This window comes from Streptomyces sp. NPDC104381, assembly GCF_055583745.1.
Genome location: NZ_JBVJNK010000002.1, coordinates 449,882 through 506,813 on the forward strand (window position 1 = coordinate 449,882; position 56,932 = coordinate 506,813).

At 69.5% G+C, this 56,932-nt stretch carries 52 protein-coding genes and 1 pseudogene (1 of these 53 only partly in view); 29 read left to right on the plus strand and 24 right to left on the minus strand.

Annotation, left to right across the window (positions count from 1 at the left end):
• The 4 genes from uraD to ACZ607_RS07015 all read right to left on the minus strand — a co-directional run.
• Positions 1–372, minus strand: partial view of a 2-oxo-4-hydroxy-4-carboxy-5-ureidoimidazoline decarboxylase gene (gene uraD, locus ACZ607_RS07000; RefSeq protein ID WP_469732549.1) — the 5' portion only. 135 nt of this gene lie to the left of the window's left edge; only the first 372 of its 507 coding nucleotides appear in the window; it begins with the start codon at positions 370–372; the stop codon falls past the left edge of the window.
• A 153-nt stretch (positions 373–525) separates the two neighbouring features.
• Positions 526–903, minus strand: a complete 378-nt coding sequence (locus ACZ607_RS07005) for a helix-turn-helix domain-containing protein (RefSeq protein ID WP_469732551.1) — start codon at positions 901–903, stop codon at positions 526–528.
• Entirely contained in the window at positions 900–1,151 is a 252-nt protein-coding gene (locus tag ACZ607_RS07010; RefSeq protein WP_469732553.1) for a YkoF family thiamine-binding protein, read from the minus strand. The genes ACZ607_RS07005 and ACZ607_RS07010 overlap by 4 nt, the downstream gene beginning before the upstream one ends.
• Before the next feature lie 115 nt (positions 1,152–1,266).
• Positions 1,267–2,109 carry a GntR family transcriptional regulator gene (locus ACZ607_RS07015; protein WP_469732555.1) on the minus strand — a complete coding sequence of 281 codons (843 nt, stop codon included), beginning with the start codon at positions 2,107–2,109 and terminating at the stop codon, positions 1,267–1,269.
• Between the two features lie 249 nt (positions 2,110–2,358).
• Between ACZ607_RS07015 and ACZ607_RS07020 the strand changes: the two genes are divergently transcribed.
• The 9 genes from ACZ607_RS07020 to ACZ607_RS07060 all read left to right on the plus strand — a co-directional run bounded on the left by ACZ607_RS07020 (position 2,359) and on the right by ACZ607_RS07060 (position 12,801).
• The gene (locus tag ACZ607_RS07020) at positions 2,359–3,624 is read left to right on the plus strand and encodes an extracellular solute-binding protein (RefSeq protein WP_469732557.1); all 1,266 of its coding nucleotides are present in this window, start codon (positions 2,359–2,361) and stop codon (positions 3,622–3,624) included.
• A gap of 38 nt (positions 3,625–3,662) precedes the next feature.
• The gene (locus ACZ607_RS07025) at positions 3,663–4,631 is read left to right on the plus strand and encodes a carbohydrate ABC transporter permease (protein ID WP_469732559.1); all 969 of its coding nucleotides are present in this window, start codon (positions 3,663–3,665) and stop codon (positions 4,629–4,631) included.
• Positions 4,628–5,467 carry a carbohydrate ABC transporter permease gene (locus ACZ607_RS07030; RefSeq protein ID WP_469732561.1) on the plus strand — a complete coding sequence of 280 codons (840 nt, stop codon included), beginning with the start codon at positions 4,628–4,630 and terminating at the stop codon, positions 5,465–5,467. Before ACZ607_RS07025 ends, ACZ607_RS07030 begins: the two co-directional genes overlap by 4 nt.
• A 53-nt stretch (positions 5,468–5,520) precedes the next feature.
• Positions 5,521–7,083 carry a beta-N-acetylhexosaminidase gene (locus ACZ607_RS07035; RefSeq protein ID WP_469732563.1) on the plus strand — a complete coding sequence of 521 codons (1,563 nt, stop codon included), beginning with the start codon at positions 5,521–5,523 and terminating at the stop codon, positions 7,081–7,083.
• A gap of 49 nt (positions 7,084–7,132) precedes the next feature.
• Complete coding sequence (locus ACZ607_RS07040; protein WP_469732565.1) at positions 7,133–8,563, plus strand: cellulose binding domain-containing protein; 1,431 nt, start codon at positions 7,133–7,135, stop codon at positions 8,561–8,563.
• A gap of 157 nt (positions 8,564–8,720) precedes the next feature.
• Complete coding sequence (locus ACZ607_RS07045; protein ID WP_469732567.1) at positions 8,721–9,560, plus strand: TIM barrel protein; 840 nt, start codon at positions 8,721–8,723, stop codon at positions 9,558–9,560.
• 44 nt (positions 9,561–9,604) lie between these two features.
• Positions 9,605–10,498 carry a 2-hydroxy-3-oxopropionate reductase gene (locus ACZ607_RS07050; protein WP_469732569.1) on the plus strand — a complete coding sequence of 298 codons (894 nt, stop codon included), beginning with the start codon at positions 9,605–9,607 and terminating at the stop codon, positions 10,496–10,498.
• Positions 10,499–10,690: 192 nt separating this feature from the next.
• The gene (locus ACZ607_RS07055; RefSeq protein WP_469732571.1) at positions 10,691–12,148 is read left to right on the plus strand and encodes a catalase; all 1,458 of its coding nucleotides are present in this window, start codon (positions 10,691–10,693) and stop codon (positions 12,146–12,148) included.
• 392 nt (positions 12,149–12,540) lie between these two features.
• Positions 12,541–12,801, plus strand: a complete 261-nt coding sequence (locus ACZ607_RS07060; protein ID WP_469732573.1) for a cold-shock protein — start codon at positions 12,541–12,543, stop codon at positions 12,799–12,801.
• Between the two features lie 29 nt (positions 12,802–12,830).
• On the opposite strand, the gene ACZ607_RS07065 is transcribed toward ACZ607_RS07060, so the two are convergent.
• Together ACZ607_RS07065 and ACZ607_RS07070 are read right to left on the minus strand one after the other, a co-directional pair.
• Entirely contained in the window at positions 12,831–13,577 is a 747-nt protein-coding gene (locus tag ACZ607_RS07065) for a hypothetical protein (RefSeq protein ID WP_469732575.1), read from the minus strand.
• 143 nt (positions 13,578–13,720) lie between these two features.
• Positions 13,721–14,299 carry an ATP-binding protein gene (locus ACZ607_RS07070; protein WP_469732577.1) on the minus strand — a complete coding sequence of 193 codons (579 nt, stop codon included), beginning with the start codon at positions 14,297–14,299 and terminating at the stop codon, positions 13,721–13,723.
• 190 nt (positions 14,300–14,489) lie between these two features.
• Here ACZ607_RS07070 and ACZ607_RS07075 point away from each other — a divergent pair, with 190 nt between their 5' ends.
• Entirely contained in the window at positions 14,490–15,773 is a 1,284-nt protein-coding gene (locus ACZ607_RS07075; protein WP_469732579.1) for an XRE family transcriptional regulator, read from the plus strand.
• A gap of 66 nt (positions 15,774–15,839) precedes the next feature.
• Positions 15,840–16,277 carry an N-acetyltransferase gene (locus ACZ607_RS07080; RefSeq protein ID WP_469732581.1) on the plus strand — a complete coding sequence of 146 codons (438 nt, stop codon included), beginning with the start codon at positions 15,840–15,842 and terminating at the stop codon, positions 16,275–16,277.
• 292 nt (positions 16,278–16,569) lie between these two features.
• Here the strand turns inward: ACZ607_RS07080 and ACZ607_RS07085 are convergent, their stop codons facing one another.
• Positions 16,570–17,430 (minus strand): DUF4231 domain-containing protein, encoded by an 861-nt coding sequence (locus ACZ607_RS07085; protein ID WP_469732583.1) that lies wholly within the window; start codon positions 17,428–17,430, stop codon positions 16,570–16,572.
• A 321-nt stretch (positions 17,431–17,751) separates the two neighbouring features.
• On the opposite strand from ACZ607_RS07085, the gene ACZ607_RS07090 reads away from it, so the two are divergent.
• The 4 genes from ACZ607_RS07090 to ACZ607_RS07105 all read left to right on the plus strand — a co-directional run bounded on the left by ACZ607_RS07090 (position 17,752) and on the right by ACZ607_RS07105 (position 22,609).
• Positions 17,752–18,588: a vWA domain-containing protein gene (locus ACZ607_RS07090; protein WP_469732585.1), complete on the plus strand. Its 837-nt coding sequence runs from the start codon at positions 17,752–17,754 to the stop codon at positions 18,586–18,588.
• Positions 18,585–19,415 (plus strand): hypothetical protein, encoded by an 831-nt coding sequence (locus ACZ607_RS07095; RefSeq protein WP_469732587.1) that lies wholly within the window; start codon positions 18,585–18,587, stop codon positions 19,413–19,415. Before ACZ607_RS07090 ends, ACZ607_RS07095 begins: the two co-directional genes overlap by 4 nt.
• Positions 19,416–19,527: 112 nt before the next feature.
• Entirely contained in the window at positions 19,528–21,600 is a 2,073-nt protein-coding gene (locus ACZ607_RS07100; protein ID WP_469732589.1) for a hypothetical protein, read from the plus strand.
• Between the two features lie 199 nt (positions 21,601–21,799).
• Positions 21,800–22,609, plus strand: coding sequence for an IS5 family transposase (locus ACZ607_RS07105; RefSeq protein WP_469732591.1), 810 nt, complete (start codon positions 21,800–21,802; stop codon positions 22,607–22,609).
• A 67-nt stretch (positions 22,610–22,676) separates the two neighbouring features.
• Here ACZ607_RS07105 and ACZ607_RS07110 read toward each other — a convergent pair whose 3' ends face one another.
• Positions 22,677–23,144, minus strand: coding sequence for a hypothetical protein (locus tag ACZ607_RS07110; protein WP_469732593.1), 468 nt, complete (start codon positions 23,142–23,144; stop codon positions 22,677–22,679).
• 172 nt (positions 23,145–23,316) lie between these two features.
• Here ACZ607_RS07110 and ACZ607_RS07115 point away from each other — a divergent pair, with 172 nt between their 5' ends.
• Both ACZ607_RS07115 and ACZ607_RS07120 read left to right on the plus strand, forming a co-directional pair.
• The gene (locus ACZ607_RS07115) at positions 23,317–23,730 is read left to right on the plus strand and encodes a hypothetical protein (RefSeq protein ID WP_469732595.1); all 414 of its coding nucleotides are present in this window, start codon (positions 23,317–23,319) and stop codon (positions 23,728–23,730) included.
• Positions 23,731–23,799: 69 nt separating this feature from the next.
• Positions 23,800–24,531: pseudogene (locus ACZ607_RS07120) on the plus strand (transposase).
• Between the two features lie 466 nt (positions 24,532–24,997).
• Here the strand turns inward: ACZ607_RS07120 and gcl are convergent.
• Entirely contained in the window at positions 24,998–26,782 is a 1,785-nt protein-coding gene (gcl, locus tag ACZ607_RS07125; RefSeq protein ID WP_469732597.1) for a glyoxylate carboligase, read from the minus strand.
• A 256-nt stretch (positions 26,783–27,038) separates the two neighbouring features.
• Here gcl and ACZ607_RS07130 point away from each other — a divergent pair, with 256 nt between their 5' ends.
• Positions 27,039–27,776, plus strand: coding sequence for a hypothetical protein (locus tag ACZ607_RS07130; protein WP_469732599.1), 738 nt, complete (start codon positions 27,039–27,041; stop codon positions 27,774–27,776).
• A gap of 71 nt (positions 27,777–27,847) precedes the next feature.
• Positions 27,848–28,069, plus strand: a complete 222-nt coding sequence (locus tag ACZ607_RS07135) for a hypothetical protein (protein WP_382992982.1) — start codon at positions 27,848–27,850, stop codon at positions 28,067–28,069.
• A gap of 21 nt (positions 28,070–28,090) precedes the next feature.
• On the opposite strand, the gene ACZ607_RS07140 is transcribed toward ACZ607_RS07135, so the two are convergent.
• The gene (locus ACZ607_RS07140) at positions 28,091–29,698 is read right to left on the minus strand and encodes an AMP-binding protein (protein WP_469732600.1); all 1,608 of its coding nucleotides are present in this window, start codon (positions 29,696–29,698) and stop codon (positions 28,091–28,093) included.
• A complete protein-coding gene (locus tag ACZ607_RS07145) occupies positions 29,695–31,371 on the minus strand; it encodes an AMP-binding protein (protein ID WP_469732602.1) in 1,677 nt (558 codons plus the stop codon). The genes ACZ607_RS07140 and ACZ607_RS07145 overlap by 4 nt, the downstream gene beginning before the upstream one ends.
• Positions 31,372–31,475: 104 nt before the next feature.
• Between ACZ607_RS07145 and ACZ607_RS07150 the strand changes: the two genes are divergently transcribed.
• Positions 31,476–32,321, plus strand: coding sequence for a response regulator transcription factor (locus ACZ607_RS07150; protein WP_469732604.1), 846 nt, complete (start codon positions 31,476–31,478; stop codon positions 32,319–32,321).
• 33 nt (positions 32,322–32,354) lie between these two features.
• On the opposite strand, the gene ACZ607_RS07155 is transcribed toward ACZ607_RS07150, so the two are convergent.
• Complete coding sequence (locus ACZ607_RS07155) at positions 32,355–33,476, minus strand: winged helix DNA-binding domain-containing protein (protein ID WP_469732606.1); 1,122 nt, start codon at positions 33,474–33,476, stop codon at positions 32,355–32,357.
• A gap of 114 nt (positions 33,477–33,590) precedes the next feature.
• Here ACZ607_RS07155 and ACZ607_RS07160 point away from each other — a divergent pair, with 114 nt between their 5' ends.
• A complete protein-coding gene (locus tag ACZ607_RS07160) occupies positions 33,591–34,460 on the plus strand; it encodes a DMT family transporter (RefSeq protein WP_469732608.1) in 870 nt (289 codons plus the stop codon).
• 5 nt (positions 34,461–34,465) lie between these two features.
• On the opposite strand, the gene ACZ607_RS07165 is transcribed toward ACZ607_RS07160, so the two are convergent.
• Complete coding sequence (locus ACZ607_RS07165) at positions 34,466–35,509, minus strand: glutathione S-transferase family protein (protein ID WP_469732610.1); 1,044 nt, start codon at positions 35,507–35,509, stop codon at positions 34,466–34,468.
• On the minus strand, positions 35,506–37,002 hold the full coding sequence (locus tag ACZ607_RS07170; RefSeq protein WP_469732612.1) for an MFS transporter: 1,497 nt from the start codon (positions 37,000–37,002) through the stop codon (positions 35,506–35,508). Before ACZ607_RS07170 ends, ACZ607_RS07165 begins: the two co-directional genes overlap by 4 nt.
• 186 nt (positions 37,003–37,188) lie before the next feature.
• On the opposite strand from ACZ607_RS07170, the gene ACZ607_RS07175 reads away from it, so the two are divergent.
• The 3 genes from ACZ607_RS07175 to ACZ607_RS07185 are packed head-to-tail and all read left to right on the plus strand — an operon-like array spanning position 37,189 to position 40,078.
• Positions 37,189–37,647: a VOC family protein gene (locus ACZ607_RS07175; RefSeq protein ID WP_469732614.1), complete on the plus strand. Its 459-nt coding sequence runs from the start codon at positions 37,189–37,191 to the stop codon at positions 37,645–37,647.
• Between the two features lie 59 nt (positions 37,648–37,706).
• Positions 37,707–38,900 (plus strand): DUF1266 domain-containing protein, encoded by a 1,194-nt coding sequence (locus ACZ607_RS07180; RefSeq protein WP_469732616.1) that lies wholly within the window; start codon positions 37,707–37,709, stop codon positions 38,898–38,900.
• Positions 38,897–40,078, plus strand: a complete 1,182-nt coding sequence (locus ACZ607_RS07185; RefSeq protein WP_469732618.1) for a DUF1266 domain-containing protein — start codon at positions 38,897–38,899, stop codon at positions 40,076–40,078. Before ACZ607_RS07180 ends, ACZ607_RS07185 begins: the two co-directional genes overlap by 4 nt.
• A gap of 67 nt (positions 40,079–40,145) precedes the next feature.
• Here the strand turns inward: ACZ607_RS07185 and ACZ607_RS07190 are convergent, their stop codons facing one another.
• The 7 genes from ACZ607_RS07190 to ACZ607_RS07220 form a co-directional block, all read right to left on the minus strand.
• A complete protein-coding gene (locus ACZ607_RS07190; protein ID WP_469732620.1) occupies positions 40,146–41,525 on the minus strand; it encodes an LLM class flavin-dependent oxidoreductase in 1,380 nt (459 codons plus the stop codon).
• 21 nt (positions 41,526–41,546) lie between these two features.
• Complete coding sequence (locus ACZ607_RS07195) at positions 41,547–42,293, minus strand: ABC transporter ATP-binding protein (protein WP_469732622.1); 747 nt, start codon at positions 42,291–42,293, stop codon at positions 41,547–41,549.
• Positions 42,269–43,153, minus strand: coding sequence for an ABC transporter permease (locus ACZ607_RS07200; protein ID WP_469732624.1), 885 nt, complete (start codon positions 43,151–43,153; stop codon positions 42,269–42,271). Before ACZ607_RS07200 ends, ACZ607_RS07195 begins: the two co-directional genes overlap by 25 nt.
• Positions 43,150–44,214, minus strand: a complete 1,065-nt coding sequence (locus tag ACZ607_RS07205; RefSeq protein WP_469732626.1) for an ABC transporter substrate-binding protein — start codon at positions 44,212–44,214, stop codon at positions 43,150–43,152. The genes ACZ607_RS07200 and ACZ607_RS07205 overlap by 4 nt, the downstream gene beginning before the upstream one ends.
• Positions 44,215–44,227: 13 nt before the next feature.
• On the minus strand, positions 44,228–44,785 hold the full coding sequence (locus ACZ607_RS07210; RefSeq protein ID WP_469732628.1) for a flavin reductase family protein: 558 nt from the start codon (positions 44,783–44,785) through the stop codon (positions 44,228–44,230).
• Positions 44,786–45,146: 361 nt separating this feature from the next.
• Complete coding sequence (locus ACZ607_RS07215) at positions 45,147–46,409, minus strand: ROK family protein (protein ID WP_469732630.1); 1,263 nt, start codon at positions 46,407–46,409, stop codon at positions 45,147–45,149.
• Between the two features lie 359 nt (positions 46,410–46,768).
• Entirely contained in the window at positions 46,769–47,434 is a 666-nt protein-coding gene (locus ACZ607_RS07220; RefSeq protein ID WP_469732632.1) for a TetR/AcrR family transcriptional regulator, read from the minus strand.
• A gap of 134 nt (positions 47,435–47,568) precedes the next feature.
• Here ACZ607_RS07220 and ACZ607_RS07225 point away from each other — a divergent pair, with 134 nt between their 5' ends.
• Together ACZ607_RS07225 and ACZ607_RS07230 are read left to right on the plus strand one after the other, a co-directional pair.
• Entirely contained in the window at positions 47,569–48,408 is an 840-nt protein-coding gene (locus ACZ607_RS07225) for an NAD(P)H-binding protein (protein WP_469732634.1), read from the plus strand.
• A 171-nt stretch (positions 48,409–48,579) separates the two neighbouring features.
• Positions 48,580–50,994 carry an endonuclease/exonuclease/phosphatase family protein gene (locus ACZ607_RS07230; protein ID WP_469732636.1) on the plus strand — a complete coding sequence of 805 codons (2,415 nt, stop codon included), beginning with the start codon at positions 48,580–48,582 and terminating at the stop codon, positions 50,992–50,994.
• A 69-nt stretch (positions 50,995–51,063) separates the two neighbouring features.
• Here the strand turns inward: ACZ607_RS07230 and ACZ607_RS07235 are convergent, their stop codons facing one another.
• From ACZ607_RS07235 to ACZ607_RS07245, 3 genes are read right to left on the minus strand one after another with little or no spacing between them, the layout of a single operon-like run.
• Positions 51,064–51,969 carry an alpha/beta fold hydrolase gene (locus ACZ607_RS07235; RefSeq protein ID WP_469732638.1) on the minus strand — a complete coding sequence of 302 codons (906 nt, stop codon included), beginning with the start codon at positions 51,967–51,969 and terminating at the stop codon, positions 51,064–51,066.
• Positions 51,970–51,987: 18 nt separating this feature from the next.
• Positions 51,988–53,262, minus strand: a complete 1,275-nt coding sequence (locus tag ACZ607_RS07240; RefSeq protein WP_469732640.1) for a beta-ketoacyl-[acyl-carrier-protein] synthase family protein — start codon at positions 53,260–53,262, stop codon at positions 51,988–51,990.
• On the minus strand, positions 53,259–53,492 hold the full coding sequence (locus ACZ607_RS07245) for an acyl carrier protein (RefSeq protein ID WP_469732642.1): 234 nt from the start codon (positions 53,490–53,492) through the stop codon (positions 53,259–53,261). Before ACZ607_RS07245 ends, ACZ607_RS07240 begins: the two co-directional genes overlap by 4 nt.
• Before the next feature lie 286 nt (positions 53,493–53,778).
• Here ACZ607_RS07245 and ACZ607_RS07250 point away from each other — a divergent pair, with 286 nt between their 5' ends.
• The 3 genes from ACZ607_RS07250 (at position 53,779) to ACZ607_RS07260 (ending at position 56,881) form a co-directional block, all read left to right on the plus strand.
• Entirely contained in the window at positions 53,779–54,510 is a 732-nt protein-coding gene (locus tag ACZ607_RS07250; protein WP_469732644.1) for a nitroreductase family protein, read from the plus strand.
• Positions 54,511–54,734: 224 nt separating this feature from the next.
• Entirely contained in the window at positions 54,735–56,282 is a 1,548-nt protein-coding gene (locus ACZ607_RS07255) for a peptidoglycan-binding protein (RefSeq protein ID WP_469732646.1), read from the plus strand.
• Between the two features lie 173 nt (positions 56,283–56,455).
• On the plus strand, positions 56,456–56,881 hold the full coding sequence (locus tag ACZ607_RS07260; protein WP_469732648.1) for a DUF3291 domain-containing protein: 426 nt from the start codon (positions 56,456–56,458) through the stop codon (positions 56,879–56,881).
• The last annotated feature ends 51 nt before the right edge of the window (positions 56,882–56,932 follow it).

Genomic DNA, 56,932 nt, shown 5'->3' on the forward strand with positions numbered 1-56,932 from the left:
TCCGGTGGCGCAGATCAGGAAGACATGTCCGAACCGTTCCTGGTAGGCCAGGTTGAGTTCGAGCATCTCCGCCTTGAGCTCCTCGGACGCACCGGCCATCCCCCGCTGCTCACGGGCGGAGGCCGGGTCCCCCGGCTTGGGGCGGCCGATCGGCGGGTGACCGGCCATGGCCTCGGCCAGGTCCTCCGGGGAGAGCTCGGCCATGGCGGCGTCGCTCGCGGAGAACAGGGCTTCCGGACCGTCGTACGGCCGGTGGGTGAGGATGAAGCTTCCCCATGCCGCACTGGCGCACACCTCGTGCAGCGCGGCTGTGGCCTCTCCGGCCGCCAGGGTGTTGAACCGGGCGAGGCCCGGTGTGGAGCTCGTAGTCACGGGAGCCTCCGTGGCTTTTTCGCTGTGCGTTGTCGGGCTGCGGATAGCTAACGCCCTCCGCAACACCACGTCAACAGTTTGTTGAAATTCCACGAACAGATGATGCCGCCGCCCGGACTCCCGGACGACGGCATTGCACCGCATTACGTCGCGCTACTCGGCCTTGGCGGCATTGTCCCGGTTCAGGTAGTTGTAGACCGTGAAGCGGCTGACGCCGAGCGCGCCCGCCACGGTCTCCACACCGTGGCGCACGGAGAAGGCACCGCGTGCCTCCAGGGTGCGTACGACGCCCTGCTTGGTCTTGCGGTCCAGCTCGGCCAGCGGCATCCCGTGCCGCCGTTCCATCGCGGCCAGGATGTGGTCGAGCGATTCGGAGAGCTGCGGCAGCCGTACGGCTATGACGTCGGCGCCCTCCCAGGCGAGCACCACGTCCTCGGTGGTGGCCTGCTCGGGGGCGAGCAGTTCGGCCCCCATCGCGTCGACGAGCGGCTTCACCGCGGTGACCAGCGGGTGGTCGGCCGGTCCGGTCACGGGGTGTCCTCCCCGATCACGTTGAGCTGGAGGGAGACCCGGGTGGCGCCGGATTCCAGGGCCTTGCGCAGCAGTGAGTCCACGGCGGTGAGGACCTCGTCCGCGCCCCCTTCGGCGGTGTTCCCGAACGGGCCCACGTCCACCGCGTCCAGGTCGGCGGTCTGGATGACCTCGCGGGCCACCACCGCGTGGGCGGGTGCCTCGTCGAGATCGAAGGGCTCGGTGGTGAATTCCACCCTCAAGCGCACGGTGCCTCCCTGATGTCCCGCCGCGTCCCTCGGCTCGCACGGCTCGTCCCGACCCTAAGGCACACCGGCACCGCGCCGGAGAGCCCGAACGAGCCCTCCCGGACGCCCCGCGCCCTCACGGCCCGGCCTGGATGTCCCCCCGGGTGGACGACGCGATCGGGTCGCCGTGCGCGAAGTCCCCGGGCGGGATCCCCGGGTGGTGCCCGTCCCTGACCAGCGGGGCGGTGGCGGCGGCCGGGCCCAGCGCCAGCCGGGAGACGATCCGGTAGCGGTCGCCCCGGTAGAGCGAGTGGACGTACTCCACGGGCTGCCCGGCGGTGTCCGAGGTCAGGCGCTCGAAGAGCAGGGCGGGAGAGAGCTCGGGGACCTCCAGGAGCTGGGCCTCCGCCCGGGTGACGACGGTGGGCTCGATGGCCTGGACCGCCTCGCGGACATGCACCCCGTGGGTGTGGCGCAGGTGCTCGTAGAGGTCGCCGTCCTCCAGCTCCTGCGCCGACAGGCCGGGGACGAGCGCCGCCCTGATGTGCAGGTGCTCGATGGCCATCGGGGCGCCGTCGACCAGGCGCAGCCGTGCGACGTACACGATCTCGTCGGCGGGCGACATCCGCAGTTTGCGGCCGACCCGGGCGCCGGCCTGGAGGGTCGTGAACTCCAGCAGCCGGCTCGACCAGGCCCCGGCCGCCTGCGGAACACTCAGGGCGAGGTCGGCCGAGACCAGCTCCTGGGTGATCTTCCGCGGTGCCACGAACATCCCGCGGCCGTGCTCGCGGACGAGCAGCCCGGCGGCCACCAGCTCGTCGACGGCGGCCCGCAGGGTCGGGCGGGACACGCCCAGCAGGGCGCACAGGGACCGCTCGGACGGGATGGCGTCGCCGGGGCTGCGGCTCTCGATCAGCTCCAGGACCGCGTCGCGCGCCCGTTCCCGCTTGAGCACCGTCCCCGGTACGTCGGCTTTCATGCGTTCCCCTTCGCGCGTCCCGTTCCCTTTACCAGTTGAGCCAACGATGACCACTGGTCAGGAGGAGTCTATCCACTTCCGTCGGCAAGAACAGGGGACGGTGGACACCAGATGGTCCAAAACGCCTTTGTACGCAAGGGGTTGACGACCTCATTGGTCTATGCCACCTTCATCCACCACCAAGAGGTGAGCTGTCCAGTGGGCTTCACTGGTCAGGTGGTCAGGTCTCTGCTCCCGTTGAGGTGAACCGTGAAGTACCGCTTGCTTGCCGGTGTGTCCGCGCTCGTGACGGCCGCCGCTCTCAGTGCCTGCAGTTCGGGCGGCGACAGCGCCGACGAGGCCGGGGGCGTGACGACGGTCGATGTGTGGCTGATGCGCGACAGCGTCTCGGCCGCGTTCCAGAAGGAGTTCACCGAGGGGTTCGAGGCCGCCCACCCCGACATCGACGTCAGGATCCAGATCCAGGAGTGGGACGGCATCGGCCAGAAGATCACCGCCGCCCTGGCGAGCAACGACGCCCCGGACGTCATCGAGGCGGGCAACACGCAGGTGGCCCAGTTCGCAGAGAGCGGCGGGCTGCTGGACCTCAGCGACAGGAAGGACGAGCTGAACGGCGACGACTGGCTGAAAGGGCTGGCCGAGCCCGGTGCGTACGAGGGGAAGCAGTACGGCATCCCGTACTACGCGGCCAACCGGGTCGTGATCTACCGCAAGGACCTGTTCGAGAAGGCCGGCGTCGACGCCGCGCGGATCACCACCCGTGACGCGTGGATCGACGCCACCACGAAGCTGAACAAGGGCGGCACCCAGGGCATCTACCTTCCGGGCCAGCTCTGGTACGCCCTGGGCGGGTTCATCTGGGACGAGGGCGGCGACTTCGCCACCGAGTCGGGCGGCACCTGGAAGGGCGCGCTCGACACCCCCGAGGCGCAGCGGGGCATGGCCTTCTACGCGCAGCTCCAGGCGCTCGGCAAGGGCCCCAAGGACTCCGACGAGGACGATCCGCCGCAGGCCGAGGTGATGGCGCAGGGGCAGGTGGCGCAGGTCATCTCCACCCCCGGCGGGGCCAATGTGGTCGTCGAGAACAATCCGGAGCTCAAGGGGAAGCTGGGCTTCTTCCCGATCCCGGGCAAGACCGCCGGCACCCCCGGCGCGGTGTTCACGGGCGGCTCCGACCTGGTCGTCCCCGCCGCGTCCGGTCATCCCGAGGCGGCGGTGACCTTCATCAAGGAGCTCACGGGCGACGCCTGGCAGAAGAAGCTCGCGGTGGCCATGAGCTATGTGCCCAACCGGACCTCCCTCGCCCCGGCCGTGGCGGGCGACCCGGGTGCCTCGGCGATGGCAGTGGGCGCGGCGAACGGGCACGCGACGCCGAACACACCCGGCTGGGCGGCGGTCGAGGCCGAGAACCCGGTCAAGGACTACATGACCGCCGTCCTCACCGGCGGTGACGCGGCCGAGGAGGCGGCCAAGGCCTCCGCGGACATCACCCGGGCCATGAACTCCGGCTCCTGACCTGCCCGTCCGTTCCCGACACCGAGAGGAGGCCCGCCGTGCCGGCTGTACGTGAGCGGCCCGCTCCACGCGTCACCCGTCCCCCGCAGGCACCACCGGGGCGGCGGCCCGGACGGTCCCCGCAGGGGCTCTGGCCGTACGCCCTGATCGCCCCCGCGATCGGCGGCATGCTCTATCTGCTGGTGTACCCGCTGGTGCGGGCCGTGGTGATCTCCCTCCAGGACTTCCGGCTCCGCCAGCTGATCAGCGGGGACGCCGAGTTCGTGGGGCTGCGCAACTACCGGACGCTGCTGTCCGACCCGCGCTTCTGGGAGGTGACCGGCCGGACCTTCGTCTTCATGGCCGTCAACGTCGTCCTGATCATGGTGATCTCGACGCTGGTCGCCCTGATGACGGAGCGCCTGGGACGCGTCGGCCGTACGGTCGTGCTCTGTTCGCTGGTGCTCGCCTGGGCCATGCCGGTGGTCGCGGCCACGACGGTCTTCCAGTGGCTGTTCCACTCGGAGTTCGGCATCGTCAACCAGCTGCTGACCGCGCTCGGTTTCGGTTCCTTCGACCGCTATCCGTGGTTCGCGAACGGTACGGCGTCCTTCACGATCCTGGTCCTGCTGATCGTCTGGCAGTCCGTGCCGTTCGCGGCGGTCACCCTCTACTCGGCGCTGACGACCGTCCCCGTCGAGCTGTACGAGTCGGCCCGCCTGGACGGCGCCTCCGGCGCCCGCATCTTCCGCTCGCTCACCTTCCCGATCCTGCGGCCGATCTTCATGCTGGTCCTCTCCCTGGAGGTGATCTGGACCTTCAAGGCGTTCGTCCAGATCTGGGTGATGACGCGCGGCGGCCCCGGCGACGCCACCACCATCCTGCCCGTGTACGCGGTCCAGACGGCGCTCTCCAGCCAGCGCTACGACCTGGGCTCCGCCGCGTCGATGATCACCGTGGTCCTGATGTCCGGGGTGCTGGTCCTCTACTTCCGCCAGATGTTCCGTCAGGAGGACGAGCTCCGATGACCCTGCTGCGCCCCCGTGTCCGGCGGATCCCGCTGAACGCCGCCGCCGTCGTGACCGTCGTGGTCTGTCTGTTCCCCGTGTACTGGATGATCTCCACCGCCTTCAAGCCGTCCCGGGACATCCAGTCCGCCGAGCCCCGGCTGATCCCCTACACCTGGACGCTGGACCACTTCCGGCGGGCCGTCGAGGCGGACGGCTTCGAACTGTTCTGGCGCAACAGCGTCCTGGTCACGCTGGGGGCGGTACTGCTCTCCCTCGCCGTGGCGCTCGGGGCGTCGTTCGCCGTGGCGCGCCTGCGGTGGAAGGGCCGGCGGCAGTTCATGCTGCTGGTCTTCGTCGCCCAGATGGCGCCCTGGGAGTCGCTGATCATCCCGATCTACATCATCTCCCGCGACACGGACATGCTCGACCGGCTGCCGACGCTGACCCTCGTCTACTTCATGATCACGCTGCCGTTCACGATCGTGGTGCTGCGGGGGTTCCTCGCGACCATCCCGCCGGAGCTGGAGGAGGCCGCCCAGGTCGACGGCTGCACCCGGACCGGCGCCTTCGTGAGGGTCGCGCTGCCGCTGCTCGCCCCCGGCTTGATGGCGACCTCGCTCTTCGGATTCATCACCGCCTGGAACGAGTTCGCCTACGCCAACTTCCTGATCATCAAGCAGCAGGACAACCGCACCCTGCCCGTCTGGCTCTCCTCCTTCCAGAACACCTTCGGCACCGACTGGGGCGCGACCATGGCCGCCTCGACACTCTTCGCCCTGCCCGCGCTCGTGATCTTCCTGCTGCTCCAGCGCCATGTGACCTCCGGTTTCGCTGCCGGCGCCGTCAAGGGCTGAGCCCGCCGGCGTACCCGCGAACCGTCCGAAACCCCCTGCCCCGGAGGCCCTCCGTGCCCGCATCACGCCCCGAGCTCTCCCTCGTCCCCCGGCCCCGCAAGGTCTCGCCCCGCCCCGGCCGCTTCGTCCTGGGTCAGGACACCTCCGTACGCGCCCTGCCGGGTGCGGAGGGAGCGGCGCACCTGCTGCGTACCCTCCTGGGGCCGACGACCGGCCTGCCGCTGCCGCCCTCGGCCGACGGCCGTGTCGTCCTGGCGCTCGACCCGCACCTCGGCGGGCTGGGCGACGAGGGGTACGGCCTCACGGTCGGCCCGGAGGCGCTCCTGCTGCGGGCCGCCCGGCCGGACGGGCTGCTCCGGGGCGTCCAGACGATCCGTCAGCTCCTGCCGCCCGAGGCGCTGTCGGGCGGTGCGCGCGGAGTGTCCTGGGAGCTGCCGTGCGTCGAGATCAGCGACGTACCCCGGTACCCGTGGCGCGGCGCGATGCTCGATGTCGCCCGGCACTTCCAGCCCGTCTCCTATCTGCGCCGGTACGTGGACCTGATGGCGCTGCACAAGCTCAACGTCCTGCATCTGCACCTCACGGACGACCAGGGCTGGCGGATGCCGGTCGACGCGTTCCCCCGGCTGACGTCGGTGGGCGGGCACCGGGCCCAGTCCCTGTCCGACGGGGTGCCGCACGCGGGGTCGTACACCAGGGCGGAGCTGAGTGACCTGGTCCGGTACGCCCAGGATCGGGGGGTGACGGTCATGCCGGAGATCGAGATGCCCGGCCATGTGCGCGCCGCCCTCGCGGCCTACCCCCACCTGGGCAACCACCCGGAGCGGAACCTCGACGTGTGGACCCGGTGGGGCGTCTGCGACACCGTGTTCGGCGTGCACGAGGAGGTCTTCGACTTCTGCCGGACCGTGCTGGAGGAGGTCATGGACGTCTTCCCCTCCCCGTACGTCCACATCGGCGGCGAGGAGTGCCCGACCAGCGAGTGGGAGGAGAGCCCGACGGCCCGTGCCCGCGCGGCGGCCGAGGGGCTCCGGGCCCCCGCGGATCTGCACGGCTGGTTCATGGGCCGGATCGGCTCGTTCCTCGTGGAGCACGGCCGCCGGCCGACCGGCTGGGCGGAGACCGGGAGCGAACTGCCCCCCGAATTCACCGTGATGACCTGGCGCGACCCCGCGCACGCCCTCACCGCCGCGCGGCGCGGGCACCAGGTGGTCACGGCGCACCACCGCGCCACCTATCTGGACTACGCCCAGTCCACGGATCCGGCCGAGCCGCCCGCCCAGCGGGGCGACCCCGTCCCGCTGTACGCCGTCCACGCGAACGAGCCGGTGCCACGGGGCTGGGAGCCCCACGAGGCGGCCCGCGTCCTGGGCACCCAGGCGCAGCTGTGGACCGAGTACGTGACGACACCGGACCGGATCGAGTACCTCACCTATCCCCGGCTGTGCGCCCTGGCGGACCGTGCCTGGTCCGGCGGGCGCGGCGACTGGGCCGGTTTCGTCGAGCGGCTGCGCGACCACACCGCCCGGCTGGACGCCCTCGGCGTCCGCTACCGCCCTCTGACCACGCGGTCCCTGGCGACCGCCTCCGCAGGTACAGCGCGACCCCCTCGGTAGCACTTCCCCCACCGTTCCGGAGAGGAACACCGCCATGAGGAGCACCCCCATGAGGACATTCCGCAGGAGCCGTATCCGCGCGGCGTCGGCCGCCGCCGTCACCCTGGCCCTGGGCTGCACGGCCCTCGCCGCCCTGCCGTCGACCGCCGGTGCGGCGGCGGCCGGCGGGCTCGTCGTCCAGTACCGTACGAGCGCGTCGGGCGCGACGGCCGACCAGAGCGAGCCCTGGCTGAAGGTGCGCAACACGGGGAGCGCGAGTGTGCCGCTCTCCGACGTCAAGGTGCGCTACTACTTCAAGGGCGAGTCCGCGTCGGCGGCGTACAGCTTCGCCTGCTCCTGGGCGGTGAAGGGCTGCGGCAACATCACCGGGACCTTCAAGCCGCTGGCGAACCCGACCGCCACCGCCGACCGCTATCTGGAGATCGGCTTCACCTCCGGCGCGGGTTCGCTGGCGCCGGGCGCGGACACCGGGGACATGCAGCTGCGCTTCCACCGCGCGGACTGGCAGACGCTCGGGCAGAGCGACGACTACTCCTTCGGGCCCGAGCGGACCACGTACGGCGACTGGCCGAAGGTCACCGCGCAGCTGGGCTCCGTCACGGCCTGGGGCGAGGCTCCCGGGGGCGGGGGTCCGACCGACCCGACCGATCCCCCGACCGACCCGCCGGCCGACGGGCCCACCCTGTTCGACGACTTCGACTACAGCGGCCACACGGATCCGAAGATCGCGGCGCACGGCTGGAGCGTCCGCTCCAACTCAGGAGGCCCCGGGGTGCCGGGTGCCGTCTGGGCCCCGGAGAACGTCACCTTCAGCAGCCAGGGCGGCAATTCGGTGATGAACCTGGAGACGTCGACGGCGGGTACGGGCGCCTCCACGGTGCAGACCGAGATCCTCACGCAGTCCACGAAGTTCCGCAACGGCACCTATGCGGCCCGGGTGAAGTTCAGCGACGCCCCGAGGTCGGGGCCCGACGGGGACCACCTCGTGCAGACCTTCTTCACCATCAACGACCTGAAGGCGCCGATGGCGGACGACTACGCCGAGTACGACTTCGAGTACCTGCCCAACGGCGGCTGGGGCGAGCCCTCGAACATCCTCTACACCACCTCCTGGGAGACCTACCGGCCCGACCCGTGGGAGGCCGTCAACCAGCACAGCGAGGCACGGCAGAGCTATGCCGGGTGGCACGACCTGGTGGTGACGATCGACGACTCCGCCATCACGTACTACATCGACGGCCAGCTCTTCGGCACGCACGGGGCGCAGTACCTCCCCGAGCGGCCGATGTCGATCAACTTCAACCAGTGGCTGATCGATCTGGCGGGCCAGAGCAGCACCACGCCCCGCTCGTACGACCAGCAGGTGGACTACGTCCTGCATGTGAAGGACCAGGTCCTCTCACCCGCGCAGGTGTCGGCGCTGGTGGGCGAGTACCGGGCCTCGGGCACGACGTTCGAGGACACGGTACCGGGGGCCTGACCAGGCAGTTGTGAGCAGGAGCGGGGCGGAGGGCGCACGGGCCTCCGCCCCGCTCCCGTCTGTCCGGAATTCGGGTGCCCTCTTGACAGCCTCACCGGACTCCAGGCAATCTTCCATTAAGCAGAAACAAACTTCCGCGATACGGAAGGAGCGCACGATGGGTTTCTCGGACCAGCGCTTCGATGTGAACCTCTCGATCCTCTTCACCGAACTCCCGCTCCTGGAGCGCCCCGCGGCGGCGGCCGCCGCGGGCTTCACGGCGGTCGAGCTCTGGTGGCCGTGGATCGAGACCCCCACCCCGGCGCAGGCCGAGCTCGACGCCCTGAAGAAGGCGCTCGACGACGCGGGCACCCAGCTGGTGGGGCTGAACTTCTACGCGGGCCGGCTCCCGGGCCCGGACCGCGGGGCGCTCTCGCTGCCCGGCGAGGAGTCCGACCGCTTCCGCGCCAACATCGACGTGGCGGCGGACTTCGCGGCCTCGGCGGGCTGCACGGCGCTCAACGCGCTGTACGGCAACCGGGTCGAGGGCGTGGACCCCGCCGTCCAGGACGAACTCGCCCTGGAGAACCTGGTCCTGGCCGCCCGCGCGGCCCACCGGATCGGGGCGACCCTCCTGATCGAGACCCTCAACGCCGTGGAATCGCCGCTCTACCCCCTGGTCAGCGCACCGGCGGGCATCGAGGTCGTCGACCGGGTCAACGAGGCGACGGGCCTGGGCAACGCCACGTTCCTGCTGGACCTCTACCACCTGTCGATGAACGGCGAGGACCTCAGCCAGGTGATCAAGACGTACGCCGCGAAGACCGGCCACGTCCAGATCGCCGACAACCCGGGGCGCGGTGCGCCCGGCACCGGCTCGCTCCCGCTGGAGCGCCTCCTCGACGAGCTGACCGAGGCCGGTTACGCCGGCCGCGTCGGCCTGGAGTACAAGCCCGGCGACCGGCCGAGCGCCGAGGCCTTCGGCTGGCTCCCCGCCGAGGCCCGCGCCTCCCGCTGAGGCCGGCCCCTCCCCCGTACACACGCTCACCGGAAGGCACCCTCATGAGCAGCAACCTCCCCAAGGTCGCCTGGATCGGACTCGGCATCATGGGCTCCCCCATGTCCGAGAACCTGATCAAGGCCGGATACCAGGTGACCGGCTACACCCTGGAGCAGGACAAGATCGACCGGCTGGTGGCGGCGGGTGGCACGGGTGCCGCCTCGATCGCGGAGGCCGTGCGCGACGCCGATGTCGTCATCACCATGGTGCCCGCGTCCCCGCAGGTCGAGGCCATCGCGTACGGGCCGGACGGCATCCTGGAGAACGCCCGGCGGGGCGCCCTGCTGATCGACATGTCCTCCATCACCCCGCAGACCTCCGTGGACCTCGCATCGAGCGCCGGGGACAAGGGCATCCGCGTCCTGGACGCCCCCGTCTCCGGCGGTGAGGCCGGTGCGATCGAGGCCGTCCTGTCCATCATGGTCGGCGGCGAGCAGAGCGACTTCGACGCCGCGAAGCCGCTGCTGGACGCGCTCGGCAAGACCATCGTGCTGTGCGGGCCGCACGGCTCCGGCCAGACGGTGAAGGCGGCCAACCAGCTGATCGTCGCGGTCAACATCCAGGCCTGCGCCGAGGCCGTCGTCTTCCTGGAGAAGTCCGGGGTGGACCTCGCCGCCGCGCTCGACGTGCTGAACGGCGGGCTCGCCGGCTCGACGGTCCTGACCCGTAAGAAGGACAACTTCCTCAAGCGGGACTTCGCCCCCGGCTTCCGGATCGACCTGCACCACAAGGACATGGGCATCGTCACGGACGCCGCTCGCAACGTCGGCGCGGCACTGCCCGTCGGCGGGGTCGTGGCCCAGCTGGTGGCCTCCCTGCGCGCGCAGGGCGACGGCGGCCTGGACCACTCCGCGCTGCTGCGCTCGGTCGAGCGGCTCTCCGGCTCCCAGGTCTGACACCCCGGCCCGGCCTCCCACGGCCAGGGCCCCCCGAACTCCGGGCCGCGGTGGCGCTGACACCTGTCCTGTCGCGCCCAGGCGCCGCCGCGGCCCGGAACCTCATCCTCCAATTTCAACAAACTGTTGACGCACCGATCGCGGCGAATCTACGCTCCTGAAGCCGTCAGCAGCCCCGTACGGAAGGCCTCCATGTCCCAGCGTGTGCTCACGACCGAGTCAGGCGCCCCGGTCGCCGACAACCAGAACTCCGCCACGGCCGGCGCCGGCGGGCCGATCCTCCTCCAGGACCAGCACCTGCTGGAGAAGCTGGCCCGCTTCAACCGTGAGCGCATCCCGGAGCGCGTCGTCCACGCCCGTGGCTCCGGCGCGTACGGCTACTTCGAGGTGACCGACGACGTCACCGGCTTCACCCGCGCCGACTTCCTCTCCGAGGTGGGCCGCCGCACCGAGACGTTCATCCGCTTCTCGACCGTCGCCGACTCGCTGGGCGGCGCGGACGCCGTCCGCGACCCCCGTGGCTTCGCGCTCAAGTTCTACACGAACGAGGGCAACTACGACCTGGTCGGCAACAACACCCCGGTGTTCTTCATCAAGGACCCGGTGAAGTTCCCCGACTTCATCCACTCCCAGAAGCGGGACCCCTTCACGGGCCGCCAGGAGCCGGACAACGTCTGGGACTTCTGGGCCAACTCCCCCGAGGCGACGCACCAGGTCACCTGGCTGATGGGCGACCGCGGGATCCCCGCCTCGTACCGTCACATGAACGGCTTCGGCTCGCACACGTACCAGTGGACGAACGCGGAGGGCGAGGCCTTCTTCGTCAAGTACCACTTCAAGACCAACCAGGGTGTGCGCTCGCTCTCCGCCGAGCAGGCCGCCGAGCAGGTCGGCAAGGACGCCAACTCGCACCAGACGGACCTGCTCCAGGCCATCGAGCGGGGCGTCAACCCGTCCTGGACGCTGTATGTGCAGGTCATGCCGGCGGCGGAGGCGGCGGACTACCGCTTCAACCCGTTCGACGTGACGAAGGTCTGGCCGCACGCCGACTACCCGCTCCAGCGCGTCGGCCGCCTGGTGCTGGACCGCAACCCGGACAACGTCTTCGCCGAGGTGGAGCAGGCGGCGTTCTCGCCGAACAACTTCGTGCCCGGCATCGGCCCGTCCCCGGACAAGATGCTCCAGGGCCGGCTGTTCGCGTACGCCGACGCGCAGCGCTACCGGCTGGGCATCAACCACACCCAGCTCCCGGTCAACGCGCCGAAGGCGGCGACGGTCGACAACTACGGCCGCGACGGGCTGCACGCCACCCGCTACGGCTCACGCCAGGACAAGAACTACGAGCCCAACTCGTACGCGGGCCCCGCGCAGACCGGCGCCGCCCACGCCTCGCCGCTCGCGGTGCACGGCTGGACGGGTACGCACGAGGCGCCCCTGCACACGAAGGACGACGACTTCTTCCAGGCGGGCGAGCTCTACCGGCTGATGTCGGCGGACGAGAAGGACCGCCTGGTCGCCAACATCGCGGGCGGACTCTCGCAGGTCACCCGCGACGACGTGATCGAGAAGAACCTCGCCCACTTCCACGCCGCCGACGCCGACTACGGCAAGCGCGTGGAGGAGGCGGTCCGCGCCCTGCGCGAGGACTGAGCCTCCACCGAGCCCGTGCCGACGCGTCCACCCGGATGAGGGGTTGTTCCACGGCACGGGCAGGACGAGGCCGCGGCGGCGGTGCGATGCCAGTGCGGTGGTACGCGGGCGGGCGGCCCGGTCACCAGACCTGAAGGCCCGTGCAGCCCCCCTTCGCACTACCGCCGCGGCCTCCTGTTTTCCCCGAACCAGGGCGTGGAGTACGGATACGGTCCCGTACTCCACGCCCTTCTCGCGCGCTGCGGATGCGCGGACCGGAGTCACGGTGCTGGGAGGCGGGCACCCCAGGACTCCTCCTCCAGGAGAAGCCCGTCCGGGACCCATGACGGCGGAGGAGCTGGAATGATCACCGTGTGACCGCCTCCTGCGGCCATGAGGGAAGGGAGCGGCACATGGGGCGTCGCGGAAAGCTCCACAAGGAGACGGCAGTCGTGACCGCGACTGTGCGCGAGTGGAACGATGAGGAGGGGTGGGGCGTCCTCGACTCACCCGAGACTCCCGGAGGCTGCTTCGGCCACTACGCCGACATCCAGGTGCCCGGCTTCCGCACGCTGTCACCGGGGCAGAAGGTCGATCTCACCTGGGAAGCGCCCGGCTTCAAGCAGGACGGCTACGACTACCGCGCGGTGAGCATCACTCCCCGGCCTGCCTGACATCGACGGCCGCACACGCGCCACCGCCGCTACGGTCGCGTCCGCGCCGGCAGGGGTCGTGGGACCTGGGCCGAGCCTGCCGATGCGACGGCCCGGAGCAAGGTGTCCGCGAGGAGCAGAGCGTCATCGGCATCCAGGTAGTCGAAGCGGATGCGGTTGCCGCCGCGCCGACCCCGGCAGTGCCCGCAGGTGGGCACCGACTCGATCAGCGTCACCTGGCCGGTCGCGGAGATCACCCGCTCCAGTTCCCGGGCGAACCGCTCGTGGTCGTGCCAGTCCCCGAGGTCGAAGCCACACAGAACCGCATCGTCACCGCCGAGACTGCGGTACAGCTGCGTGGCCGCGTCCGTATCGAACACGCCGATGTCGATGAGGGCCCGCTCCCCCATGGTCTGGATGTCCAGGCGCCGCTCGACGCCGATGCGCGCCAGCGCGCGATGCAGCTGCAATGCCGCGTTCTGCACCTCGGTGAGACGGGCCTCGAACAGCCGCCCAAGAGACCGGACTTCCTGTTCCGAAGGCAGGAGGAGAAGCAGCTCGCGGCCGGGGCAGGACAGAGGCTGTTCAGAACGTGCCACCTCTGCGGCGATGCCTTCGGCGAGTAGGTGGGCCCGCACGTTTCCGCGCGTCCAGGGGTGGGCGGCCGAGGGAGTCAACCGCAGACGGCAGCCACCCGGAGCGCCGCCTTCCTCCAGCTCGAAGCCGAGACCGGCGTACTCCAGGACTAGCTTCAGCGCGCGAGTCGTGGCCGCCGCAGTCGTCAGCGAATTCGTCATCGGAATGTCCTCGTGGGGGTAGGTCCAACACCTGTCAGTGGTCAACTCGCTCCGGTCGCATCCCGCAAGGCCCTGACTCGGCGACTTCTGTACGGAGCCACGGGCAGCAATCTGAGCGGGCGGAGGGGATTCGGTCGGCGCGCTCAGAGTTCTTTGATGCCGACGAGTACGCGACCGATCAAGTTCGGGTCGGCCCGCGTATCCCCGGACGCACGGAGGTCAGCCGTTGCACGCCGGCCCGCGGACGACACCGAAGAGTCGCGGCTCTTATCCGGGCTCGCGAATGCGAGGGCGATCTCAGCCCACACCACTTTGCCCGGCAGGCCACGGGCCAGGTGGTAACCCCAGTTACTGCTCATCACCGCCACGATGAAGATTCCGCGCCCACCCGTCGCGTCGACGCCGACCTCCTTCAGAACGGGCGCCCTCACATCGCGGTCCCACACCGAAAGCCTGACGGCATCGGGCGAGACCTCCAACAACAGCTCGAAGGTCTGCACGGTGCTCTGCGACGAGAACGGAAGCGTGGGTGCCTCACCTTCCTCCGCGTGCCGCACGGCGTTGGTCGCCAGCTCGGACACCAGGAGCTTCGCCGTCTCGACGACATCGGAGGAGACGCCCCAGCCCGAGAGAACATCAGCAGTGTGGAGCCGCGCCAGAGCGACGGCATTGGGCGTATCCGCCAACGCGAGCCGGCTCCTCCGGGTCTGTTCGTGGGGCACGGCAAGCCTCCTTCTCCAGAGAGGGAACAAATAGTCACCAGCCACTCCCGAAGAGTGACTGGCATCTAGGTAACTCCGCTCCCCCGAAGGCCGGTTAGGGCTTTCAAGCGCTCGCCCAACAGGCTCGCCTAGGGCGTTTTGACCTGCCTTTTACGTGGTGGGCCAAGAGCGCGGCAGCTACCGTGCCCGCATGGCCGCGATCCGCAACACCGCCCTTGAAGCGTGGATGACCGAGCATGGGTACAGCTCCAACAGCCTGGCCGATGCCGTCAACAGTGCTGTTGAAGAGCTGACGGGACGTATAGGCGGGCTCGACGGTTCATCGGTCCGTGCGTGGAAGGCAGGCCGAGTCACTTGGCCGAAGTCAGCAACGCGTACCGCGCTTGAGAACGTCACCGGCTTACCCGCCGTCGCCTTAGGGTTCGTTCCGCGAAGTCGGCCTTCACCCACCCCAGCGTCATCGCACCAGGAGGAACCCGGAATGAAGCGCCGCACCCTCTTCGGCGGCATCGCTGCGGCAGCTGCCGCAGCAGCAGCCCCAGGGACAGCGTCACCGCGCCGGATCGGCATGGGCGACGTCAACCGGCTGAACAAGCGCTTCGCCGAGATCATCGCCAGCGACCACCGACACGGCGGGCAGCCTCGCATCGAGATGCAGGCCGCAGCACTCGCCGACGAGGCGCTCAACCTCCAGAACGCGGGCAGTGCCACGCAACGAGTGCGCAGCAGTCTCTATGCCTCAGGAGCCGCGTTCCGCTCGTCTGCGATGTGGGCGGCCATCGACGGCCGACGCTACGACGTCGCCAAGGCGCACATGCGTGAGGCCCAGGCACTCGCCGAGATGTCGGGCGACCAGGCCATCAAGTTCCGCATCTGGAGTCACGCGGGCACCATGTACCGCCACATGGGCCGCCCCGCCGATGCGATCGCCGCCAACGATGTCGCACGCAACCTGCATCTGACCCGCCGGGACCCACTGTTCGCATGTCTGGGGCACGCCCGCCACGCCGCCACCCTTGGCGTCACGGGTGACGCAACTGCCGTGAAGCACGCTCTCGGCTGCGCTCAGGACGCATACGAGCGCGCCGATCCCGATCTCGATCGTCCAGCGTGGATGGCCGGCGTTCGCAACGGCGCAGAACTCGAGACCCTTGCGCTGTCGGCGTACCTCCGCCTTGGATGCTACGAGCAGGCTGAGTCACACGCCCACCGGAGCCTGACCCTCCTTCCGCCTCAGGTGCAGCGTGACCGCGCCATCAATACCGCCCGGCTCGCACAGGCCCAACTCGCTCAGGGTGCACCCGACGCCGCTACGGCCACCGCGATGAGGGTGCCCGCCGAGGTAGCTACTCAACACGCCCGGGTCACAGGCATGCTGCGGGAGTTCGGGGTTGCTGTGCGCACCTTCGCACCGGTCAGCTCTGCCATGGATACCTGGGACGAGCACACCGCCTCTTGGAAGGTGACCGCATGAGCATGCAGCCTGCTGCCAGCCGCGCTACCCCACCGCTTTCGGCACCGCCCGCGACGATCGTCTGACGTGTACGCCGAGGTGCGCCTCCTGCTGCTGCACCTGTCCAACTACGCCGTCACCGCGTTCGCCGAACGCGGTGACCGACAATGGACCGAACCGAGGGTTCAACGCCGTCCTCACGTACACGCACATCCAAGAGTCGGCTACACATGCAGGAACAGCATCGAACACGGTGACCGCTACTGGCAGCGCACCAACCCCGCTCCGGCGGAGCAGCACACGAAGCACCCGGCCATCGCCTTCCAGGAGATCGGCGTCAGCCCGGCTTGGCGCAAGACCGGCACCGCCCGCCGCATCCACGACGCCCTCCTCGCCACCCGCGACGAGCCGTACGTGACGCTCATGGTCAATGAGGCCGCAGGCGACGGAAGGGTCCACGCGCTCTACATGTCATGGGGCTACGAGGACATCGGGCAGAGCCAGCCGTCACCGGCCTCACCGTGATGATCCGTGACACTGGTGAGCCAAAAGGCGGGCAGCGCAGAAAATGACCCGTTGGTGTCAGTCTCGGAATTCTCGCCCCTGGGCACGCCGCGTTGTCCAAGCGGACGCGGCCCATAGCGTCCAGGTCGTTCGTACAGTGGCGCTCCACCTGGACGCCATGAGCCACACCCGCTCCACGCACGGTGTGTTGGGTCGACGGCGGACAGGGCCTGCGCTAGTGAGCAGGCAGGGAGAACGGCCTAGCCTCGGCCATGCCGTAGCACAAGCGAGAGCCTCAGATGCTCGGGTCGAATCAAGCTAGCCCTGTCGAGGAGCGACTCCATTCAGCAGATCCGGCAGTCTGTTCTTCCACTGGCTGATCCAATTGCTGTTGCCGACGCCGCTGTTCGTTCCGAAACACCTCCACCCGCTCAACGAGGCGTGCGAGAGATTCTTGACGGTTCATCCCCGAGTAGTCTGCAATACCCAACGTCATCGCGTTGACCTCTTGTTCAATCAGGTCTGCGGTCTGCTGAAGGTAGAAACTTCGCTCACGGAATTTGAAGTACCCCATAAAACCTGCAGCAAGCCCGACAGCAAAACTCAAACCAACTGTAATCCATTGCTCGAGCGTCATCTCACCCGATTGCAGCGCAGCTACGGTAGTTGTGCATAGCGATCCAACAATGATTACGGACTGAAGCCTGTTGTGAATCTTGCGATACTTATCGCTCTCTTCTTGATACTGTGCAATGTGTGCAGCCACATCTGCCTTGTAAAGGCTCTGACTAACCTGACTCGCGACGCTATTGCTTGCCTCTGTCCAGCGCAGATCATCTCGAATTCTCTCAAGCGTGGCTTCCACCTCCTCTAGGGAGGGTAGATTTTTCCCACGAACCCACGCCTTGATAAATACCGATACTCCACCGAAAGCAGCTACGAGGACACAGCAAACAAGAATCACCTTTTCGGCGATTGCGTTACCCCAGGCGACCGCCGAAGCTATCCCACCGACGAGGACAGCGGTTGCCACCACGGCCAAGCAAACTCGAAACCAGCGGTTCGTTCGGCGGCGCGCAAGCAGCACCGCCTCCGCCTCCGCCACTTGCCGCTTGAGGGACCTAGCCAGACGCCGGCTGGCGCCACTCTCAGCACTGCTCTCTTCCGCGGACATGCTCCTCCTCGCTCCGGCCTGGATAGCTTAGAGTGCCTCACTGTTCCGGAATTCTGAATTCCACTTATGAAGTACGTGCTGCCGATCGGCCCAGTTGCGAACACACTGGTGCCACATCCCTGGTCACGGCTGCTGGCGCAACGCGGAGTTGCCGACCCTTGACCTGCGCCCACGACACTCAGCCCTCGGCCTCTTGCCCCCAAGTTCAGCTCAACAGCCTGCCATAGACACACTGTGAGACTAGGCTAGGAAGTCCTGACGGGGGCCAGTCGGCAGGTGCAACCTGGGCTCAACCCGAATCACAATGCCTAGGAGGCCGAGATGCCATACTCAGCAGAGATCAGCCGCAGTAACCCTGCGTGCATCGTATTCCTAGTAGACCGATCCGGATCTATGGCGAGTGCGATTGGCGGCGACATCCCGCAGCCTAAGGCAGAAGTGGTCGCTGACGCAATTAATCGCCTTCTTTATGAGCTGACCATCAAATGTGCCAAGGAATCAGGCGTCCGCGATTACTTTCATGTTGCGGTCATTGGATACGGTGAATCTGTAGGCCCTGCTTTCGACGGTAAACTCGCTGAACGTGACCTAATTCCTCTGTCACTCATTGCGGACAATCCGGCAAGAGTGGATCAGCGCATCCGGAAGGTTCCTGACGGGGCAGGCGGTCTCGTCGAAACCGCTGCAAGCTTTCCGGTTTGGATGGAGCCGGTCTCACACGGGGGAACACCTATGAATCGCGCTTTGCAGTACGCCGATAATTTGGTAGCAAAGTGGGTAGAAGAACACCCAGGAGGATTTCCTCCGATTGTACTGAACCTAACCGATGGCCAGTCCACAGATGGCGATCCCACCGAGGCTGGCAACGCAATCTGCATCCACACCACTGCAGACGGCTCACCCCTCCTTTTTAACCTTCACGTGTCAGCTGCCGGCGGTCAGCCTCTTACATTCCCCCAATCCGAAAAGGCACTACCAGACTCATACTCACGTCTCCTTTTTGCCATGTCTAGCCCGCTTCCTGGCCACATGCGCTCTTATGCGGCATCCCTAGGGCATCGAGTCAGCGATGAAACTCGCGGGTTTGTGTACAATGCAGATATTACCGCCGTTGTTCAATTTCTCGACATCGGTACGCGCGCAACGGATTTGCGGTGAATCCTCGCCCTATTGCAGTACAGGCGTTGTCAATCCCCAAGAAGGGGAGCAGTGAGGACGAGTGCGAGGACTCCTTTTGCATAGATCGTGACCTCTCTTTCGGCAGTCAGCGTCTTGGCCCCGTCGCGGTGGCCATTTCCGATGGCGCAACTGAAAGCATGTTTGCGAAGAAATGGGCAGGAATGATCACCCGGCATGCCGCCGACAGTTCTCGTTGCATTCCGGACGGCTTCACGGGCTCAGGGGATAGTTTCCGCCATTTCATTATGCAGACTATGGACCACTGGGAGAGTTGGGTTTCCAGATACGTAACACAACGTGTTGCCTCTGGTCGCCCATTGCGCTGGTATGAAGAGGCGAAATTGACATCGGGGGCATTCGCCACGCTGTTGGCTGTGCATTTCGAAGAAGCACCAGAGGGCCGCTGGCATGCGGCAGCCTTAGGAGACTCTTGCCTATTTCAAATCAGGGGTCAGAGAGTTATCAGCCAATTTCCCGTTCAGTCCTCTGCAGATTTCGGGGTTAGCCCGGATCTCTTGGGGAGCAAGGCCGACTTGGACGCTGTATGCGAGCGCACCTATTTTGATCGTGGATCATTTACGTGTGGCGACGAGTTCTTCCTCATGACAGATGCCCTTGCTGCCTGGTTCGTGTCTGTCGTCGAAAACGCTGCTCCTAGCCAAATAACAGAAGTGCTAGATAAGGTAAGAATATTCAGCCACCCAGAGAATAGGTCGGAATTCGAGTCCTGGCTATCGTCAATGATAATCAGCGGAAGACTCCGCAACGACGACATCACCCTCATGCGTATTTACATTTCGGAGTGATCGGATGACCGGTACCCATGCCGATCCGGCAAATGAGCGCGAATCTCGAAGGATGCCTACCGGGTCTCAATATTCCACAGCTCTACAGAATACGCGACTCTGCTTCGAGCTCTTGGAGCTCAAGAACACCAAGCCTGTAATGAATGCAATTGGTGTACCGAAACCTATCTCCGGGAGTTCGGCAACCGTGTTCTCGCTTATTGGCGCCGACGGGCTTCAACACACAGCCGTTAAATGCTTCACCAGGGAAGTGCAGGGTCAGGAACGTAGGTATGAAAAGATCAGCGAGCACCTCGCGCGAGTCGACATTGATTCCCTTTCACAACCCTGGAAAATGGATTTTGAGTACATCTCTGAGGGGATACTCGTGGAGGGTTCTCGATACCCTATCCTTAGAATGAGATGGGTCGATGGCATGCAACTTTCACATTGGATAAATAGTCACTACCAGGACCAGGAAGCCGTCGCCGAAGTAGCTCGCAACTTTGCCGGGATCGTAGGTGATCTACATCGGAATAATATGGCCCATGGAGACCTTCAGCATGGAAATTTGTTGGTGGCTCCCGATCGCACGTTACGGTTGGTAGATTATGACGGTCTGTTCGTACCATCGCTGGCGGGCGAACGGGGCACTGAAATTGGACATCGAAATTACCAGTCCCCATACCGGACTCTCGATGACTTCGGTCCCAATATAGACAACTTCTCATCTTGGGTGATCTATACGACACTTACTGCCGTAGCTGCGGACCCTGCGCTTTGGTCACAAATTCATGAACCGGATGGCGAATCCCTGCTCCTCTCTGAGGATGACTTCTTGGATCCGGCAGGGTCGGCGCACTTTCCAGGGCTGCTACGTCACCCAAACCCTTTTGTGAAAAACTCCATGGAGCGGCTCGCGCATCTATGCGAAGAACATTTTGACGAAATCCCAAGATTTAACTTGGAATCGCTCGACGTTGAAATAGATGCGGGCCTGCACAGCTTCGCCGATTCCCTTTTTAGACCCGATTCCGACGCTCAGCCGGGTAAGCCAGCCTGGCTCGAAACGCATCTTACAGGAAGCTCTGGGCGGCAAGATTTTTCTGTGGAGAGTTTCCGTGGGTGGCGGAGGAAGGAGTTCTTCCTGCGTTTGCTTGGTGTCTTTGCCATCATTGCCCCTATTGCGACAGGCGGAGCTGGCCTTCTCGATGTGGGCATTGCGGTTTCAGGTGTGGCGGTCCTTCTGATGTTCTTTGCTTCCCTGTCAGCCTTGGTTCGCGCCAGACGCCCTGAAGTGGAGGCGCTTCGCAATAGTCAGAGAAGTTTGAATCAACTTATCGATCTGACGCGCGATGCCTCGGTCGATTACGCCGTGGTCCGCGAAGAGCTTGATCAGCTAATTAGCGACGAAGAAGCTAGGATGGGGGTAAATTCAGAAGAAAATCACGAACTTACGGTCCAGTTGCATCGAGATTTCGCACACATAGAATCTGAGAGAAAGCTTGCAGTGTCGGAGCTAGATGGAGAGTTGCGACTGGCAAGAGCTGAGAAAAATAACTCTGTCGCCGAGATGCTGCGTCCCTTTCAGGAGCCCTGGGTTACTGAAAGGTTGTCGTCGTATCTGCTTAGGAAGGCTCGTCTATCCGGAATAACTTCGAAGCATGTAAGTGCACTCGCAAAATTGGACCTCCATTCGGCGGCGGACTTCATTGGAGTTAAGCTCATCAAGGGTGGCGCCGGCGCGTTGCTTGTAACCCCAGATGGGCAAACAGTAAAGGTTGCTGGGATCGGACCGGCGAAGGCAAATACTCTGCATTCGTGGCGTCAGCGATGTGAAGAAGAGGCAAGAGATTCGTGTCCTGTGCTTCTCCCTGTGGAACAGAAAGCGGAGATCGAGCGCATGTTCAAACCGAGGCTTGACGAGATTCAAGCTCGAAGAAACTCGGTCGAACAGCTAGCAGAGCAAAAGCGAAGCACTGCTAGACGAGATCTCGGGACTGCCCGCACCCGCCTCGCTGACCTCCATCAGGAAGAGCTGGATATTCTGCGAACCCAGATCGCGAAACTCAGGCTACGCCTGACAGATATTCGAGCAAACGCAGCAGAGACGCACAGATTGGATGAGGCGAGAACTCGACTGCGGGCGGGCGCACGAAAAGTCTCCTACTTTAGGTACCTTCAGTTCCTGTTCCTTCGAAAGTGAGTTGACAACGATGTTAGCCTTTGATCTTAACTGCATGACAACGTCGACAGGCAGCGTCGGACACCTGCAATAGGTAAGAGGGGCACCGTCCTCTAATAGAGCCCCCGTCCAAGTTGCTTTGAGACGAAACGGTCCTCGGGCTATCTGCATCGTCCTGGTAGGCCGTTACCGGTGTGATGATTCGGCCGTTCGTGAGGGTGTGGGTACTCGACCGTGGATCGTGGACGATGAGTTGTGGGCTCTGGTCGAGCCGTTGCTGCCGCCGTGGCCGGAGCGGTCTCCGGGGCCGAGGCCGGTGTCGGACCGGCTCTGCCTCCAGGGCATCCTGCTCGTCCTGTACAACGACATAGCCTGGCAACTGCTGCCGCTGGAGCTGGGGTTCGGCTCGGGGCAGACGTGCTGGCGCCGGCTGGAGCGGTGGCAGGAGGCAGGGGTCTTCGACCAGTTGCATCGGATCCTGCTCTCCGAGCTGAACGCGGCTGGCGAACTCGACTGGTCGCGTGCGTGTGTGGACGGTTCCCACATCCGCGCGAAAAGGGGGGGCGCCGACACCGGTCCGTCGCCGGTCGACCGGCGGAAGACGGGCAGCAAGCACCACCTGATCTGCGACGGACGCGGTACCCCGCTCAAGGTCATCACGACCGCGGCCAACGTCAACGACGTCACCCAGACTCTCGCCCTGGTCGACGGCATCCCACCCGTCGCAGGCCGCCCCGGCCGACTCCGCCGACGACCAGAGGCCCTGCTCGGCGACCAAGGCTACGACTCCAACCCCAACCGCGACGAGCTGCGTCGCCGACGAATCCTGCCGGTCATCTCCCGCAAGGGATCACCCAACATCAAGGGCATCGGCAAGCTCCGCTACGTCGTCGAGCAGACCTTCGCCCTGCTCCACCACTTCAAACGCCTCGCTGTGCGCTGGGAACGCCGCACCGAACTCCACGACGCCTTCGTCTCCCTCGCCTGCAGCCTCATCTGCTGGCGGCGGCTCAAGAAGACAAGTGAGTGATCACGACGATGGGGTGAAATGGGTCAAGGTCGCACGTATCGACCTACTCGGCATTGCGCCTGCGGCTTCAGTCCCGCCCTCCCAGTCGCCTGATTCGCCAGGCAGGGAGCGGGTAGCGGGCCTCCGTGACGATGAAGTGCGCCATGTCGACCAGCATGCGTCGAACAACTGAGATAGGAGCGACCAGATCGTCCCATTGGTTGTAGTTGGCGTGAAGGCGAATCTGATCGTCCGAGACGCGCTCCAGGACACAGCTTTCCACGCCCAGTAGTAGCTCGTCGCCGGCCTCGATCTTGAGCCATTGCAGAAGCACCGACGAGACTGCCCAGTCAGGCCCACACTGGTCAACGAACTCCTCCGCTGCCCATCGCAAAGCCTGTGGCGTGTTCTCGGGGGCCCTGATCAGAGTCCTACCGAAGGCAGGAGCGACCTGATGCATCGAGCCGTCCTCGCTCGCGTCAGCGGCGGGGATCTCCTCCAGACCGAAGACCCAGGTGCCTTCGGAGGAACGGGCAGCGTTGTTCACGTGGCTCATCCGTACGACGATGCCACGCCCGTCGCGGCGCGCAGCCCACGAGGATCCCGAAGTGCCCCGCTCATGATCGTGTTACGAGCTCTAAGAGCTGTCCCGTAAATGATGGTGGAGGCAGGCACGACAAGGTGCAGTGGCAAGATGACAGCTTCGACGCTCCTGGGAGGTCATCTTCGTGCCCACGCCCGCCGACTACCTCGCACTGGCGCATGCCGAGAAGGACAGCGTCGTGCTGCAGCGTCTCGCGCAATGTCCATACCCCTTCGTCTGGCAGGCCCTGGCTGCCAATCCCCACGCCCCGCCCGTCGCCCTGCAGGAGCTGAGCACGGCCCGAGACAGCGTCTGGAACGACAACAGGCTCCTGTGTCTGCTGGCGAAACATTCCGGCGCGAACCCCGTCGTTCTTCGAGCTGTCCTCGGTGCCGTTGCCGCGAAGCTCGAAGAGGGCGAACGGCCTTACACCGCCGTGCTTGCTCTTGCAGACCGGCTGGAACTTGATGCGGACGAGGTGAGGAAGCTCGGCAACCTCCGTGGCGCCTCTGCCCGTCTACGCCACCTGCTCAGAGTGCGGTTGAGCCTTCGCACCTGAGCTGCCTCTAGTCACGGAGGAGATGATCTTGTTATGGCTGGTGTGATCACGGCGTCGGAGCCCTCCTAGATAGCCCCATTCACCGGGTTGAGTCCGCGGCAGTTCGGGAAGCTCGTGACGGTTTTGCGGCGTCAGGGAGCTGATGCGGTCCGCAGGGGCCGGCCGTGGAGCCTGTCATTGGAGGATCGGACACTGCTGGTCGCGGCGTACTGGCGCACGAATCTGACCATGCGGCAACTTGCTCCGCTGTTCGGCAGGCCAAGTCGGCCGCGGACCGAATCATCGATCACCTCGGGCCGATGCTCGCCCTCCAGCCCCGCAAGCGGTTCGCGAAGGACGCTGTGCTCATCGTGGACGGCACCCTGGTGCTCACCCGTGACCACACCATTGCTGAGCAGTCGAAGGAACTACAGATACTCCACCAACCACCAGGTGGTCATCGAGCCGACACCCGCCTCGTCGTGGTGGTCGGCCAGCCCTTGCCCGGCAACCGCAACGACTGGAAGGTGTGGGAGGAGTCCAGGGCGAAGGCCGCCGTCGGCACGACGACAACCATCACCCGACGGCGGCTATCCGGGCACCGGGCTCGTGATGCCGCACCGGCGCCGCAAGGGCAAGGATCTGCCCGGCTGGAAGCAGGACCACAACAAATCCCACAAGCAGGTCCGCGCCCGCGTCGAGCACGCTTTCGCTCGCATGAAGACTTGGAAGATTCTCCGCGATTGCCGTCTCAAAGGCGACGGCGTCCACGACGCCATGCTCGGCATTGCACGGATGCACAACCTCGCCCTCACCGGATAGACCACCCGCCGTGCAGCAGCCCACCAAGCTCGAGGCCGCTCGGAGAGCATTTACGGGACAACGCTTAGCCGAATTCAGACAACACCGTCCTGACCGGTCGTCGCGACGTGATCGCCCTCGACTTCGCGGTGCAGGCGGTGCACGTCAACAACCAGCACCTGCTCACACCCGCCTACTCACACCGGACGAGCAGCGCCATCGGCGGCTACATGCTCCTCTACTCCCTCGGCTCCGCCGCCGGAGCGACCGGCACCACCGCGGTGTACTCCGCCGCAGGGTGGGCCGGATCCAGCCTTCTCGGCGCCGCCTTCGCCCTCTGCGCACTCCTCGTCTGGGCCGCCGGCCGACCCGCGACGAGACGTGCTCGTGTAACCGCAGGATTAATCGCGCCGGGGCCGCAAGCCGAAAGAGCACCCACGGTTACCCGCAGGTGCTCTCCGGCAACACGACCGCGCCCCCTCCTGGCTCAGGCCCCCACGAACGGCCGGATCGCCGTAGGTGCGTGGCCCGGCTCCGAGGCGATGTCCTCGAACTCATTGACCGACGCGATGTCGCTGCCGCTCATCGAGATGTTCGTGACCCGCTCCAGGATCGCCTCGACCACGACCGGCACCCGGTGTTCCGCCGCGAGCTTCTTGGCCTCCTCGAAGGCCGGCAGCAGTTGGTCCGGCTCGGTGACGCGGATCGCCTTGCAGCCCAGGCCCTCGACGACCTTGACGTGGTCCACGCCGTAGACGCCCAGCTCCGGGGAGTTGAGGTTCTCGAACTCCAGGTTGACCTGGAAGTCGATGTCGAAGTTGCGCTGCGCCTGGCGGATCAGCCCCAGGTAGGAGTTGTTCACCAGGACGTGGACGTACGGGATGCGGTGCTGTGCGCCGACGGCGAGCTCCTCCAGCATGAACTGGAAGTCGTAGTCGCCGGAGAGGGCGACCACGGAGCCGTCCGGGTCGGCCGTGGCGACGCCCAGCGCGGCGGGGATCGTCCAGCCCAGAGGGCCGGCCTGGCCGCAGTTGATCCAGTGGCGCGGGCGGTAGACGTGCAGCATCTGCGCGCCCGCGATCTGGGAGAGGCCGATAGTGGTGACGTACCGGGTCTCGGGGCCGAACGCCCGGTTCATCTCCTCGTACACCCGCTGCGGCTTCAGCGGCACGTTGTCGAAGTGCGTACGGCGCTGGAGCGTGGCCCGGCGTTCCTGGGTGGACGCCGCCCAGGCCGAGCGGTCCTTCAGCTCGCCCGCCGCCTTCAGTTCGCGTGCCACCTCGACGAAGAGCTCCAGCGCGGCCTTCGCGTCGGAGGCGATCCCGAGGTCGGGGGCGAAGATCTTGCCGAGCTGGGTGGGCTCGATGTCGACGTGGACGAAGGTGCGGCCCTCGGTGTAGACGTCCAGCTTCCCGGTGTGGCGGTTGGCCCAGCGGTTGCCGATGCCGAGGACGAAGTCGGACTCCAGGAAGTTCGCGTTGCCGTAGCGGTGCGAGGTCTGGAGGCCGACCATGCCCGCGTTCAGCGCGTGGTCGTCGGGCAGGATGCCCCAGCCCATCAGGGTGGGGACGACCGGGACGCCTGTCAGTTCGGCGAACTCCACCAGGAGTTCGGAGGCGTCGGCGTTGATGATGCCGCCGCCCGCGACGAGCAGTGGCCGCTCGGAGGCGTTGAGCATCTGGACGGCACGCTCGATCTGCTTGCGGCTCGCGGCGGGCTTGTGCACCGGCAGCGGCTCGTACAGCTCGGGGTCGAACTCGATCTCGGTGAGCTGCACATCGATGGGCAGGTCGATGAGGACGGGCCCCGGCCGGCCCGTGCGCATCAGGTGGAACGCCTGCTGGAAGACGCCGGGGACCTGCGCGGCCTCCAGGACGGTGGTGGCGGCCTTGGTGACCGGGGCGGCGATCGAGGCGATGTCGACGGCCTGGAAGTCCTCCTTGTGCAGGACGGCGGTCGGCGCCTGGCCGGTGATGCAGAGGATCGGGATCGAGTCGGCGATGGCCGAGTAGAGGCCGGTGATCATGTCGGTGCCGGCGGGCCCCGACGTACCGATGCAGACGCCGATGTTGCCCGCCCGGGCCCGGGTGTACCCCTCGGCCATGTGGGAGGCGCCCTCGACGTGACGGGCCAGGGTGTGGTGCACCCCGCCGGAGGCCTTGAGGGCCGCGTAGAACGGGTTGATCGCCGCACCGGGCACACCGAACGCGTTGCTGACGCCTTCGCGCTTGAGGATCTCAACTGCCGCTCGGGCAGCGGTCATACGAGGCATGAGTGCTCCTGCTCGGACCTGGTGGAGTCGGGCTCTGTCGCGCCACCTGAGAGCGTTAATTCCACATTACGGAAACTTACTTCTACTATGTGAAATCAATTTAGGGCGGTCCGGAACGGCCGTCAAGGGAGAGCGGGGGAAGCGGCCGAGACCATCGGCCCGAAGTGCGCAAATCACTCCCCTGAACGTCGCTCCTGGTGGACGATGGGGGTACGGAACGCAGTCACCGCCGTCAGGCGGAGGAAAGGGGCAGCACGTGGAGTCCGTACCGGTGCGCTGCCCGGTCTGCCGCCGGGACCACGCGTACATCACGCCGGTATATCCGTGCCCGTGCGGCTCGCCGACCGCGCCGCCACTGATGCGTGGGGCGCCGGCCGCACTCATCACGCACCGCACCTGGAACGACGACTGGGTGAGTGTGCGGTGCCACTCCTGCGGACGTCGCGACCAGTGGCCCCACCCCGAACTCTGCTGCCCCTGCGGCGCGGTGCTGCGGATCCCCGTGCGCCCGGTGGCCACACGCGGCGCCATGCCGCAGCCCACCGAGGGCGGTTCACCGGGCCCGTCCCACATACCGCTGCCGCGGACCGCCGCCCATCCCCGGCCCTTGTTCAGGCCCCTGGTGATACGGACGGCACGTGACGCGGTGAACACCGCCGCGCTCTACCTGAGATGGCTGGGCTTCCGGGACGTCGTCCAGCCCGAGGTGCGCCCCACGTCCCGGATCGACCTCAGGGCCGCCGGTCTCATCGCGCAGGTCGACGCGACCACGCGGCCGACCCCCCTGCGTGACGTCGAGTGCCTCTGGCTGAACGCCCTGAACACCTCGGTGTCCGGGGCCCTGTTCTCCCTGGCCGGCTACACGGACGAGGCGCGGTCACGCGCGGACGGCCTCGCCATCCCGCTGTTCGTCCTGGACCTCACCGGCACGCCGCAGCCGGTGAACGGCCCCGCGGACGAGTTGGTCAGCGTCGGCCCCGCCCCCGCCGAATGATTTCGGTCACCTGTGCCCTGCCAGCCGCATATGTTCGAGCTGTTGTCAGTATGAGGACGTAGAGTGAAGACATGGTCTTAACTCCTCGGCTTCCCGCCTACTCCGCCCCCGTATTCCTGACCCAGCCCGTCCACCCGTCCGTCGTCGAGGCCAACGACGCCATTCGCGCCCTCGTCGACTCGCGGGCCGGCCAGGACTGGACGCAGGTGGAGGCCGCGGAGTACGAGGTGCTGCTCATCGAGTGGGCGGCGGCGACCCAGGGGATAGGCTCCGGCGTCATCGAGGCCGCCTGATCCGGCGGCCCCCGGCGTGGGCTACGCGCCGTACCCCTCCCGCAGTTCGACCTTCCGCACCTTACCGCTGACGGTCATCGGGAACGCCTCCAGGATCCGCAGCCTGCGCGGGATCTTGTAGTGCGCCAGCTGTTCGCGGCAGAACGCCTCCACCTCGTCGAGCGTCGGCGGATCAGCCGGGTCGCGGGGGATCACACAGGCCAGGATCTCCTCGCCGTACCGCTCGTCCGGCACCCCGACCACCTGGACGTCCGCGACCTTCGGGTGTCCGTAGAGGAACTCCTCGATCTCACGCGGGTACACGTTCTCGCCGCCTCGGATGATCATGTCCTTGATCCGGCCGACGATCTGGACGTAGCCGTCCTCCCGCATCGTCGCGAGGTCCCCGGTGTGCATCCAGCGTCCGGCGTCGACGACTTCGGCGGTCCGCTCCGGCTGGCCCCAGTAGCCGAGCATCACGCTGTAGCCCCGGGTGCACAGTTCGCCGGCCTCACCGCGCGGCAGGGTCACGCCCGTCACCGGGTCGACCACCTTCACCTCGATGTGCGGCATCACGCGGCCGACCGTGCCCGTGCGGCGCTCCAGGTCGTCCTCCCGCCGGGTCTGCGTGGAGACGGGTGAGGTCTCCGTCATGCCGTAGCAGATGGACACCTCGTCCATGTGCATCTCCGCGACGACCCGCTTCATCACCTCGACGGGGCACGGCGATCCCGCCATGATCCCGGTGCGCAGCGAGGAGAGGTCGTACGAGGCGAAGTCCGGCAGACCGAGCTCCGCGATGAACATCGTGGGCACACCGTAGAGCGAGGTGCAGCGCTCCTGCTGGACGGCGGCCAGCACGGCCGCGGGCTCGAAGGCGGGCGCGGGGATCACGATGCAGGCGCCGTGGGAGGTGATGCCGAGGTTGCCCATGACCATGCCGAAGCAGTGGTAGAAGGGGACGGGCAGACAGACCCGGTCCTGCTCGGTGTAGGCGACCAGCTCTCCCACGAAGTAGCCGTTGTTGAGGATGTTGTGGTGGGAGAGCGTCGCCCCCTTCGGGAAGCCGGTGGTCCCCGAGGTGTACTGGATGTTGATCGGGTCGTCGCAGGAGAGCTCCGCCTCGCGCGCCGCGAGCCGGCCGGCCGACACGGACGGGGCGGCGGCGGTCAGTTCGTCCCAGGAGGGGTCGCCGATGAAGTGGACGGAGCGCAGTGCGGGGCAGTCGGGGCGGACCTGCCGGACGAGTGCGCGGTAGTCGCTGGTGCGGTGCGCGAGCGAGGCGATCAGGACCGAGATCCCGGCCTGCTTCAGCACGTACTCCAGCTCGTGCGCGCGGTACGACGGGTTGATGTTGACCATGACGGCGCCGATCCGGGCCGTGGCGTACTGGACGAGGACCCACTCCGGGCAGTTGACCGCCCAGATGCCGACCCGGTCGCCCTTCTCCACCCCGGACGCCATCAGCCCCCGGGCCAGCTCCTCGACGGCGGCGCCGAACTCGGCGTACGTCCAGCGGCGGCCGGACGCCACGTCGACCAGGGCCTCCCGCTCCCCGTACGACTCGACGGCCCGCGCCAGGTTGCGTCCGATGGTGTCGCCGAGCAGTTCCGTGGCGCTGGTGCCGTGCGCGTAGGACAGGCCGGTCATCGCAGGTCCCCCTCGTCGAACTCGGTGCCGGTGCCCTGCGCCGTGCGCTCGCGCAGCTCGATCCTGCGGATCTTCCCGGAGACGGTCTTGGGCAGCTCGGCGAACTCCAGCCGGCGGATGCGCTTGTACGGGGCGAGGACCGCCCGGGAGTGCTCGAACAGGACCTTGGCCGTGTCCGGGCCGGGTTCCCAGCCCTCGGCGAGCACGACGTACGCCTTCGGGACGGAGAGCCGCAACGGGTCGGGGGCGGGGACGACCGCGGCCTCGGCGACCGCCTCGTGCTCCAGCAGGGCGCTCTCCAGCTCGAACGGCGAGATCTTGTAGTCGGAGGCCTTGAACACGTCGTCGGCCCGGCCCACGTAGGTGATGTAGCCGTCCTCGTCGCGTGCGCCGATGTCGCCGGTGCGGTAGTAGCCGCCCGCCATGGCCTCGGCGGTGCGGTCCGGGTCGCCGTGGTAGCCCGTCATCAGGCCGACGGGGGCCGCCGCCAGGTCGAGGGAGATCTCGCCCTCCGCCGCGCCCGGTTCACCGGTGACCGGATCCAGCAGCTCGACCTTGAAGCCGGGACTGGGCCGCCCCATGGAGCCGGCCTTCAGCAGCTGGCCCGGTGTGTTGGCGACCTGTACGGCGGTCTCCGTCTGGCCGAAGCCGTCGCGGATGGTGACGCCCCAGGTGCGCCGGACGCTCTCGATGACCTCGGGGTTGAGCGGCTCGCCGGCGGCGACGACCTCACGCGGCGGGGTCTTCAGCTGCGCGAGATCGGCCTGGATGAGCATCCGCCAGACCGTCGGCGGCGCACAGAAGCTGGTGATCGCGGAGCGGTCCATCTCCGCCATCAGCCGGGCGGCGTCGAACCGGGTGTAGTTGAAGATGAAGACGGTGGCCTCGGCGCTCCAGGGCGCGAAGAGGTTCGACCAGGCGTGCTTCGCCCAACCGGGTGAGGAGATGTTCAGATGGACGTCGCCGGGCTTGAGCCCGATCCAGTACATCGTCGACAAGTGGCCCACCGGGTAGGAGACATGGGTGTGCTCGACGAGCTTCGGGCTGGCCGTGGTGCCCGAGGTGAAGTAGAGCATCAGGGGTTCCCCGGCGTCGGTCTCGCGGTCCGGGGTGAAGGTCTCCGCCGCCTCGTCGGCGCCGTCGTAGGAGAGCCAGCCGTCGGCCTCGTCACCGACGGCGATCCGGGTGTAGTCGCCGGGCACCTCGTCGAACTTGGCGGTGTCCGCCGACCGTACGAGGACGTGGCGGACCCTGCCGCGCTCGACCCGGTCGCGGAGGTCGGCCGGGCCGAGCAGGGGCGTGGCGGGGATGACGACGGCGCGGAGCTTCATCGCGGCCAGCGCCGTCTCCCACAGCTCGGTCTGGTTGCCGAGCATGACGAGGATCCGGTCGCCCTCGGCCACGCCCTGCTCCCGCAGCCAGTTCGCGGCCTGGTTGGAGCGGGCCGCCATGCGGGCGAAGGACACCTCGGTGCGGCGGCCGTCCTCCTCCACGATGTGCAGGGCGGTGCGGTCGTTGTCCTCGGCGATGACGTCGAACCAGTCGAGCGCCCAGTTGAAGTAGTCGGGGCGCGGCCAGCGGAAGCCCTCGTACGCCGCGGTGTAGTCCTCACGGTGTTCGATCAGGAAGTCCCGGGCAGCCCGGAACGCCTCCGTCGCACTCGTTGCCGGCATGTGCCCTCCTCGTCGCGAACCCGTCCTTTAACATCATGTGAACAGTGACCCAGATCTCACCACCCCCGGACGGGGGTAGGTCCGGCAGGGTGGAGAATCCCGGCATGGCGGAACCGGGCGAGGCGACCGAGCTGCGGGCGGCCCTGTTCGGGCTGCGCCGGACGAGCGGGCTGCCCGTGGTCTTCGGCGGGCTGTTGTCGGACGCCCGTCACGCCCGGATCGCGGAGCTGAGCGGCGCGCAGACGCCCGCACTGCGCGGGCTGGTCATCTCGGCGGGCAGCGGCCTCGGCGGAAAGGCGATCGCCCTGTCCCGCCCGTGCGCGGTCACGGACTACCGCTCGTCGCGCCACATCAGCCACGAGTACGACACGGCGGTCGCGGCGGAGGGCCTGCGCTCGGTCGTGGCGGTGCCCGTCGTCGTACGCCGGACGGTGCGCGGTGTGCTGTACGGGGCGCTGCGCGAGCCGCTCACCCTCGGGGACCGTACGTTCGACGCGGCGGCGTCGGCGGCCCGGGACGTGGAGCAGGCCCTGGCCGTCCGGGACGAGGTGCAGCAGCTGCTGGCGGCCACCAGGGAGCAGATCACCGATCCGGGTGCGGAGCCGGGCACCTGGGAGGACGTCCGCGAGGCCCATCGTGAGCTGCGCGCCCTGGCCCCGAGGATCGTGGACCCGGAGCTGCGCGAGGAGCTGCTGGCGGTGTGCGGCCGCCTCGCGTCGGCCGCCGGGCCGGACCGGAGCCCGGCGGCGGGGCGGGTACGCCTGGCGCCGCGCGAGGTGGATGTGATCGCCTGCGTCGCCTCGGGTGCCACGAACGCCTCGGCGGCCGAGCGGCTGGGGCTGCGGCCGGAGACCGTGAAGAGCTATCTGCGGTCCGCGATGCGGAAGCTGGGGGCGCACACCCGGCTGGAGGCGGTCGTGGCGGCGCGCCGCGCGGGCCTGCTGCCGTAGGGCGGACGCCCCGGAGCCGTACCGGATGCCCTCTCAGTCCCCGAAGTCCACGAACGTATCGAAGCGGACGTCGTGGACCGGTGCCCGGGACATCACCGTCTGGAGGTCCACGGCCTCCTGGGTGATCTCCTCGCGGAGGGCGGGGCCGAGTCCGCCCAGCGCCTGCACGGTGACGACCGAGGTGTCCGGGCCGGTCTCGTCGAGCCGCCAGAGCGCGGCGAGGAACCCGTCGGCCAGGACGGTTCCGTAGGTCTGGTTGCCCAGGCCGTTGCGGCCCTTGTACGCGGGCGGGATCACCCTGGTCCGGTCGGCGTGGCCGAGCAGGACGTTGTCGAACTCGGGGAGGAAGCGCGGCGGGGCCGGGGTGTCGGGGTCGGGGCGCGGGGCGTCGGGCAGGTCGAAGAGCTCGACGCCGTTCTCGTCGCGGAAGGTGACGAGCCGGGGGCGCAGGCGTTCGAAGACCTCTCGCATCCGGGTGAGTCCGGCCCAGGTCTGCATGTCCTTCACCGAGGCCGGCCCGAAGGCGCCGAGGTAGCGCAGCACGGTGGCGTCGGGCGTGGCCGCGGGGCGGGACGGAGTGTCCAGCCAGTGTTCGGCGGTGGTCAGGGCGACCTGCCCGCTGCGCCCCCACACCCCCCGCGGGGTGACCTGGACCAGTGGCAGCCGGCAGCGGGCGGCGACCGCGAGGGCCCGGGGGTCGGCGTCCGGCCAGTGCGGGAGGAGCTCCTCCCGCAACTCCTTCATGGTGCGCGGCCGTTCCTCGACGAGCTCCCTGGCGAGGGTGGCGAGCCGGTCCAGGTCCACACCCGTGAGCCCGCTGCGGAACATGCCGAGCTCACGGTCGCGGGCCGGCTGGACCAGGGGGCGCAGGGTGAGGGCGTCCTCGGCGGTGTGGGTGTGGATGGTGGAGCGCAGGCTGACGATCCTGACCACCTCGCGCGACTCCATCAGCGCCGAGAGCTCGGCGGGGTCGAAGCCCTCCAGCCGGGAGAAGAGCTGGAAGTACGGCGGCCTGGTGTTCTGGGCCTGCAGACCGACCAGGTGGCTGACGGCGTCCTTCACCGGCACGGCGGCGCGCCGGAGCAGCAACTGGCGTTGCAGCGTAGCCCTGTTGAGTGCACGGATGGAGAGCACGGGAGCGTTCCTGTCGGCCATGGACCGCAGATTACGCGGCTCGTCGGGCGCCGGCCCGGAAGGGGCGGCGCCCGCGACACCCCAGGGATGCGCGGCACCGCGTACCGGGTGGGGTCGCCCCTCATGATGGGGCGCGTGATCAGTGTCCTGTTCGCCGTCCTGACCGCGCTCAGCAACGGCACCGCCTCGGTGCTCCAGCGCCGCGCCGCCCTGAAGGTGCCCGACAGCGAGGCGATGCGCCTGTCGCTGATCGGGCACCTGCTGCGCCAGAAGGTGTGGCTCGCCGGGATCGGCCTCGTGATCGTCGCCGCGATCTGCCAGGCGGTGGCGCTGGCCACCGGCCCCATCGCGGTGGTCCAGCCGATCTTCGTGATCGAGCTGCCCGCGACCCTGCTCGTCGCCGGGTACGTCATGCGGATCGGGGTGTCGCGCCCGGTCTGGGCCGGGGTGGCCGCGGTGACGGCGGGCCTGGCCCTCGGCATGGCCTCCGCCGCGCCGGTCGGCGGCAGCGACGACGTCCAGGGGGCGGCCTGGATCCCGGCACTGGTGGCGACCGGGATCTTCGAGGCCGCGCTGATCGGTGCGGCGCTCGGCACCTCGGGCAACGCCCGGGCCGCGCTGCTGGGACTGGCCGCGGCCTGCGGGTACGCGCTCACGGCCGCGCTGATGAAGGACGCCATGGCACGGCTGGACAGCGACGGCGCGGTGGGGCTCCTGACGGCGTGGCAGTTGTACGCGACCGCGGCGGCCGGCGTGGGGGCGCTGTTCCTCCTTCAGAACGCGCTCCAGGCCGGCTCGTTGGTCGCGGTGCAGCCGATACTGACGCTCGGGGACGCGCTGATCAGCGTCACCTACGGGGTGACGCTGTTCGGCGAGGAGCTGCGGACCGGGTGGTGGCTGCTGCCGCAGCTGATCGGGGTGGTGCTGATCGCCGCCGGGTGTGTCGTCCTCGCCCGCTCGCCGCTGGCGACCGCGAGCCCGGAGCCGGCGCCCCGGGTGCGGTGAGCCGGTCAGGGCCGCCCGCTCGCCGGGACCTCCTCGCCGGCCGGTACGGGACCGGGCGGGGTCCCGTCGCCGAAGGGGCGGCCGCCCAGCTGCTCCCGGTGGTGCGGGGCCGTCCAGCCGGACAGGTCGGGTCCGAGCGGCACGATGCCGGTCGGATTGATGCCGGTGTGCACCTGGTAGTAGTGCCGCTTGATGTGGTCGAAGTCGACGGTGTCACCGAAGCCCGGGGTCTGGTAGAGGTCGCGGACGTACGCCCACAGGACGGGGTCCTCGGCGAGCTTGGAGCGGTTGCACTTGAAGTGCCCGTGGTAGACGGCGTCGAAGCGGACCAGGGTGGTGAACAGCCGGATGTCCGCCTCGGTGATCGTGTCGCCGACGAGGTAGCGCTGTCCGGCGAGGCGTTCGGAGACCAGGTCCAGGCGGCGGAACACATCGACGTACGCCGCCTCGTACTCACCCTGCCCGGAGGCGAACCCCGCGCGGTAGACACCGTTGTTGACGTCCCGGTAGACGCCGTCCATCACCTCGTCGATCTCGTCGCGCAGCCGCTCCGGGTAGAGGTCGGGGGCGCCGGGGCGGTGCAGGGCGGTCCACTCGGTGGCCAGGTCCAGGGTGATCTGCTGGTAGTCGTTGGTGACCAGGGCCCGGGTCGGCACGTCGACGACGGCGGGCACGCTGACCCCGCCCGGGTAGCCGTGCTCGCGTGCGTCGTACGCCTCGCTCAGATAGCCGATGCCGAGCACCGGGTCCTTGCCGCCCTCGTCGAGGGTGAAGCGCCAGCTGCGGTCGTCCTGGATGGGGTCGGCGACGGCCAGGGAGAGGGCGCTCTCCAGGCCGAGCAGCCTGCGTGAGACCAGGGCGCGGCTCGCCCAGGGACAGGCCCGGCTGACGACCAGGCGGTAGCGCCCCGCCTCGACGGGCCAGCCGTCGCGGCCGTCGGCGGTGATGCGGTCGGCGAAGTGGCTGCGGGAACGCTTGAAGGGCTTGTGGCCGTACGCGTCGTTCCCGTCCTTCTCCCGGGCCTGCTCCTGGTCCTCGGTGTCACTCATGGTGTTCCCTTCGGCTGGTCGGTGGCGTCGGGCGTCCGGTCATGTCTCTTTCCCCGCCTGCCCGCCACGACGTCGGCCAGCGCCACGACGAGGGCCGCCAGGACGAACGCGACCGAGACGAGGAGCCCGTGGTCGTAGGCCCCCGCCCAGTCGCCGGGGCCCAGCCGGGCGAAGAAGACCGAGCCCACCGCGGCGATCCCGATGGACGAGCCGACGCGCTGGCTGGTCTGCAGGGTGCCGCCGGCGCTGCCCGCGTTGCCGACGGGGACCTCGGAGAGGGTGAGGGTCTGGTTGGGCGCGATGACCAGTCCGCTGCCCAGCCCGGCCAGCAGCAGCGGGGCCGCCATCGCGAGCCCGGCGCCCCTGCCCGGCACCAGGTGCGCGGCCAGCGCGGTGAACCCGAGCCCGACGGCCACCATGGTGAGGCCCACGACGATGAGGGGCCGCCCGAACCGTCCGACCAGCCGGCCGCCGATGCTCGCCGACGCACCCGCGCCCAGGGCGAACGGGGTGATGGCGAGGCCGGCCTCCAGCGCGCTGTAGTGCAGCCCGGACTGGAGGTAGAGCGTGCTGATGAAGAAGATCGAGGTGAACCCGGCGAAGTACAGCAGGATCATCAGACAGCCCAGCCAGAAGGTCCGGAGCCGGAAGAGAGCCAGGTTGAGCACCGGCTGGACGCTCCGGCGCGCGCAGCGCGACTCCCAGGCGACGAACGCCGCCAGCAGGACCACGGCGGCCGGCACGAGCAGCCACTTGCCGTTGCCGGGCCACTGCTGGGCCTGGACGAACGGCAGCAGCAGCACGAGGACACCGGCCCCGAGCAGCAGGACGCCGAAGGGGTCGAGGTCGCGCGGGCGGACCCGGCCCGCCGACGGGGTGTCGGGGAGCAGTCGCCGGGCCAGCAGGAGACAGACGGCCCCGATCGGCAGGTTGACGTAGAACACCCAGCGCCAGCCCTCCTCCGCCCCGGCGACCTGGATCAGGAGGCCGCCCAGGAGCGGGCCGACGGCGGTGGAGATGCCGACCACGGTGCCGAACATCCCGAAGGCGCGGCCCCGCTCGCGTCCGGAGAACATCTGCTGGATCAGGGCGGAGATCTGAGGTGAGAGCAGTCCGCCCGCCGCGCCCTGGAGGAGCCGGGCGATGACGAGCCAGAGGCTGGACTGGGCCGCCCCGCAGGCGGCGGAGGCCAGGGTGAAAAGAGTCAGCCCGGCCATGAACACCGCGCGCCGCCCCCGTGCGTCGCCGAGACGGCCGCCGGGGATGAGGACGAGACCGAAGGCCAGCGCGTAGCCGGACAGCACCCACTGGAGGTCGGACTCCGGGGTGTCGAGGCCCTCCTTGATGGACGGCAGCGCCACGTTGACGATGGAGACGTCCAGCAGCGTCATGAAGCCCGCGACCAGACAGACGGCGAGGGCACGCCAGCGACGGGGGTCGGAGGGGCCGGGGCCGGGCGCGCCCGTGGCCTGGTGCTCCGTGCTGTCAGCCATGTCCCGCACCCTATGGGCTGTCCCGCACTTCCTGGTGGATCAGCGCGCGGCGTCGGATGGCGGGGGCACGTCCCACGCCGTTCGGGCTGTGGGGGGACATCGCGAAGCGGAGGAGAGGCGGACCTCCGTCAGCGGCGGACGGCGTCGTCCCGGCGTGTACGGCCCCATCGGGGGTACCGATGGGGCATGACTGTGGGGAAAACGAGCGTTCTGGTCCTGGACTGCGGCGAGCCGGTCGAGCTCGCGGACTTCTATGCGAGCCTCCTCGGCGGGGAGACACGGATCGGCAGCGATCCCGACTTCGTCGAGATAGTCGGAAACTCCGGTGTGCACCTGGCCGTTCGCCGTGACCACGGCTACGCGCCGCCGAGCTGGCCGCGCCCGGAGGACTCCCAACAGGCGCACCTGCGCATCCTGGTGGACCCGGGAGACATGGACGAGGCCGAGCGCGAGGCGATAGGCCTCGGCGCCAGACCGGTCGACACCGGCGACAACAACAGCGGCCCCCGCGACGTCCGCGTCTACTCGGACCCGGCCGGGCACTCGTTCTCCCTCGCCGTGTATCCGGCGGTCCCGCCGTCCGGGAAGTCCGAGAAGTCGTCGGGGAACTCGTCGGAGGAGCCGTCCGAGGGGCCGACCGGGTAGGGCCCGGGGCCCTCGGGACCACCGCCCCGGCCTGCGGAGGGCTTCCGTAGGATTCGACCGTGACGACGGGGACGGGAACGACGGGGCCGGACGCGCCGGGAGCAGGCGGGGTGTTCGCCTCGCCGGCCGGGGCCGCAGGACTGCTGCACTCCGCGGCGGCGGCCGGTGACGGGGACGCGGTCCTGGACGCCCTGGCCGGGAGCAGGCTCTTCGTGCTGGTCGCCCGGCTGTACGCGGACACCCCCGGCTTCACTCCCCCGCTGCCCACGCGGCCCGATCCGGCGGCACCGGGCCGTATGTGTGTCACGGTGCTGACGGCCGGAGCCCTGCCGCCCTGGCACCCCGAGTGGGTGTTCGAGGCGATCGGTCTCGACGAGCTCGTGCGCCGCTGGCCGCGCGGCGCGCGGTGGCTCGCGGTCGATCCGGGCACGCCCTACGCCGTGACGCTCGACGCCGGGCCCCTGCGCCGCCGGGCGTGGCTGAAGGCCCACGCGCGGTCCGGCGGTCCGCGGTCCGGCCTGCTGCTCACCCGTCCCACCGGTCCGCTGCACGGCCCGGTGGCACGCGGCCTGGCCCTCGGCGCCCACCTCGCCGTGCACAACGGCCTCGTCTGGAACGACCTGGGTGCCGCCTACGAGGGATACACCACGGATCGCCACCGGCTCCGCCGTCCCTGGGGCGTGCAGGACCGCGCCGCCTACCGGGAGACACTCGAATCCCTGCTGGCGACCCGGCTCGTCGGCCGTACGTACGAGTCGGTGCTCCGGATCCGGTACGTCCTCGCGCGGCAACTGGGCCGCACCCCCACCGCCGCCGAGTGGTCCGCCGAGCTCACCGACGCGCTGACGCGGCGCCGGTCCGGGCACGCGGAGGCGGCAGAGGCCCGGGGGGCGCTGCGGCTGGCCGTCACGTACGAGGACCGGTTCCGTGCGGACGGGGTCCTCGGCGAGGGCGAACGGATCGACACCCTGGCCGCCTTCGACCACGGTCGGGCGGTCAACGTCGTACGGCTCGCGCTGGGCGCCCGTCTCTGCGATCCGAGGGAGGCGGAGCAGGCCGTGCTGCGGATCCTCGCTCCGGCCACTCAGGCGTACGGCTCCTGGGCCGATTTCTCCCTCGGGTACTCACTGGCCCGCGTGATGCACTTCGCCAGGGACGACCCGTCAGGGGTGAAGTACGAGCAGTCGCTCGCCCAGCACCGCGTCCTGACGCAGGACCCCGACAGCCCCTACCGGAAACTCGCCTGGTCATGAATCCCCTGCCCTCCCACCCCGGCCCCCTCGCCCACGGCGCCCCCTGGGTGTCGCCGTCCGTGACGGAGCACCTGCTGTACGAGGCGGGAGCACGCGGCGACGCCGAGGCCCAGCTGCGGGTGCTGGCCGGCGAGGAGCTGTACATCCTCGCGCCGAAGGCCGAGGTGGACGCGGCTCCCGACATGATCACCTGGCGCTCGCACCGGGACGAGGCCGGCCGGAGCTGCCGGCCGGTGCTCACCCGGGGGATGCTGCCGCCGTGGCACCCGGACTGGGTGTTCCACGCCGTCTCCCTCAAGTGGGTGGCGGAGTTCACCTGGCGCGACCCCGGCCAGCTGCTGTCCGTCAACACGGGCACCCCGGCCCAGATCCTCTTCGCGGCGACGCCTCCGCACCGCGCCCTGTGGCTGCGCTACCACGCGGAGAACGACCGCCCCAGGAGCGACCGGCTGATCGCACTGCGGCACGGGGCCCTCCACGGGCCGCTGGCCTACGGGCTGGCCTGCGGGGCGCATCTCGCGGTCGGCAACGGGGTGCCGTGGAACGAGGTCGGCACCGTCTACCACGAGTACACCTGTGAACGGCAGCTGCTGCGCGACTCCTGGGACATCACCGAACCGGCCTCCTGGCGACAGCAGTTGGACCACCTGCTGGACGCGCGGAACAGTCCGGCCGAGCCCGATTTCGTCCTGCGGGTGCGCGAACAGCTAGCGGCCGGGCTCGGTGAGCAGCCCTCCGCAGAACTGTGGCGCGAGACGGCCGCCGGGCACGCCCAGGACATCGGTGTGGGGCACGGCACGGTCAAGGACATCGAGGAACTGGTGCGCCGGATCCTCAGATACGAGGCCCGGTTCCGCGCCGACGGACTGCTGCCGCCGGACGGCCGGGTCGCCACGACCGTCGCCTACGACTACGGGCGGGCCGTGAATCTGGCCCGGTGGGGGCTCTCCGCCCGCTTCTGCGTCCCGCACGAGGCGGAGCAGGCCATCGTGTACGCCGGTGCGCTGAGCAGGTCGGCCTACCGCTCCTGGGAGGACTTCTCCACGGGGTACGCGCTGGGCCGTGTGCTGCGGTTCGACGGTGAGGAGTACGGCAGCTACTACCAGGACAACGTCACCGCGCACCGTCTGCTGACGGAGAGCGAGGGCAGCCCCTGGCGGAACATCCCCTGGCGCTGACCTCGCTCCCCCGCCGGCACGGACGGCCGGGTGGCGCGGGCGTCCTGGTGCCGGTCGGGACAGTCGGTCAGCGGGCCGCCGCCGTGGCGAGGCCGATGCCGAGGTGGCCCTCGCGGGTGTCGACGGTGTCGAACAGCCGGTTCGCCGGGCGCGGCAGGCCGTAGTGCTCGCGCAGGGTGGCCCCGGTGTACTCGGTACGGAACAGGCCTCGCTGCTGGAGGATCGGGACGACCCGGTCGACGAAGACCTCGAGACCGGAGGGGAGCACCGCGGGCATGATGTTGAAGCCGTCGGCCGCCCCGCTGTCGTACCAGTGCTCGATGGTGTCGGCGACCTGCTCGGCCGTTCCGGCGAAGGTGCGGTGGCCGCGCCCGCCGCCGAGCCGTCCGATGAGCTGTCGTACGGTCAGCTTCTCGCGCCTGGCGAGCTCCACGACCAGGGTGTAGCGGCTCTTGGCCCCCTCGATCTCGTCCTCGTCGGGAAGGTCGTCGGGCAGCTCACGGTCGAGGTGCAGCTCGGCCGGGTCGAGCTTCAGCGTCCTGGCCAGCTGGCGCTTGGCGTACTCCGGGACGATGAGCCGGTCGAGTTCGGCGTCGAGTTCCAGCGCCTCGGCCTCGGTGTCGCCGATGACGGGGACGATGCCGGGCAGGATCTTGATGCCCTCCGGGTCACGGCCCAGCGCCTCGGCGCGCCGCTTGACGTCCTTGTGGAAGGCGATGCCCTCCTCCAGGGTCTGCTGCGCGGTGAACACGGCCTCGGCGTACCGGGCCGCGAAGTCCTTGCCGTCCTCACTGGACCCCGCCTGTACGAGCAACGGGTAGCCCTGCGGCGGACGTTCGACGTTGAGCGGGCCGTCGACCCGGAAGAACTCACCGGTGTGGCCGATGGAGCGGACCCGGTCGGCCAGCGCGTGGACCCCGGCCTCCTTGTCGGCGACGACGGCGTCGTCCGCCCAGCTGTCCCAGAGCTTCGTGGACACCTCGACGAACTCGGCGGCCCGCCGGTAGCGGTCGTGGTGCAGGGGTGTGTCGTCGAGGCCGAAGTTGCGGGCCGCGTCGGCGCCGGCGGTGGTGACGATGTTCCAGCCCGCCCGGCCGCCGGAGACGTGGTCCAGCGAGGCGAATCGACGGGCCAGGTTGTACGGCTCGTTGTAGCTGGTGGATGCGGTGGCGATCAGGCCGATGCGCTCGGTGACCCCGGCCAGCGCGGTGAGCAGCACCGTGGGCTCCAGCTTGGCGGCGGGCCGCCGGCCGGGGTCGCCCATGAGGACGGGGCCGTCGGCGAGGAACAGCGAGTCCAGGAGGCCGCGTTCGGCGATACGGGCCAGGTTCTTGTAGTGCTCCAGGTCGGAGTTGGCGTCGGCGCGGCTCTCGGGGAGCCGCCAGGAAGCCTCGTGGTGGCCGGTGGACATCAGGAAGGCGTTCAGATGGAGTTGCTTGCGTGGCATGGCTGTCTTCTCCTCGGAGAATCAGTGCGTGACCGGGGGCTGTGCCACGCCGAGGGCGGCGAGCAGGGTGTCGCGGTACTCCTGGAAGCGCGGTTCGCGGCGGGAGCGCGGGGTCGGCAGGTCGATCCTGAGGTCGACGGAGATGAGGCCGTCCTCCAGGACCAGGACGCGGTCGGCGAGCTCCACCGCCTCGTCGACGTCGTGGGTGACCAGCAGCACCGCGGGGCGGTGGCGTTCGTAGAGCTCCCGCAGCAGGTCGTGCATCTTGATCCGGGTGAGCGCGTCCAGCGCGCCGAACGGCTCGTCCGCCAGCAGGAGTTCGGGTTCGCGTACGAGGGCGCGGGCCAGGGCGGCGCGCTGCTGTTCGCCGCCGGACAGCTCATGGGGCCAGGAGCGGTCCCGGCCCTCCAGCCCGACCTCGGCGAGTGCCGTGAGACCCCGCTCACGGGCCCGGGGGCCGCGCAGCCCGAGGACGACGTTGTCGAGCACCCGCAGCCAGGGCAGCAGCCGGGAGTCCTGGAAGGAGAGCGAGACCCTGTCCGGTACGGAGAGTTCACCGGATCCTTCGACGGAGTGGTCGAGGCGGGCGACGGCCCGCAGCAGGGTGGACTTGCCGGAACCGCTGCGCCCGAGGAGCGCGGTGAACTCCCCCTGTCCCACGGTCAGATCGAGCTCCTTGAGGACCGTGCGGTCACCGAACCGCCGGACCAGGCCGGAGGTGCGGATCGCGGGCCGTGTGTCCGTCAGCCCGCCAGTGTGCGTCGCCATGACAGGACCTTCCTTTCGACTGCGCGTACCGCCGCGTCCGAGGCGAAGCCGAAGATCCCGTAGGCCACCAGCCCCACGATGATCACGTCGGACTGGGCGTACTGCTGGGCCTGGAACATCATGTAGCCGATGCCGCTGGTGGCGTTGATCTGCTCGACCACGATGAGGCCGAGCCAGGACGAGGTGACGCCGAGGCGGAGACCGACGAAGAAGCCGGGCAGGGATCCGGGGACGACGACCTTGCGGATGAACGTCGCCCGGCTCAGGTCGAGCCCTTCGGCGAGTTCGACGTACCTGCTGTCGATGCCGGTCAGCGAGGCGTACGTGTTGATGTACATGTTCACCGCGACCCCGAGGGCGATGACGGTGACCTTCATCTGCTCGCCGATGCCGAGCCAGAGGATCAGCAGCGGGAGCATGGCCAGGGACGGGATGGCCCGCTTGATCTGGAGCGGACCGTCCAGCAGGTACTCGCCGCTGCGGCTCAGCCCGGCCGCCACGGCCAGGATCACCCCGGCCGACACCCCGAAGAGCAGGCCGAGTCCGGCGCGCTGGAGGGAGATCAGGACGTTGTCCTGGAGGCGTCCGGTGCTGAGCAGGTCGACGGCGGTGGCGAACACGGTGCCCGGCGAGGACAGGATCCGCGGGTCGAGATAGCCGGAGGCGGACGCGGCCCACCAGGCGAGCACCAACAGTGCGGGCCCGATCAGCCGTCCGAAGGGCAGGGCACGGCCGGGTCCGAGACGGCGGCGGGTGCCCCGGGAGACCTGCGCGGTGCCCTCGGCGGCCGGTGGTCCGGCCGGCCGGGGGTCCGCCGTCGGTGTGCCGGTCGTCCGCGCCTTCGCCAGCAGGTCGGTCATGACCCCTCCCGGTACTCGGCGGCCACGGCCTCGGCCGCCAGCCTCTCGAATCGGCGGTCGAACAGTTCGGAGGCCTTCTGCTCCGGTACGAAGCCGCCCTCGGCCAGCAGGTCGGCGGTCTCCTGCTCCCAGTCGATCGCCTCGTCCCAGCTGACCGGGAACTGCGGCTTGCGCTGGGATTCGACGATGCGCCGGCCGTCCTCCTTCGACACGCCCTGGTCCTTGACGTAGTACGTGTCGATCCACTCGTCCTGGTTCTCCCAGGCCCATACCTGGCCGCGTGCCCACAGCGGTATGAAGCTGCGCACGGCCTTGGCCTTCTCCGGGTCGTCGAGGACCTCGTTCGGTGCCCAGAGCACGGTCAGCAGGTCGACGACCTCCGTCCGCACCCCGCGGGCGCCGTCCTTGCCGTACTGGTCGAGGTACTTCGTCAGGGTCGGCTCGGCCAGGGGCGCCACATCGACCTGGGCGGACTGCAGGGCGGTGAGGAACTGGGTGCTGGGCAGGGGGACCAGCTCGACGTCGGAGTTCTTCAGGCCCGCTTCCTGAATCGCGCGCAGGACGACGACGCCCTGCGCCTGGCCCTGGGAGAAACCGATCTTCTTCCCCCGGAAGTCCTCGGCCTTCCTCACGGACGAACCGGGCGCCGTCGCGAAGGTGTAGAGCGGGTGCCTGCGGACCTGGACGGCGACGATTTTGGCCGGCACCCCGATGGCGTGGGCCTGGATCGGCGGAATTCCCGCATTGGTGGCCAGGTCGATGGATTTCGCGCGGAATCCCTGAATGATATCGGGGCCCGCGGAGAGGTTCGGCCACTCGGTGACGGTGAACGGAAGGTCTTTCTCCAGCCCCGCGGGCTTCAGCTGGAGCTGGGACGTACGGGCGGCGATCCGCAGTTTCGTCCCTGCCGCCGGATTCCCGGACGGAAGGGCTCCGGCGGGTTCCGCGCCGGCCACGGATTTCACCTGCGGTGAGCAGGCGGCAAGGCTCAGTACGGTGCCTCCCGCGAGAGCGAGGAAGGACCTCCGGGCCAGGGCCCGCCGGTTGTCATGGCGTGTCATCGTGAATTCCTGCTCACTGCTCGGGCGCGGGTCGGATGGAGTGGTAGGAGCCGTCGTGGAAGAGCAGTGGGCTGCGCCCCTCGTCCAGCCAGGACTCCTCGACCCCGGCGATGACGATGCGGTGGTCGCCGGCCGGGACGATGCTCCGGACGGTGAGCCGCAGCCAGCCGGTCACCCCGTCGAGCACGGGCTCCCCGCCGGGCAGCCGGCGCCAGCGGGTCGGGGCGGCGAACCGGTCGATGCCACTGGTGGCGAACGTGGTGGCCAGCCGCTGCTGTTCGGCCCCGAGGAAGTTCACGACGGCCGTGGAGGCCCGTTCGACGTGCGGCCAGGACGAGGTGGACGTCCCGATCCCGAAGGAGACCAGCGGAGGTTCGAGCGACAGCGAGCTGAGCGAGGTCGCGGTGAATCCCACCGGGCCGCCGCCGGAGTCGGTGGTGACGACGACGACGCCCGCCGGATACCTGCGGAAGGCCTGCTTGAAACGCTCCGGCGCGATACCGGGAACGGCTGCGGTCGTGGCGGGTTCGGACGGTCGGACGGCGGCGTACGAGGACACGGTGACGGTCAATGTCTCTCCCCGGTCGGAGGGCGGAAAACGGGCGCGCGGAACCACGCGACGGCGTACGGAACGGCGCGAGGGCGCACGGGAATACGGGAGTACGGGAATGCAGGAATACGGGCGGAAGGAGACTCACGCACGCATGCGGACCGCCCGGTGCATCAGCCGGGGGTTATCGGGCACCCGGACAGGGGCGACAACAGGAGCGCCGGGGGAATGCGCTCGACGACACGGCCGCGCGGCAGAGGTGTGCCGCTGTGGGCACGTTCTCCGAATTCCGCTGTCGGCTGGTCATGAATCCATCTTCCCGTTCGGCGGTGCGGCCGGTCAACAATGCAACGTTCTGAATTAAAGCGGGTGTCCGAGATGTTCAGGACACCGCGGGCAGGGCGGGCCACGGGCCCAGCGGGTCGGTGTACAGGGCGGCCAGGGCCACCGCCCCGCCCGCCGTCGCCAGCACCGATCCGGTGAAGCTGCTGGGCACCACGGCCCGTTCCGGGTCGTCACAGACCCAGGAGCGCGTCCCCACCTCGTCCCGGAGGTCGGCGAGACACTCCGGCAGCCGGCCCGCTCCGGGCTCGACCACCACCAGGCACTCCGGATCGAACATGTCCAGGAGCAGGGCCGCGGCCCGGCCCACCAGCCGGGCGCGGCGGCGGAAGAGCGCCACGGCCCGCGGCTCCCCGGCCAGGGCGTGGTCCAGCAGTTCCTGGAAGGTCCCCACGTACAGGCTCTGCGCGGCGGCGCGGCGGATCATGGCCCGCTCGGACACCTCGGACTGCAGGCACCCGGTGCGCCCGCACCGGCAGGGCTCCGCATCGTCCGACCCCTCCGATCCGCCTGATCCCAGGGGGAGATGGGCCACGCTGCCGGCGCCGGAGCGCGGCCCCCGGTGCAGTTCGCCGGAGGTGGCGAAGGCCGCGTCGACGACCGCGCCGACGAAGAGCAGCACCGTGCTGCGCCGCGTCGACACCTCGCCGAACATCTGCTCCGCCCGCGCCAACGCCCGTGAGTGGCTGTCCACATGGACCGGCAGCCCGGTGGCGGCGGTGAGGATCTCGCGTACGGGGACGGAGCGCCAGCCGAGGTGCGGATGCTCCACGACGACTCCGGCGGCGGGATCCACCCGGTGCCCGGTCGCGAACCCCAGCGCCAGCACCCGCCGGCCCGCCGCGTGGGCGGCGGTGAGCAGGGGCAGCCGGGCCGCCAGGTCGTCGAGGATCCGGCGGGGGCGCGTGTCGAGGTGCGGCCTGCGGTCCTCGGCGACGACCCGGCCGCGGAGGTCCATCAGGGAGACCGTCGAGTGGGCGACCGCGATATGGGCGCCGGCCACCAGGTAGCGGGAGGTGTCGATCTCCAGCGGGACATGGGGGCGGCCGAGCCCGCGTGGTCCGGTGGTCTCGGCGCTCTCGCGGATCAGGCCGCGGGACAGGAGCTGCGCCGCGTGGCCCGTCACCGAGGCGGGCGAGAGACCGGTGAGCCGGGCCACGGTGGAGCGGGCCACCGGCCCGTGGTCGAGGATCGCGCCCAGCACGGAGCCGGTGCCCGGACCACGGCGGACGTGTCCGGACGCGGGGATCTCGGAGCGGCGCGGGGGCCGGGGGCGGCGGGCGGGCGCAGGCAGACGTGTCACAGGTCTTCCAGGTCCTCGATGGCAGCGGGCGCGTACGTGAGCCCCCGGAACGGGGTCTCCTGACGGAACCGGGCGGCAGCCTGCCGGCCGTTGTCCCGCCGGTCCGTGACGGGGCGTCACGCGCGGCGTCGGGGCGGAGGCGATCCCTCCGGGGGGCGCGCGGACGGTCGGGTGCTCAGCCCCGGTGACACGCCGCGGAGCACACACGCTTCAGGTCGACGTGACCTCGCGTCGTCAGGTGTGCGGATCGCTGCATGTCACGCAACGTATCCGGAACGCCGTGAGCCGGTCAAACACCTGACCGCATGGTGGACTCCGGGACCGGGCAACCCCGGTCCTGTGCGTGAGCGCTTCGGAACTCAGCCGGCGGGGGTGTGGAGGATGCCGTTGATGAGGACGTTCAGGCTCCAGGTGTCACGGTCACCGGGCGAGAACAGTGCCTGGCGCAGCGAGGTGAGCATCGGGTAGCGGTCCGCCGGCAGAGCCGCGTAGCGGCGGTCGGCCGCGGCGACGGCGGTCTCCTCGCCGGCGCCCTTGGTGCGGTACGTGCTCTGCTCGGCGGCGGCCGCGGCGATGTGGAGCCAGAGGAGGTCGACGGCCCAGGCGGCGGTGGTGTCGTCGAGGCCGCCCCGCTTGAGCAGGGCGAGCACGCGGTCCAGGACGAGCAGGGCGTTGTCGCCGGTGGGGATCTGCCCGAGGGCGACGGCGGCCAGGCCCTCGTGGCGGCTCATCGACTCCACGGTGGCGGACACCAGGGCCCGCAGCTGCTCCTGCCAGGTGCCCTCCCCGTCCAGGCGGACCTGCCCGATCGCCTCGTCGAGCATCGCGTCCATGAGGTCGTCGCGATGCGCGACGTAGACGTAGAGCGAGGCGGGGCCGGTGTCGAGCTCCTTGGCGACCCGGCGCATGGTCAGGGCGTCCAGACCGTCGCGGTCGAGGATCCCCAGCCCCGTGCGCACGACGACGTCCCGGCTGAGAGGGGCCTTGGCGGGGCGCGAGCGGCGACTGATCGGCTGCGTGCTCATGGGGAGAGCCTAAGGGCGAACACCGTTTGACACGAACACCGTTCGCTCCCTACGGTCTGACGAACACCGTTCGCGACGAACAGTGTTCGTACGAACGGAAAACACGGAGCACGGAAAACGGGGAAGGCAGCATCATGTTCCTGATCACCGGGGGCCGCGGCGCGGTCGCCACCCATCTGACCACCCTGCTGCGCCTCGACGGCCTGCCCGTCCGGGTCGGCTCCGCCCGGCCCGACGCCCTCACCCCGCCCGCCGGCACCGAAGCCGTCCGCCTGGACCTCACCGACCCGGACACCTTCCCCTCGGCGCTGGCCGGCGTCTCCGCCGTCTTCCTCTACGCCGCCCCGGACCGCGTCACGGACTTCGTCGAACACGCACGGCAGGCCGGCGTCGGCCACGTCGTGCTGCTGTCCTCCTCCAGCGTGCTCGGCCCCGATCCCGAGAACGACCCGCTCGCCAGGTCCCATCTCGATGTGGAGCGGGCGCTGTCGGCCTCGCGGCTGACCACCACCGTGCTGCGGCCCGGCTCCTTCGCCTCCAACGCCGGAGCGTGGGCCTGGCCCGTCCGGGCAGGACGGGCCGTCAGCCTGCCTTTCCCCGGCGCCCACAACGACCCCGTCCATGAGAGGGACGTGGCCGAGGCCGCCCACGCCGTCCTCACCGACCCCCGCCACCGCGGCGGCCGGTACACCCTCACCGGACCCGAATCGATGACGTTCGCCCAGCAGATCGACCGGCTCGCCGCCGTCATCGGCCGCCCCGTCACGATCGACCACGTCACCCGCGAGGAGTGGAAGCGGGTGATGGCGGACCACGTCCCCGCCCCCTACGCCGACGCCCTCCTGGACTGGTGGGAATCCCACGACGGCAGACCCGTCACCCTCACCCGCACCGTCGAGCACCTCACCGGCCACCCCGCCCGCCCGTTCACCACCTGGGTGACGGACCACGCCGCCGACTTCACCGCCTCCTGATCCCCGGCGCTCCGGCCGCCCACGCCTCCGCCGCCGCGCGCGTGGACCCAGGGGACCCAACTGCGCGGCGACGACCGTGGGATGACGTCCGGAATTAACCTCCGGTCTCTTGTCACAGCCGTTCTACGCGCATAGTTTTTGGCCCTCACTACACATTTGGGGGCAGTTCCCGTGCACATAGCCAGACCCGGCTCCGCCCTGCTGGCCACCGCCGTCGCCGTGACCCTGTCGGTGACCGCGCTGCCCGCCGCCTTCGCGGCTCCGTCGTCGTCGGCCGTCATCTCCGAGGTGTACGGCGGCGGAGGCAACTCCGGCGCGACGCTCACCCGTGACTTCATCGAGCTGGCCAACGCGGGCGGGAGCTCCTTCGCGCTGTCCGGCTTCAGCGTCCAGTACCTTCCCGGGACCCCCTCCGCCGGATCGCTGTGGCAGGTCTCCGCGCTGTCCGGCGCCGTGGCGCCCGGCGGCCGCTACCTCGTCGCCCAGGCGGCGGGCACCGGTGGCACCGTGGCGCTGCCGGCCGCCGACGCGACCGGCACGGTCGCGATGTCCGCGGCGAGCGGCACCGTCGCGCTGGTGTCCGGCACCACACCGCTGACCTGCCGGACGGCGGCCGACTGCGCCGCCGACACCCGGATCGTCGACCTCGTGGGCTACGGCTCCGCCGTGGTGCGCGAGGGCGGCGGCCCGGTGGCCGGGGCCTCCGCCACCGCCTCCGTGGCGCGCGGCACCTCGTTGGCCGACACCGACGACAACGCCGCCGACCTGACGGCGGGCGCCCCGACGCCCGTCAACGCGGCGGGCGAGACGTCCGGCGGGACCGGCCCCGGCGAGCCCGGCGGGCCGACCGAGCCCGGCACGGTGCGGGTGCACGACATCCAGGGCACGACCCGCCTCTCCCCGCTCGCCGGGCAGGCGGTCACCGGTGTCCCGGGCGTCGTCACCGGCGTACGGACCACGGGGTCGCGCGGATTCTGGATCCAGGACACGGCACCGGACGACGACGCCCGTACGAGCGAGGGCCTGTTCGTCTACACCGGCTCGGCGGCCCCCGCCGTGGCCGTGGGCGACTCGGTGCTGGTCAGCGGGAAGGTCGCCGAGTACTACCCGTCCGCCGACGCCCAGTCGCTCACCCAGATCACCGCTCCGCTGACCACGGTCCTGTCCTCGGGCAACCCGCTGCCGGACGCGGTCGTCCTCGACGCCGCCTCGGTTCCCGACGCGTACGTGCCGACGGCGGGCGGCGGTTCGATCGAGTCGCTCGCCCTCGACCCGGCGGCGTACGCCCTGGATCTGTACGAGTCGCTGGAGGGCTCCCGCGTCACGATGGCCGACACCCGGGTGACCGGCGCGACGACGGCGTACGACGAGGTCTGGGTGACGGTGAAGCCCCGGGAGAACCCGACCCGGCGCGGCGGCACGCTCTACCGCTCCTACGAGGACCAGAACACCGGCCGCCTCAAGGTGATGTCGCTGGACGCCGCCCAGCCCGTCCCGGCGGCGAATGTGGGCGACGTGCTGTCCGGGTCCACCACGGGCGTCGTCGACTACGCGTCGTACGGCGGTTACAACGTCCAGGCCACCCGGCTGGGCACGCTGAAGGACAACCACCTCAAGCGCGAGGTGACCCGGAAGCAGAAGCGCCAGGAGCTCGCCGTCGCCACGTACAACGTGGAGAACCTCGACGCGGGCGACGAGCAGGCCAAGTTCGACACGCTCGCCCAGGGTGTGGCCGTCAGCCTCTCGTCCCCTGACGTCGTGTCACTGGAGGAGATCCAGGACGACAACGGCGCGGTGAACGACGGCACCGTGGGCTCCGAGGCGACGCTGAAGCGCTTCACGGACGCGATCGTCGCGGCCGGCGGGCCCCGCTACGCCTGGCGCTACGTGGCCCCCGCCGACGGCAAGGACGGCGGCGAGCCCGGTGGCAACATCCGTAACGTCTTCCTCTTCAACCCCGCCCGGGTCGACTTCGTGGACCGGGCCGGCGGCGACGCGACCACCGCGGTGAAGGCGGTGAAGACGAAGAAGGGCGCCACGCTCTCCGTCTCACCCGGCCGGATCAACCCCACGAGCACGGCCTGGGACAACAGACGCAAGCCGCTGGTGGGCGAGTTCCGCTTCCGGGGCGAGTCCGTGTTCGTCATCGCCAACCACTTCGCGTCCAAGGGCGGCGACCAGTCCCTGCACGGCCGCTACCAGGAGCCGGTGCGCGGCTCGGAGACGCAGCGGGTGCGGCAGGCGGCGGAGGTCAACACCTTCGTCACCTCGCTGCTGAAGGCGGACAGGTCGGCCAGGGTCGTCACCCTGGGCGACCTGAACGACTTCGCGTTCTCCCCCACCGTGAAGACGCTGACCAAGGGCAAGGTCCTCAAGCCCCTGATCACGACGCTGCCCGCGGGTGAGCAGTACAGCTACGTCTACGACGGCAACTCGCAGACGCTGGACCACATCCTGACCAGCCCCGCCGTGCGCCGCTTCGACTACGACGTGGTGCACATCAACGCGGAGTTCGCCGATCAGGCGAGCGACCACGACCCGCAGATCGTGCGGATCGACGTGAAGGGCCGGGACCACCGGCACTGACCCGGATCCGGGTGGCGGTCCGCCGCTGCGGGCCGCCACCCGGGCGCCCGGTGAGTCCGGCCGGAGCGCTCAGCGCGGTGCGGGGGAACCGGCCCTGGCCTGGTGCGGGAGCCGGGCCGCGGCGGGATCGAGGGGCTGGTCCGTGAAGAAGCGCGTCACGAGGGCGGCGACCTCGTCGGACCGCTCCAGCACGACCCAGTGGTCGGACTCGGGCAGCGTGAGGAAGCGGCTTCCCTCGATCGTCCCGGCGAACTCCCGCTGGATCTCCGGTGGCGTCACCGTGTCGTGCTCCCCGGCGAAGACCAGGGCCGGTACGCCGGAGAGTCCGCCGGAGAAGTCGGGCCGGTCCTCCAGCGCTCGCCGCAGCGAGTCGGCGGCGTGCGCGGAGTGGGTGAGCGCGTGCAGGAAGGAACGCCGCACATAGCGCCGGGCCAACTCCCGCCGGTGCACGGGGCGTTCCGGGTCGAGGCACATCAGCCCGTCGGCGGCCAGCGCCGCGAAGCCCTCGGTGTCCCCGTCGGCCAGCGCCCGCGTCGCCCGCTCCCAGTAGGTCCGCCGGTCGGCGCCGATACGGGTGGGTACGCCGCCGAGGGCGAGCCGGGCGACGCGCTCCGGGGCGTACCGGGCCCAGCCGAAGGCGATGGCCGCGCCGTAGGAGAAGCCGAAGAGGTTGACCCGGGCGGCCCCCAGGTCGTCGATGATCCCGGTGACCGCGTCACGCAGGACCGGGGCGCTGGGACCGGACGGCAGCGGGTCGGCCGATCCCATGCCGGGCAGGTCGGCGGTCACCACGTCGGCCACCGGGCCCAGATGGTCGTCCATCTGCGGCCAGCCGAACATGCCCTGCAGCGCGCCGCCGATCACCAGGACCGGTTCGGTGGCGGGCGCTCCGCCCGCGGCGGGGTCGCGGGGCAGGAGACGGTAGCCGTAACGCAGTCCGTCCACGGTGAGGGAACGGATGATCTCCTCGGGCATGGTGCTCCTTGCTTCCCGTCAGGCTCTGGTGAGTACGAGCGCCGCGTTGTGCCCGCCGAATCCGAGGGAGGTCTTCACGGCGCAGTCGAACGCGGCGCGCCGGGCCTCCTTGCTCACCACCTCGACGGGGATCGCGGGGTCGGGCGCGTCGAGGTTGCCGGTGGGCGGCACCAGCTGGTGCTGGAGCGCCAGGACGGTCAGCGCCGTCTCGATGCCGCCCGCGGCGCCCAGGGTGTGTCCGGTCATGGCCTTCGTCGAGGTGACGAGGGGGTGTTCACCGAGGACGCGGCGGAGCATGGTCGCCTCGATGAGGTCGTTGGCGACGGTCGACGTCCCGTGGGCGTTGACGTGGCCGATGTCGCGGGCGTCGATGCCGGCGTCGGCCAGGGCCGTGCGCAGCGCGCGCTCGATGCCGAGGCCGTCGGGGTCGGGGGCGACGGCGGAGTGGGCGTCGCTGGACGCCCCGTAGCCGGCGACACGGGCGCGGACGGTGGCGCCGCGGGCCCGGGCGTGGTCGGGGTGCTCCATGACGAGGAGGCCGGCGCCCTCGCCGACGACGAAGCCGTCGCGGTGCGTGTCGAAGGGGCGGCAGGCGGCCCGGGGGTCGTCGCGGCGGGTGGAGACGGCCCGCATCTGGCAGGCGCTGGCGATCAGCAGCCGCGAGCGGACGGACTCGGCGCCGCCCGCGACGACGATGTCGCAGGCCCCGGTGCGCAGCATCTGGTGGGCCGTGCCGATGGCCACGGTGCCCGAGGAGCAGGCGGTGGAGACGGCCTGGCTCGGGCCGTGCACACCGAGGTCCATGGCGACGCTGCTGGCGGCGCCGTTGACGACGCTCAGCGGGGCGAGCTTCGGGGAGACGCGGCGCGCCCCGCGCTCGGTGAGGGTGGTGTGCTGCTCGTCGTAGAACGGCAGGCCGCCGTGGGCGGAGCCGATGACGACGGCGACCCGTCCGCTGTCCCAGACCGAGGGGTCGAGCCCCGCGTCGGCGACCGCCTCACGGGCGGCGACGACGGCGAGCTGGGAGAAGCGGTCCATCAGCCGCAGCGCGGCGACGCCGAGGGCGGCCCGGGTGTCCAAACCCTCGACGGTGTACATGAAGTCGCAGGGCAGCCCGTCGAGTTCCGGCAGGTGCGGCACGGACGGGGCGACCGTCGTGTCGCACACGCCGCGCCACGCCTCGTCGGCGCCCACCCCGGCGGCGGTGACCAGGCCGACCCCGGTGACCGCGGCGTCGAACGGCTCGATGCCCGGCCGGGCGGACCCGCGTGCGAACGGCTCCCGGCCCGTCACGCGCCGGCCTTGGTGCGCACGGCCTCCACCAGATGGCCGACGGTGTCGCGCGACGACAGGACGACGTCCTCCAGATCGACGTCCATCCGGTCCTCGATGAGGAGCCGGAGCTCTTCCAGGGCGAGCGAGTCCAGCCGCAGCTGCCGGAGCGGCACCTCGGGCCGGATGGTCTCCGGATCCGTTCCGAAGCTGGTGACGAGCAAGGCGCTGATCTCTTCCGAGGTGCTCATGAGGACGCTCCTGCGCTCTCGGGACGCGGTGGCGCCGGCCGCGTGGGGGGTGGGATGGCCATCGGGGACGCCGGCTGCTCGGGAGGGACCCTTTATACGCCTTCGCGGCCGCCGTTCCCGACCCCGTTCCCCCGTGAGGAGGGGGGACGGCCAGGTGTGCGATTCCGCTGCCCCGCAGGGGCGTTCGGGTGGTCCGGCCCGGCGGCGGGAGGTGTCAGGACCGGGAGGGAAGGAGGGGGCCGGCGGGACTGCCCGTCCGGCGCCGTGCGCCGTACACTCCGCGATCATGACCTTCGAAACGGTGTACGCCGACGCGCCCGCGCCCGACGGGCCCGCCCTCTTCCCGACCATGTCCACCATGCGCGCGATGCGCCGTCTCAAGCCGGACGCCGTTCCGGACGAGACCATCGACCAGCTCATACAGGCGGCCGTCTGGGGGCCCAGCGGCGGCAACATGCAGTGTTACGAGTACGTGGTGGTCACCGACCGCGCGGTGATGGCCGAGCTGGCCCCGCTCTGGAAGCGGTGCGTGGACGCCTATCTCGCGACGACCGGCAAGCACGCGCCGGAGGGCATGGACGAGGCGGCGTACGGGCGGATGGTGGCGGCCATCGAGTACCAGCGCGACCACTTCGCCGAGACCCCGGCGCTGATCATCCCCTGCTACAAGTTCCCGGAGCCCCGGTTCGACGAGGAGGGCCTGGGGATCTACGCGGAGTCCCTCGGTCCGGCCGGGCTGGAGCACATGACGCAGACCCAGACGCGCTTCCAGGCGCTCGCGGAGGGCTCCTGCGTCTACCCGGGCGTCCAGAACGTCCTGCTCGCGGCGCGGGCGCTGGGGCTCGCCGCCAACCTCACCATCTGGCACCTGATGCTGGAGCAGGAGTGGAAGAAGGCCCTCGGGATCCCGTCGGACACCCACACCTTCGCTGCCATTCCGGTGGGGTGGCCGCAGGGCAACTTCGGTCCGGTCCGCCGCCGTCCGGTGGCCGACGTGGTGCACCGCGACCGCTGGTAGCGGCACCGTACGCCGTCACCCCCCACAGGGGTGACGGCCCCTCGGGCAGGGCCTCGGACGGGCCTCCGTCGTCACCTCAACTCCATTGGAGTGAAAGGGTTTTGGACACACGGAGGCATCATTGTCACGCCCTGGGGCGATCGATAGCCTGTGCGGACTCAGCGGCCCCCGGCCCTCCCCACCGTCCCGGCGGCCGTCCTCTCCCCCACAGACCTGGAGCAGGTATGCCCCGACGTCCCGCCGGCCACACCCGTGGCCGCGCAGCCGTTCTGGCCTCTCTCACCGTCACCGCCGTCGTCGCCACGGGCCAGCCGGCCGGCGCCGCCCCCGCCGGCGCGGACCCGATGAACCAGGCCTTCGAGCAGGCCGCCGAGAAGTACGGCGTACCGCGCGACCTGCTCGCCGCCGTGGGCTACGGCGAGACGCACCTGGACGGTCACTCCGGGCGACCCAGCCAGGACAACGGCTTCGGCGTCATGCACCTCGTGAGCAACCCGGTCAACCACTCCCTGGAGAAGGCCGCCGAACTGACGGGTGAGTCCGCGGCCGACCTGCGCGAGGACACCGAGGCCAACATCCTGGGCGGCGCGGCCGTCCTGCGGGACCACGCCGACGCCCTCGGCCTGGACCCGGCCGAGCGGGCGGACATCGACGCCTGGTACCCGGCCGTGGCCCGCTACAGCGGAACCGAGGGCGCCGTCGCCGCCCTCTACGCGGACACCGTCTACACCTTCCTCGCCCAGGGGCTGCGGGCCACCGTCGCCGGCGGCGAGCAGATCACGGTCACCTCCCGCCCGGTCTCCCCCGAGAAGGGCCCCCTGGCGAAGGCCGACATCACCGCCAAGAGCGAGGACTACCCCGCCGCGCTCTGGGTCGCCGCCAACTCCGCGAACTTCGCGACCGGCCGCACGGCGACGGTGGACAAGGTGGTCATCCACGTCACGCAGGGCTCGTACGCCGGGACCATCAGCTGGTTCCAGAACGCGACGTCCAAGGTGAGCTCCCACTACGTGGTCCGCTCCTCCGACGGCCAGATCACCCAGATGGTGCGCGACAAGGACACCGCGTACCACGCCAAGAGCGCCAACGCCTCGTCACTCGGCATCGAGCACGAGGGGTTCATCGACGACCCGTCGTGGTTCACCGACCCCATGTACCGCTCGTCGGCCGCGCTGACGGCGTACCTCTGCGACCGGTACGGCATCCCCAAGGACCGGTCGCACATCATCGGGCACAGCGAGGCCCCCGGCAACGACCACACGGACCCGGGCGCCAACTGGAACTGGACCTACTACATGCAGCTCGTGGGCGGCGGCACCGGCAGCGGGGCCGACGGGCTGAGCTTCGGCTCGTACGCGACCCAGCGGAGCGGCTCGACGGGGACCCAGGTGAAGGCCGCCCAGACGCTGCTGAACAAGCAGGGCTACGACGCCGGCACCGAGGACGGCGTCTTCGGGACCCGTACGGAGAGCGCCGTACGGGCGTTCCAGACCGCCCGCGGCCTCGACTCCGACGGAGCGGTCGGCCCGAGGACCTGGACCGCGCTGCTCTCGGCGGGCACCACGCCGGCCCTGGTCACCGGCGCTTCGGGCGAGCCGGTGAAGCGGCTCCAGCGGGCGCTGACCGCGGCGCTGGGCAGAACGGTCGCCGTCGACGGAGCGTTCGGCGCCGACACGGACAAGGCCGTACGTGACTACCAGAGCACGCGGAGCCTGTCGGCCGACGGCAGCGTGGGCCCCGACACCTGGAAGGCGCTCCAGGCCGGCCGCTGACCCCCGCCACGCCGCACACGGGCGCCCCGCACCCCCGCCGTCACCGGTGGGGGTGCGGGGCGCCTTCGACAGCGCGGGACCCTGCCCGGCGCATTCCACTGGCGTTGGAGAGTGACACTCTCTAATATGGAGAGCAGACAGCACCACTATCCATATCGAAGGTGAGTAGCGCGATGCCGACTCTGCCGTGGGTCACCCCTCAGCCGCCCCCGTCCGAAGGCACGACCGTGGTCATGGCCTCGCGCTTCGAGGTCCGTTCGCTGCGCGACGTCCCCCGCTTCTTCCTGAAGTCGATGGCCGCGTGGAAGCAGGTGAGGTCCGCGCCGGGGGCCTTCGGCGCCTCGCTCGTCGCCCAGCCGGGGAAGCGGGTGTTCTTCACGCTCTCGGCCTGGGAGAGCCGCGAGGCGATCTACGCCTTCGCCGGGACGGAGCCGCACCGGGGCATCATGACCGCCCTCAAGCCCACGATGCGCACCTCGACGTTCACCTTCTGGGAGGCGCCGGTCGGGGAGCTGCCGATCACCTGGGACGAGGCGAAGCGGCGTATCGAGGAGCAGCGCGCGACGGACGCCGCCGGTCAGGGAAGCGCGACGTCCTGACACCGCCCGAGCCGCCCGGCGCAGGTGCGGGGTGGGCGGCCCGCCGCCGGG

Excerpts from the sequence above, each read along its gene's own strand:
- ACZ607_RS07050 (WP_469732569.1), top strand. The coding sequence starts at position 9,605 with ATGAGCAGCAACCTCCCCAAGGTCGCCTGGATCGGACTCGGCATCATG.
- ACZ607_RS07065 (WP_469732575.1), bottom strand. The coding sequence starts at position 13,577 with ATGACGAATTCGCTGACGACTGCGGCGGCCACGACTCGCGCGCTGAAG.
- ACZ607_RS07195 (WP_469732622.1), bottom strand. The coding sequence starts at position 42,293 with ATGGCGACGCACACTGGCGGGCTGACGGACACACGGCCCGCGATCCGC.
- ACZ607_RS07260 (WP_469732648.1), top strand. The coding sequence starts at position 56,456 with ATGCCGACTCTGCCGTGGGTCACCCCTCAGCCGCCCCCGTCCGAAGGC.
- ACZ607_RS07030 (WP_469732561.1), top strand. The coding sequence starts at position 4,628 with ATGACCCTGCTGCGCCCCCGTGTCCGGCGGATCCCGCTGAACGCCGCC.
- ACZ607_RS07250 (WP_469732644.1), top strand. The coding sequence starts at position 53,779 with ATGACCTTCGAAACGGTGTACGCCGACGCGCCCGCGCCCGACGGGCCC.
- ACZ607_RS07255 (WP_469732646.1), top strand. The coding sequence starts at position 54,735 with ATGCCCCGACGTCCCGCCGGCCACACCCGTGGCCGCGCAGCCGTTCTG.
- ACZ607_RS07150 (WP_469732604.1), top strand. The coding sequence starts at position 31,476 with ATGGCGGAACCGGGCGAGGCGACCGAGCTGCGGGCGGCCCTGTTCGGG.
- ACZ607_RS07110 (WP_469732593.1), bottom strand. The coding sequence starts at position 23,144 with ATGAGCCACGTGAACAACGCTGCCCGTTCCTCCGAAGGCACCTGGGTC.
- ACZ607_RS07085 (WP_469732583.1), bottom strand. The coding sequence starts at position 17,430 with ATGTCCGCGGAAGAGAGCAGTGCTGAGAGTGGCGCCAGCCGGCGTCTG.
- ACZ607_RS07090 (WP_469732585.1), top strand. The coding sequence starts at position 17,752 with ATGCCATACTCAGCAGAGATCAGCCGCAGTAACCCTGCGTGCATCGTA.
- ACZ607_RS07175 (WP_469732614.1), top strand. The coding sequence starts at position 37,189 with ATGACTGTGGGGAAAACGAGCGTTCTGGTCCTGGACTGCGGCGAGCCG.
- ACZ607_RS07040 (WP_469732565.1), top strand. The coding sequence starts at position 7,133 with ATGAGGACATTCCGCAGGAGCCGTATCCGCGCGGCGTCGGCCGCCGCC.
- ACZ607_RS07135 (WP_382992982.1), top strand. The coding sequence starts at position 27,848 with ATGGTCTTAACTCCTCGGCTTCCCGCCTACTCCGCCCCCGTATTCCTG.
- ACZ607_RS07060 (WP_469732573.1), top strand. The coding sequence starts at position 12,541 with ATGGGGCGTCGCGGAAAGCTCCACAAGGAGACGGCAGTCGTGACCGCG.
- ACZ607_RS07145 (WP_469732602.1), bottom strand. The coding sequence starts at position 31,371 with ATGCCGGCAACGAGTGCGACGGAGGCGTTCCGGGCTGCCCGGGACTTC.
- ACZ607_RS07185 (WP_469732618.1), top strand. The coding sequence starts at position 38,897 with ATGAATCCCCTGCCCTCCCACCCCGGCCCCCTCGCCCACGGCGCCCCC.
- ACZ607_RS07245 (WP_469732642.1), bottom strand. The coding sequence starts at position 53,492 with ATGAGCACCTCGGAAGAGATCAGCGCCTTGCTCGTCACCAGCTTCGGA.
- ACZ607_RS07225 (WP_469732634.1), top strand. The coding sequence starts at position 47,569 with ATGTTCCTGATCACCGGGGGCCGCGGCGCGGTCGCCACCCATCTGACC.
- ACZ607_RS07015 (WP_469732555.1), bottom strand. The coding sequence starts at position 2,109 with ATGAAAGCCGACGTACCGGGGACGGTGCTCAAGCGGGAACGGGCGCGC.
- ACZ607_RS07165 (WP_469732610.1), bottom strand. The coding sequence starts at position 35,509 with ATGAGTGACACCGAGGACCAGGAGCAGGCCCGGGAGAAGGACGGGAAC.
- ACZ607_RS07205 (WP_469732626.1), bottom strand. The coding sequence starts at position 44,214 with ATGACACGCCATGACAACCGGCGGGCCCTGGCCCGGAGGTCCTTCCTC.
- ACZ607_RS07220 (WP_469732632.1), bottom strand. The coding sequence starts at position 47,434 with ATGAGCACGCAGCCGATCAGTCGCCGCTCGCGCCCCGCCAAGGCCCCT.
- ACZ607_RS07235 (WP_469732638.1), bottom strand. The coding sequence starts at position 51,969 with ATGCCCGAGGAGATCATCCGTTCCCTCACCGTGGACGGACTGCGTTAC.
- ACZ607_RS07200 (WP_469732624.1), bottom strand. The coding sequence starts at position 43,153 with ATGACCGACCTGCTGGCGAAGGCGCGGACGACCGGCACACCGACGGCG.
- ACZ607_RS07075 (WP_469732579.1), top strand. The coding sequence starts at position 14,490 with ATGGCCGCGATCCGCAACACCGCCCTTGAAGCGTGGATGACCGAGCAT.
- gcl (WP_469732597.1), bottom strand. The coding sequence starts at position 26,782 with ATGCCTCGTATGACCGCTGCCCGAGCGGCAGTTGAGATCCTCAAGCGC.
- ACZ607_RS07045 (WP_469732567.1), top strand. The coding sequence starts at position 8,721 with ATGGGTTTCTCGGACCAGCGCTTCGATGTGAACCTCTCGATCCTCTTC.
- ACZ607_RS07055 (WP_469732571.1), top strand. The coding sequence starts at position 10,691 with ATGTCCCAGCGTGTGCTCACGACCGAGTCAGGCGCCCCGGTCGCCGAC.
- ACZ607_RS07140 (WP_469732600.1), bottom strand. The coding sequence starts at position 29,698 with ATGACCGGCCTGTCCTACGCGCACGGCACCAGCGCCACGGAACTGCTC.
- ACZ607_RS07190 (WP_469732620.1), bottom strand. The coding sequence starts at position 41,525 with ATGCCACGCAAGCAACTCCATCTGAACGCCTTCCTGATGTCCACCGGC.
- ACZ607_RS07155 (WP_469732606.1), bottom strand. The coding sequence starts at position 33,476 with ATGGCCGACAGGAACGCTCCCGTGCTCTCCATCCGTGCACTCAACAGG.
- ACZ607_RS07170 (WP_469732612.1), bottom strand. The coding sequence starts at position 37,002 with ATGGCTGACAGCACGGAGCACCAGGCCACGGGCGCGCCCGGCCCCGGC.